This window comes from Aeromonas sp. R4-1, assembly GCF_040908325.1.
Lineage (GTDB): Bacteria > Pseudomonadota > Gammaproteobacteria > Enterobacterales > Aeromonadaceae > Aeromonas > Aeromonas veronii.
The window spans coordinates 1-54,745 of sequence record NZ_JBFODM010000042.1 but is presented as its reverse complement, the minus strand read 5'-3'; the positions used below and the strand labels follow the sequence as shown (position 1 = coordinate 54,745).

General features: G+C 60.1%; 51 protein-coding genes, 3 tRNA genes and 1 pseudogene. 18 read left to right on the top strand and 37 right to left on the bottom strand.

Annotated features, from left to right (window positions below; all coding sequences use genetic code 11):
* Positions 1–367: 367 nt before the first annotated feature.
* The 11 genes from AB5Y90_RS07360 to AB5Y90_RS07310 form a co-directional block, all read right to left on the bottom strand.
* Positions 368–454, bottom strand: a tRNA-Leu gene (locus AB5Y90_RS07360).
* 41 nt (positions 455–495) lie between these two features.
* Positions 496–569 (bottom strand) — tRNA-Cys (locus AB5Y90_RS07355).
* Positions 570–604: 35 nt separating this feature from the next.
* Positions 605–680: transfer RNA gene (locus tag AB5Y90_RS07350), tRNA-Gly, on the bottom strand.
* A 181-nt stretch (positions 681–861) separates the two neighbouring features.
* On the bottom strand, positions 862–1,416 hold the full coding sequence (gene pgsA, locus AB5Y90_RS07345; RefSeq protein ID WP_307895095.1) for a CDP-diacylglycerol--glycerol-3-phosphate 3-phosphatidyltransferase: 555 nt from the start codon (positions 1,414–1,416) through the stop codon (positions 862–864).
* A gap of 199 nt (positions 1,417–1,615) precedes the next feature.
* Positions 1,616–3,469, bottom strand: a complete 1,854-nt coding sequence (uvrC, locus tag AB5Y90_RS07340; protein ID WP_307895096.1) for an excinuclease ABC subunit UvrC — start codon at positions 3,467–3,469, stop codon at positions 1,616–1,618.
* A gap of 111 nt (positions 3,470–3,580) precedes the next feature.
* Complete coding sequence (gene uvrY, locus AB5Y90_RS07335) at positions 3,581–4,225, bottom strand: UvrY/SirA/GacA family response regulator transcription factor (RefSeq protein ID WP_005337448.1); 645 nt, start codon at positions 4,223–4,225, stop codon at positions 3,581–3,583.
* Between the two features lie 212 nt (positions 4,226–4,437).
* Positions 4,438–5,187, bottom strand: a complete 750-nt coding sequence (kdsB, locus tag AB5Y90_RS07330) for a 3-deoxy-manno-octulosonate cytidylyltransferase (RefSeq protein ID WP_307895097.1) — start codon at positions 5,185–5,187, stop codon at positions 4,438–4,440.
* Complete coding sequence (locus AB5Y90_RS07325) at positions 5,184–5,372, bottom strand: Trm112 family protein (protein ID WP_005347033.1); 189 nt, start codon at positions 5,370–5,372, stop codon at positions 5,184–5,186. The genes kdsB and AB5Y90_RS07325 overlap by 4 nt, the downstream gene beginning before the upstream one ends.
* 121 nt (positions 5,373–5,493) lie before the next feature.
* Positions 5,494–6,489, bottom strand: coding sequence for a tetraacyldisaccharide 4'-kinase (gene lpxK, locus AB5Y90_RS07320; RefSeq protein ID WP_368166749.1), 996 nt, complete (start codon positions 6,487–6,489; stop codon positions 5,494–5,496).
* On the bottom strand, positions 6,489–8,252 hold the full coding sequence (msbA, locus tag AB5Y90_RS07315; RefSeq protein WP_043825733.1) for a lipid A ABC transporter ATP-binding protein/permease MsbA: 1,764 nt from the start codon (positions 8,250–8,252) through the stop codon (positions 6,489–6,491). Before msbA ends, lpxK begins: the two co-directional genes overlap by 1 nt.
* Positions 8,253–8,356: 104 nt before the next feature.
* Complete coding sequence (locus tag AB5Y90_RS07310; protein ID WP_368166748.1) at positions 8,357–10,558, bottom strand: DNA internalization-related competence protein ComEC/Rec2; 2,202 nt, start codon at positions 10,556–10,558, stop codon at positions 8,357–8,359.
* A 27-nt stretch (positions 10,559–10,585) separates the two neighbouring features.
* On the opposite strand from AB5Y90_RS07310, the gene AB5Y90_RS07305 reads away from it, so the two are divergent.
* Together AB5Y90_RS07305 and AB5Y90_RS07300 are read left to right on the top strand one after the other, a co-directional pair.
* The gene (locus AB5Y90_RS07305; protein ID WP_005350890.1) at positions 10,586–11,104 is read left to right on the top strand and encodes a DUF2062 domain-containing protein; all 519 of its coding nucleotides are present in this window, start codon (positions 10,586–10,588) and stop codon (positions 11,102–11,104) included.
* Positions 11,098–11,601: a DUF2062 domain-containing protein gene (locus AB5Y90_RS07300; RefSeq protein WP_139428457.1), complete on the top strand. Its 504-nt coding sequence runs from the start codon at positions 11,098–11,100 to the stop codon at positions 11,599–11,601. The genes AB5Y90_RS07305 and AB5Y90_RS07300 overlap by 7 nt, the downstream gene beginning before the upstream one ends.
* A 106-nt stretch (positions 11,602–11,707) precedes the next feature.
* On the opposite strand, the gene AB5Y90_RS07295 is transcribed toward AB5Y90_RS07300, so the two are convergent.
* The 9 genes from AB5Y90_RS07295 to glpT all read right to left on the bottom strand — a co-directional run bounded on the left by AB5Y90_RS07295 (position 11,708) and on the right by glpT (position 21,623).
* Positions 11,708–12,898 (bottom strand): amino acid aminotransferase, encoded by a 1,191-nt coding sequence (locus tag AB5Y90_RS07295; RefSeq protein ID WP_307895100.1) that lies wholly within the window; start codon positions 12,896–12,898, stop codon positions 11,708–11,710.
* 145 nt (positions 12,899–13,043) lie between these two features.
* The gene (locus tag AB5Y90_RS07290; RefSeq protein WP_307895101.1) at positions 13,044–13,985 is read right to left on the bottom strand and encodes a hypothetical protein; all 942 of its coding nucleotides are present in this window, start codon (positions 13,983–13,985) and stop codon (positions 13,044–13,046) included.
* Positions 13,986–14,160: 175 nt separating this feature from the next.
* A complete protein-coding gene (gene hdfR / locus AB5Y90_RS07285) occupies positions 14,161–15,033 on the bottom strand; it encodes an HTH-type transcriptional regulator HdfR (RefSeq protein ID WP_005337525.1) in 873 nt (290 codons plus the stop codon).
* Positions 15,033–15,404 (bottom strand): DUF413 domain-containing protein, encoded by a 372-nt coding sequence (locus tag AB5Y90_RS07280; protein ID WP_005350885.1) that lies wholly within the window; start codon positions 15,402–15,404, stop codon positions 15,033–15,035. Before AB5Y90_RS07280 ends, hdfR begins: the two co-directional genes overlap by 1 nt.
* A 298-nt stretch (positions 15,405–15,702) precedes the next feature.
* Complete coding sequence (eco, locus tag AB5Y90_RS07275; protein ID WP_005337529.1) at positions 15,703–16,185, bottom strand: serine protease inhibitor ecotin; 483 nt, start codon at positions 16,183–16,185, stop codon at positions 15,703–15,705.
* 218 nt (positions 16,186–16,403) lie between these two features.
* Complete coding sequence (gene glpQ / locus AB5Y90_RS07270) at positions 16,404–17,492, bottom strand: glycerophosphodiester phosphodiesterase (protein ID WP_005337531.1); 1,089 nt, start codon at positions 17,490–17,492, stop codon at positions 16,404–16,406.
* Between the two features lie 106 nt (positions 17,493–17,598).
* Complete coding sequence (gene glpD, locus AB5Y90_RS07265; protein ID WP_307895102.1) at positions 17,599–19,086, bottom strand: glycerol-3-phosphate dehydrogenase; 1,488 nt, start codon at positions 19,084–19,086, stop codon at positions 17,599–17,601.
* Positions 19,087–19,403: 317 nt separating this feature from the next.
* The gene (locus tag AB5Y90_RS07260) at positions 19,404–20,162 is read right to left on the bottom strand and encodes a DeoR/GlpR family transcriptional regulator (RefSeq protein WP_368166747.1); all 759 of its coding nucleotides are present in this window, start codon (positions 20,160–20,162) and stop codon (positions 19,404–19,406) included.
* A gap of 102 nt (positions 20,163–20,264) precedes the next feature.
* Positions 20,265–21,623 (bottom strand): glycerol-3-phosphate transporter, encoded by a 1,359-nt coding sequence (glpT, locus tag AB5Y90_RS07255; protein WP_368166746.1) that lies wholly within the window; start codon positions 21,621–21,623, stop codon positions 20,265–20,267.
* Positions 21,624–22,112: 489 nt separating this feature from the next.
* Here glpT and AB5Y90_RS07250 point away from each other — a divergent pair, with 489 nt between their 5' ends.
* From AB5Y90_RS07250 to AB5Y90_RS07235, 4 genes are all read left to right on the top strand, one after another.
* Positions 22,113–22,961: an MIP/aquaporin family protein gene (locus AB5Y90_RS07250; protein WP_005350866.1), complete on the top strand. Its 849-nt coding sequence runs from the start codon at positions 22,113–22,115 to the stop codon at positions 22,959–22,961.
* 54 nt (positions 22,962–23,015) lie between these two features.
* The gene (gene glpK, locus AB5Y90_RS07245) at positions 23,016–24,518 is read left to right on the top strand and encodes a glycerol kinase GlpK (protein ID WP_005337546.1); all 1,503 of its coding nucleotides are present in this window, start codon (positions 23,016–23,018) and stop codon (positions 24,516–24,518) included.
* Positions 24,519–24,744: 226 nt separating this feature from the next.
* Positions 24,745–26,721 carry a methyl-accepting chemotaxis protein gene (locus AB5Y90_RS07240; RefSeq protein WP_103422270.1) on the top strand — a complete coding sequence of 659 codons (1,977 nt, stop codon included), beginning with the start codon at positions 24,745–24,747 and terminating at the stop codon, positions 26,719–26,721.
* A gap of 193 nt (positions 26,722–26,914) precedes the next feature.
* Positions 26,915–27,148: a hypothetical protein gene (locus tag AB5Y90_RS07235; RefSeq protein WP_368166745.1), complete on the top strand. Its 234-nt coding sequence runs from the start codon at positions 26,915–26,917 to the stop codon at positions 27,146–27,148.
* 171 nt (positions 27,149–27,319) lie between these two features.
* Here the strand turns inward: AB5Y90_RS07235 and AB5Y90_RS07230 are convergent, their stop codons facing one another.
* A complete protein-coding gene (locus AB5Y90_RS07230) occupies positions 27,320–28,222 on the bottom strand; it encodes a LysR substrate-binding domain-containing protein (protein ID WP_368166744.1) in 903 nt (300 codons plus the stop codon).
* A 191-nt stretch (positions 28,223–28,413) separates the two neighbouring features.
* Between AB5Y90_RS07230 and AB5Y90_RS07225 the strand changes: the two genes are divergently transcribed.
* The 3 genes from AB5Y90_RS07225 to dkgB all read left to right on the top strand — a co-directional run bounded on the left by AB5Y90_RS07225 (position 28,414) and on the right by dkgB (position 30,615).
* Positions 28,414–28,800: a DUF6404 family protein gene (locus AB5Y90_RS07225; protein WP_100654787.1), complete on the top strand. Its 387-nt coding sequence runs from the start codon at positions 28,414–28,416 to the stop codon at positions 28,798–28,800.
* 649 nt (positions 28,801–29,449) lie between these two features.
* Positions 29,450–29,746 (top strand): putative quinol monooxygenase, encoded by a 297-nt coding sequence (locus AB5Y90_RS07220; RefSeq protein ID WP_368166743.1) that lies wholly within the window; start codon positions 29,450–29,452, stop codon positions 29,744–29,746.
* A gap of 65 nt (positions 29,747–29,811) precedes the next feature.
* Positions 29,812–30,615: a 2,5-didehydrogluconate reductase DkgB gene (gene dkgB / locus AB5Y90_RS07215; protein ID WP_368166742.1), complete on the top strand. Its 804-nt coding sequence runs from the start codon at positions 29,812–29,814 to the stop codon at positions 30,613–30,615.
* A gap of 161 nt (positions 30,616–30,776) precedes the next feature.
* Here the strand turns inward: dkgB and AB5Y90_RS07210 are convergent, their stop codons facing one another.
* Positions 30,777–31,787 (bottom strand): HAD family hydrolase, encoded by a 1,011-nt coding sequence (locus AB5Y90_RS07210; RefSeq protein WP_368166741.1) that lies wholly within the window; start codon positions 31,785–31,787, stop codon positions 30,777–30,779.
* Positions 31,788–32,127: 340 nt separating this feature from the next.
* On the opposite strand from AB5Y90_RS07210, the gene AB5Y90_RS07205 reads away from it, so the two are divergent.
* Together AB5Y90_RS07205 and AB5Y90_RS07200 are read left to right on the top strand one after the other, a co-directional pair.
* Positions 32,128–33,306: an MFS transporter gene (locus AB5Y90_RS07205; RefSeq protein ID WP_042081507.1), complete on the top strand. Its 1,179-nt coding sequence runs from the start codon at positions 32,128–32,130 to the stop codon at positions 33,304–33,306.
* A 155-nt stretch (positions 33,307–33,461) separates the two neighbouring features.
* Complete coding sequence (locus tag AB5Y90_RS07200) at positions 33,462–34,133, top strand: NAD(P)H-dependent oxidoreductase (RefSeq protein ID WP_368166740.1); 672 nt, start codon at positions 33,462–33,464, stop codon at positions 34,131–34,133.
* Positions 34,134–34,232: 99 nt separating this feature from the next.
* Here the strand turns inward: AB5Y90_RS07200 and AB5Y90_RS07195 are convergent, their stop codons facing one another.
* The 8 genes from AB5Y90_RS07195 to AB5Y90_RS07160 form a co-directional block, all read right to left on the bottom strand.
* Positions 34,233–34,841, bottom strand: coding sequence for a DoxX family protein (locus AB5Y90_RS07195; RefSeq protein ID WP_368166739.1), 609 nt, complete (start codon positions 34,839–34,841; stop codon positions 34,233–34,235).
* Positions 34,838–35,632: a putative DNA-binding domain-containing protein gene (locus AB5Y90_RS07190; RefSeq protein ID WP_368166738.1), complete on the bottom strand. Its 795-nt coding sequence runs from the start codon at positions 35,630–35,632 to the stop codon at positions 34,838–34,840. Before AB5Y90_RS07190 ends, AB5Y90_RS07195 begins: the two co-directional genes overlap by 4 nt.
* Positions 35,625–36,482 carry a DUF692 domain-containing protein gene (locus AB5Y90_RS07185; RefSeq protein WP_368166737.1) on the bottom strand — a complete coding sequence of 286 codons (858 nt, stop codon included), beginning with the start codon at positions 36,480–36,482 and terminating at the stop codon, positions 35,625–35,627. Before AB5Y90_RS07185 ends, AB5Y90_RS07190 begins: the two co-directional genes overlap by 8 nt.
* A complete protein-coding gene (locus tag AB5Y90_RS07180; protein WP_368166736.1) occupies positions 36,470–36,799 on the bottom strand; it encodes a hypothetical protein in 330 nt (109 codons plus the stop codon). Before AB5Y90_RS07180 ends, AB5Y90_RS07185 begins: the two co-directional genes overlap by 13 nt.
* Positions 36,792–37,751 carry an MBL fold metallo-hydrolase gene (locus tag AB5Y90_RS07175; protein WP_115522273.1) on the bottom strand — a complete coding sequence of 320 codons (960 nt, stop codon included), beginning with the start codon at positions 37,749–37,751 and terminating at the stop codon, positions 36,792–36,794. The genes AB5Y90_RS07180 and AB5Y90_RS07175 overlap by 8 nt, the downstream gene beginning before the upstream one ends.
* 121 nt (positions 37,752–37,872) lie before the next feature.
* Positions 37,873–37,983 carry a cytochrome bd-I oxidase subunit CydX gene (gene cydX / locus AB5Y90_RS07170; protein ID WP_368166735.1) on the bottom strand — a complete coding sequence of 37 codons (111 nt, stop codon included), beginning with the start codon at positions 37,981–37,983 and terminating at the stop codon, positions 37,873–37,875.
* A 16-nt stretch (positions 37,984–37,999) separates the two neighbouring features.
* Positions 38,000–39,139, bottom strand: a complete 1,140-nt coding sequence (cydB, locus tag AB5Y90_RS07165) for a cytochrome d ubiquinol oxidase subunit II (protein WP_368166734.1) — start codon at positions 39,137–39,139, stop codon at positions 38,000–38,002.
* Entirely contained in the window at positions 39,139–40,710 is a 1,572-nt protein-coding gene (locus AB5Y90_RS07160; RefSeq protein WP_368166733.1) for a cytochrome ubiquinol oxidase subunit I, read from the bottom strand. The genes cydB and AB5Y90_RS07160 overlap by 1 nt, the downstream gene beginning before the upstream one ends.
* A 122-nt stretch (positions 40,711–40,832) precedes the next feature.
* Here AB5Y90_RS07160 and AB5Y90_RS07155 point away from each other — a divergent pair, with 122 nt between their 5' ends.
* Positions 40,833–42,248, top strand: coding sequence for a PLP-dependent aminotransferase family protein (locus AB5Y90_RS07155; RefSeq protein WP_368166732.1), 1,416 nt, complete (start codon positions 40,833–40,835; stop codon positions 42,246–42,248).
* Positions 42,249–42,341: 93 nt separating this feature from the next.
* Here the strand turns inward: AB5Y90_RS07155 and AB5Y90_RS07150 are convergent, their stop codons facing one another.
* Both AB5Y90_RS07150 and AB5Y90_RS07145 read right to left on the bottom strand, forming a co-directional pair.
* Complete coding sequence (locus AB5Y90_RS07150) at positions 42,342–42,800, bottom strand: N-acetyltransferase family protein (protein ID WP_368166731.1); 459 nt, start codon at positions 42,798–42,800, stop codon at positions 42,342–42,344.
* Between the two features lie 153 nt (positions 42,801–42,953).
* On the bottom strand, positions 42,954–43,592 hold the full coding sequence (locus tag AB5Y90_RS07145) for a tellurite resistance TerB family protein (protein ID WP_005347072.1): 639 nt from the start codon (positions 43,590–43,592) through the stop codon (positions 42,954–42,956).
* Positions 43,593–43,729: 137 nt separating this feature from the next.
* Here AB5Y90_RS07145 and AB5Y90_RS07140 point away from each other — a divergent pair, with 137 nt between their 5' ends.
* Entirely contained in the window at positions 43,730–44,197 is a 468-nt protein-coding gene (locus AB5Y90_RS07140) for an acyl-CoA thioesterase (RefSeq protein WP_021230653.1), read from the top strand.
* 94 nt (positions 44,198–44,291) lie between these two features.
* A complete protein-coding gene (gene rsmS / locus AB5Y90_RS07135; protein WP_005337582.1) occupies positions 44,292–44,447 on the top strand; it encodes a pleiotropic regulatory protein RsmS in 156 nt (51 codons plus the stop codon).
* A 76-nt stretch (positions 44,448–44,523) separates the two neighbouring features.
* Here the strand turns inward: rsmS and AB5Y90_RS07130 are convergent, their stop codons facing one another.
* Entirely contained in the window at positions 44,524–45,366 is an 843-nt protein-coding gene (locus AB5Y90_RS07130; protein WP_368166730.1) for a LysR family transcriptional regulator, read from the bottom strand.
* A gap of 176 nt (positions 45,367–45,542) precedes the next feature.
* Here AB5Y90_RS07130 and AB5Y90_RS07125 point away from each other — a divergent pair, with 176 nt between their 5' ends.
* Positions 45,543–46,805 (top strand): MFS transporter, encoded by a 1,263-nt coding sequence (locus tag AB5Y90_RS07125; protein WP_368166729.1) that lies wholly within the window; start codon positions 45,543–45,545, stop codon positions 46,803–46,805.
* 68 nt (positions 46,806–46,873) lie between these two features.
* Here the strand turns inward: AB5Y90_RS07125 and rluF are convergent, their stop codons facing one another.
* Positions 46,874–47,890, bottom strand: coding sequence for a 23S rRNA pseudouridine(2604) synthase RluF (rluF, locus tag AB5Y90_RS07120; RefSeq protein WP_307895123.1), 1,017 nt, complete (start codon positions 47,888–47,890; stop codon positions 46,874–46,876).
* Complete coding sequence (locus AB5Y90_RS07115) at positions 47,880–48,002, bottom strand: hypothetical protein (RefSeq protein ID WP_307895124.1); 123 nt, start codon at positions 48,000–48,002, stop codon at positions 47,880–47,882. The genes rluF and AB5Y90_RS07115 overlap by 11 nt, the downstream gene beginning before the upstream one ends.
* A 345-nt stretch (positions 48,003–48,347) precedes the next feature.
* Here AB5Y90_RS07115 and AB5Y90_RS07110 point away from each other — a divergent pair, with 345 nt between their 5' ends.
* On the top strand, positions 48,348–49,928 hold the full coding sequence (locus tag AB5Y90_RS07110; protein WP_368166728.1) for an alpha/beta hydrolase: 1,581 nt from the start codon (positions 48,348–48,350) through the stop codon (positions 49,926–49,928).
* A gap of 123 nt (positions 49,929–50,051) precedes the next feature.
* On the opposite strand, the gene AB5Y90_RS07105 is transcribed toward AB5Y90_RS07110, so the two are convergent.
* Both AB5Y90_RS07105 and AB5Y90_RS07100 read right to left on the bottom strand, forming a co-directional pair.
* Positions 50,052–50,420 carry a VOC family protein gene (locus tag AB5Y90_RS07105; RefSeq protein ID WP_043825666.1) on the bottom strand — a complete coding sequence of 123 codons (369 nt, stop codon included), beginning with the start codon at positions 50,418–50,420 and terminating at the stop codon, positions 50,052–50,054.
* A gap of 163 nt (positions 50,421–50,583) precedes the next feature.
* Positions 50,584–51,051: a hypothetical protein gene (locus tag AB5Y90_RS07100; protein WP_075115198.1), complete on the bottom strand. Its 468-nt coding sequence runs from the start codon at positions 51,049–51,051 to the stop codon at positions 50,584–50,586.
* Between the two features lie 154 nt (positions 51,052–51,205).
* Between AB5Y90_RS07100 and AB5Y90_RS07095 the strand changes: the two are divergent.
* Positions 51,206–53,650, top strand: a pseudogene (locus AB5Y90_RS07095) (DEAD/DEAH box helicase family protein); the annotation flags it as partial.
* 116 nt (positions 53,651–53,766) lie between these two features.
* Positions 53,767–54,714, top strand: coding sequence for an IS30-like element ISAs2 family transposase (locus AB5Y90_RS07090; RefSeq protein WP_019706001.1), 948 nt, complete (start codon positions 53,767–53,769; stop codon positions 54,712–54,714).
* Positions 54,715–54,745: the final 31 nt, after the last annotated feature.

The window sequence follows — 54,745 nt, the reverse complement described above, 5'->3', positions numbered from 1 at the left end:
GCGAAGGTGAGCTGATGACTCATGATGAACCCTTTTTCATGGCTCCAGATGACAAACATGATCTCATATCAGGGACTTGTTCGCACCTTCCCTAGAAGAAACGCAGGAGTGATAACTGGATCCGAGAATGGCCCCACAATGTGGGGCCATTCTCATTTCTGTCTGACAGCACACCGAAACATGGCCAGGGAAAGTCGCCGCATGAAGTGCACCATCAGGCAGAGCTGCATCCTACAAGAAGATCCTGTTACTCCACATGACAGGAAGGGTGAACCACTTAAAAAAGCGCTGTCGCCACTTTGTCGCCATTTAGGCAAAAGAAAAAGGCCACTATTTCTAGTGGCCTTTCGTAACTCTTTGATTTTAGTGGTGCCCGAGGCCGGAATCGAACCGGCACGACGCGAACGTCGAGGGATTTTAAATCCCTTGTGTCTACCGATTTCACCACTCGGGCACCGCAATCGGTATCAAGCTCGCGTGGCGGGCTTGTCAATATGGAGGCACGTTCCGGAGTCGAACCGGACTAAACGGATTTGCAATCCGCTGCATAACCGCTTTGCTAACGCGCCATGCAAAAGAGAGTTGGCTCTCTATTGTCTGAATTTGGAGCGGGAAACGAGACTCGAACTCGCGACCCCGACCTTGGCAAGGTCGTGCTCTACCAACTGAGCTATTCCCGCATTGGTCTGGCTGACTGCCTGACTACGAGGACGCATTCTAGCGATGTTCCTCGCCCAGTCAACCAGAAATATTTAATTACCTGATCGTTCGGGCATTTTTTACCCTTTTTGAACAGTTTTAGCGCCTTTGGCCGTTTCCTGCCTCAAATCAGCGGAAACCTCACCTTGCAGCGCAAGTGACTCACAGGTTGGCGTGGTGGGTCAAATCGCCCCAGGCGGCCTTCATGTACTGGAACATAGACCAGAAGGTGAGCACGGTAGCGACATAGAGCATCACATAGGCGAGCCACACCATCCAGACGTTGTATTGCCAGATAAGACCGGTGAGCGACACCATCTGGATCATGGTCTTCCACTTGCCAATCCAGCTGACCGCCACCGAGGAGCGTTTGCCGAGCTCGGCCATCCATTCGCGCAGGGCGGAGATGATGATCTCGCGGCCAATCATGATCATGGCGGGGATGGTCACCCAGATGGTGTTGTAGTGTTCGACGATAACCACCAGTGCGGCGGCGACCATGATCTTGTCGGCAACCGGGTCAAGGAAGGCGCCAAAGGCGGTGGACTGATTGAGCTTGCGAGCCAGATAGCCATCAAACCAGTCGGTGGCAGCGGCCAGAATAAAGATGATGGCGGCAGCCAGATAGGACCATTGATAAGGCAGATAGAACAGGATGACGAAGACGGGAATGAGCAAAATCCGGAAAAACGTCAACAGGTTAGGTATATTTGTCATTATTTTCAGCCACTTCTTGTACGTCGCTACATAGTGCGCCAAAGCCGATTTGCGATGCAACCGCACTGGCGCCCGTCTTGGTCTTTTTAATCCATCAATCTTCTCAAAATGCGAGGGCCATTATGGCATTTACGGCCCCCCCGCGTCACGGCTCTTGTGCATCAAGGAGTTAGCGATTTTGCCATGCTGCTAACCCTGCTCAGGCGCTGTGCAAGCCATCGTGGATGGTCTGGGCCAGCTCCTGACTGATGCCGGGTACCTTGGCCAGTTCATCCACGCTCGCCTTTTTGACCTCCTGCAGGCCGCCCAGATATTTGAGCAGCGCCTGCCGCCGCTTTGGCCCCACGCCCGGAATATCCTCCAGCGTGCTGCTGGTGCGGGCCTTGGCCCGTCTGGCACGGTGGCCGGTAATGGCAAAACGGTGGGATTCATCGCGAATATGCTGAATAAGGTGCAAAGCGGGCATATCTGCCGGCAAATGCAGTTCTTCGTGGCTCTCCCCCATGATGAGAGTTTCCAACCCTGCCTTGCGGGTCACCCCCTTGGCGATGCCCACCAGCAGCGGATATTTGCCGCCGAGAAACTCCAGCTGACGGGCCAGGATCTCTTCGGCGCGGCGCAACTGGCCGAGGCCACCGTCAATAAACAGCACGTCCGGCACCTTGTCCGGCTCCTGCTGCTTGCCAAAGCGGCGCTCCAGCGCTTGCTCCATCGCCGCGTAGTCATCACCGCCAGTGATACCGTCGATATTGAAACGACGATATTCCGATGAGAGCGGCCCCTCCCGGTTGAACACCACGCAAGAGGCCACGGTGCGCTCCCCCATGGTGTGGGAGATATCGAAACACTCCATGCGGGCGATGGGGCGCTCCAGCTCCAGCAGCTCTTCCAGCTGATCGTAGCGAGCAGTAATGGTGCTCTTGTGAGCCAGCCGCGATCGCAGCGCCGTCTCGGCGTTGATGGAGGCGAGCTTGATAAAGCGGGCCCGCTCGGCGCGGGTACGGCTCACCACTCGCACCTTGTAGCCTGCGGTCTGGCTCAGTGTCTCGGCGATGATGCTCTCATCCTCCAACGCCACATCGAGCAGCACCTCGCTCGGGATCTGCCGCCCCCCCTGCCCCGACAGATAGAACTGCAGCAGGAAAGATTGCACCACCTCGTCAAACGGGGTGTCAGCCGGCACTTTCGGGAAGTAGCTGCGCGAGCCCAGCACCTTGCCCTGACGGATAAAGAGCACGTGGATGCAGGCCGCACCTTGCTGGAAGGCGACCCCCACCACATCCAGCTCGTCCAGTACGTTGCCGCTCACCGACTGCTGCTCGGTGACCCGACGCAGCGCCAGGATCTGATCCCGATAGCGGGCCGCCTCTTCAAAGCGCAGATCGCCGCTGGCGGACTCCATCTTGCCCACCAGCTCGCCAATCACCTGCTGGTTCTTGCCCGCCAGAAACAGTTTGGCCAGCTCCACCTGCTGGGCATATTCGGCCTCGCTCACCAACCCGGGTACGCAAGGGCCGGCGCAGCGCTTGAGCTGATAGAGCAGGCAGGGACGGGTGCGGTTGGCATAGACCGCATCCTCGCACTGACGCACCGGAAAAATTTTCTGCATCAGGTGTAAGCTCTCACGCACCGCGCCACCAGAGGGGTACGGGCCGAAGTACTCCCCCTTCACCTTGCGGGCGCCGCGATGGACGCCGATGCGCGGATGCTGGTGCGCGGTGATGATGATCCAGGGGTAGGATTTGTCGTCCCTCAGCAGCACGTTGTAACGGGGCTGGTACTGCTTGATGAGATTGTGCTCGAGGATCAGCGCCTCGGTCTCGGTGTGGGTGACGGTGACCTGGATATCGGCGATCTGTCGCACCAGAGTGCGGGTCTTGATGCTGTCGACGTTGGTGCGAAAGTAGGAGGCGAGCCGCTTTTTCAGATCCTTGGCCTTGCCCACGTAGATCACGGTGCCACCGCTGTCATACATGCGGTAGACGCCACTTTGATGGGTGACGGCGCTCAGAAACGCCTTGCTGTCGAAGAGAGGTTCGGGAGAGAGGGTCATCAGCTACTCGGCTCACACAAAGGCAAAAATTGACGGGCAGAGCATACTGCCCTCGCCGCCCGAAAAGCAAAAAGGCGGCACTCGCCGCCTTTGTGACCACACGCCACCCGATTAGAGGGTATCGGCATCCAGCATGCCATAGCGAATGGCCAGATGGGTCAGTTCCACGTCACCGTTGATCCCCAGCTTGCTGAACAGACGATAGCGGTAGCTGTTGACCGTCTTCGGGCTCAGGTTGAGCTGCTCGGAGATATCAGTCACCTTCTGCCCCTTGGTGATCATCATCATGATCTGCAGCTCGCGCTCGGAGAGGGACTTGAAGGGATTCTCGTCAGCGGAGGCAAATTGGCTGAGGGCCATCTGCTGGGCAATCTCCGGGGAGATGTAGCGCTGACCGGAGTGCACCAACCGGATCGCCTGGATCATCTCGTCAGGGGCAGCCCCCTTGGTCAGGTAACCGGCGGCGCCGGCCTGCATCACCTTGGTGGGGAACGGATTTTCTGAATGAATGGTCAGCACAATGATGCGCACATCGGGGCGGATCCGCAGAATTTTGCGGGTCGCTTCCAGACCACCAATACCCGGCATGTTCATGTCCATCAGGATCACGTCCGGATGGTGTTGGCGACAGAACGTAACTGCTGTCTCGCCGCTCTGTGCTTCGCCCACCACCTTGATCCCGCGCACATCTTCAAGAATGCGTCTTATCCCTGTACGCACCAGCTCATGATCATCGACCAGGAATACATTTATCACCCAAACACCCCGTTTTATCTCGTTTTAGCCGCCCGGTTAGGGTTAACAGGGCGTCTTGCATCATAACCAAACTCGTCGCTTTGGCAAACCATGCACGCCAAAAGTTTGAGAAAACCCATGTTTAGCGTTTAAAATCAAATAATTATATAAATTTTCAAAACAAAAAACGGTGCCTTGCGACACCGTTTTTCATGACGTTAGTGCTGTGGCCATCACTTGGCCAAAAAGGCGCGCACCTTCTCCAGATCGGCCTGGGTATCCACCCCGACCGGCGGTGCTTCAAGGGCCTGGGCGACGTGGATCTTCTCCCCGTACCAGAGCACCCGCAGCTGCTCCAGCGCCTCGACCTGCTCCAGCACGCTCGGTGCCCAGTCTACGTAACGCTGGATAAAGCCGGCGCGATAGGCATAGATACCGATATGACGCTGGTAGTGGTCACCAATTTGCTCATGGCTCTTGGCAAAGCGATCCCGATCCCAGGGAATGCTGGCGCGACTGAAGTAGAGGGCGTAGCCATCCTTGTCAGTCACCACTTTCACAGCGTTCGGATTGAACGCCTCTTCGGCATCCTTGATCGGCACAGACAGGGTCGCCATCGGCGCCGTGGCAGCGGCCAGATTATCCGCTACCTGACGAATGATGGCGGGCGGAATGAGCGGCTCATCCCCCTGCACATTGACGATGATGGTATCGGCGGCAAAGCCGTAGTGACGGCACACCTCGGCCAGACGCTCGGTGCCGGACTGGTGATCCGGTGAGGTCATGCACACCTCGACGCCGGTGCTCAGCAGTGCCTGCTGCACCCGCTCGTCATCGGTGGCGACGATCACCCGATCGGCACCGGATTGCAGGGCTTTTTCCACCACATGCTGCACCATGGGCTTGTCATGGATGTCGGCCAGCGGCTTGCCCGGCAGACGGGTGGAGGCGTAGCGGGCCGGAATGACGACGACGAAACTCATGACGGCAGCTCGTCGCTATTGAGCGGACGGGCACGGTTCTCCAGCAGTACCGGGATCCCCTCCTCCAGCGGATAGGCCAGCTTGTCAAAGCGGCAGACCAGCTCATGCACGGCCTTGTTGTAGTGCAGCTTACCCTTGCAGACCGGGCAAGCGATGATGTCGAGCAACTTGATGTCCAAAGCCAAAACGATACTCCTTCAACGATGTCGCGCTGGCGGCTTCATCACGCCAGCGATGGATGTCGAGCAACCAGATATTCCATGCGGGGCATATTCTCCCCCTGCTCCCCCGCCGAGGCGAGAGAGATTAATCTTGCGCCCTGGTCGCGCCCTTTGCCTCCGCCCCCAGCTTGTGCAGCAGGGCATCGAGCAGGGAGGCAGGCAACTCGGCGCTGACCGGCAGATACCACCAGTTATCGAGGGCAAACGGGCGGCACTTGACCGCATCCTTCTCGGTCATCAGCAGCGGCTTGCTGGCAAAGCGCCCCACCAGCTCATCCCGATCAAAGGGATGATGATCGCCGTAGGCGGCCTGCTGCTCCAGCTGGTAACCGAGCCCTTCCAGGGTGGCAAAGAAACGGGGCGGATGACCGATCCCCGCCAGCGCATCGACCTGCCCCGACAAGGGGGCAGGCAACGGCGCATCGTCGCGCACTCGGCGCGGGGTGTCGGCGACCAGTTGCATGGGGTACTCCCCCTTGCCCGGCTCGCCGCCGTTGCAGATGATGGCGTCCACCCGTTTTAGACGAGTGACCGGCTCGCGCAGCGGCCCCATGGGCAGCAAGCAGGCGTTGCCGAAACGGCGCGCTCCGTCCACCACCACCAGCTCGATGTCGCGGGCCAGCGCATAGTGCTGCAGACCATCGTCAGTGATGATGATATCCACCTCACCGCTCTGCTCCAGCAGTCGTACCGCGTCGGCCCGTTTCGGGGCAACCACCACCGGGCAGCCGCAGCGCCGGGCAATCAGCACAGGCTCATCTCCAGCCTGCGCCGTGGTGCTGGTCTCATCCAGCCGATAGGGGTAATGGGGCGCCTTGCCGCCATAACCACGGCTCACCACCCCGGGGCGATAGCCACGGGCTTGCAACTGCTCCACCAGCCAGACCACTACCGGCGTCTTGCCGTTGCCCCCGATCGAAATATTGCCCACCACGATCACCGGCAAGGAGGAGCGATACCCCTTGCGCCAACCGTGACGATAGGCATAGCGGCGGGTGCCGCTGATGATGGCAAACAGCAGGGCAAAGGGGGCCAGCAACCAGCGCCAGCCACTTTTGCGATACCAGAGCCGTTCCAGCATCAGGCCTTGCTTCCCGCGTTGCCAAACTGAATGGCGCGCAGCTGGGCATAGGTGCCGCGCTGCTCCATCAGTGCTGCGTGGTTACCGCGCTCGACGATATGGCCTTCGTCGATCACCAGGATCTCGTCCGCCTTCTCGATTGTGGAGAGGCGGTGGGCGATCACCAGCGAGGTACGCGCCTTGCAAAGCTCGTCGATAGCCGCCTGAATGTGGCGCTCGGATTCGGTATCGAGGGCCGAGGTGGCCTCATCCAGCAGCAGAACCGGCGCATCGCGCAGCAGGGCGCGCGCAATGGCAACACGCTGACGCTGGCCGCCGGAGAGGGATGCACCGTTCTCGCCAACCACAGTGTCATACCCGTTGCTCATCTTGCTGACGAACTCGTCGGCGTGAGCGATACGGGCGGCCTGCACGATCTGGTCGCGGCTGTATTTGTCTTCCGCCGCGTAGGCGATGTTGTTGGCCACCGAGTCGTTGAACAGGTGAACATGCTGGGAGACCAACGCGTACTGCTTGCGCAGCTCGCTCAACTTGTATTCGCGGATGTTGATGCCGTCCAGCAGGATCTCGCCCTGATCGATGTCGTAGAAGCGGGTCAACAGGCTGGCAATGGTACTCTTGCCAGAGCCGGAACGGCCCACCAGCGCCACCGATTTACCCGCCTCCACCTTGAAGCTGACGTTGTGCAGCGCCGGGGTGTCCTTGGTCGGGTAGGTGAAGGTGACGTTGCGAAACTCGATCTCGCCGCGGGCACGCTCCAGAGTGCGGGTGCCAGTATCCTGCTCCGGCTCGGTGTCGAGCAGGCCAAACAGGCTGTGGCAGGCGGTGATGGCCCGCTGGAACTGGTTGTTGACGTCGGTCAGGCTTTTCAGCGGCTTGAGCAACATCATCATGGAGGTGATCATGACGGTAAACGTACCGGCAGTCAGGGTTGATTTGACGCTGTCAATGGTCGCGACATAGAGGAAGGCCGCCAGCGCGATGGAGGCCACCATCTGCACCACAGGGCTGCCGATGGCATCGGCGGCGACCATCTTCATGGTCTGCTGGCGCATGTTGTTGCTGACCTGGAAGAAGCGTTTCTCTTCCACCTTCTGGCCACCAAACATCAGCACCTCTTTGTGCCCTTTGAGCATCTGCTCGGTGGAGGTGGTGATATCCCCTACCGCCTGCTGGATGTGACGGCTGATCTGGCGGAAACGGCGGCTGATAAGGCCGATGATGATGCCCACCAGCGGGCCAACCACCAAAAAGATCACTGACAGCTGCCAAGAGTGCCAGAACATCAGGCCGAGCAGGCCGACCACGGTCGCCCCTTCCCGCACCAGGGTCACCAGCGTGGTGCTCGCCGCCGAGGAGACCTGACTCGCGTCATAGGTCACCTTGGAGAGCAGATGACCGGTGTTCTGACGGTCGAAGAAGCTCATCGGCATCGCCACCATGTGATTGAACACCTGCTGTTGCAGACGCATCACGACGTGGTTGCCGACCCAGGCCATGCAGTAGTTGGAGAGAAAGTTGGCGACACCACGCAGGGCCACGATGCCGAGGACGAAGAAGGGCATCCATTTCAAAACGGTGCTGTCGTTGCCATTAATGCCCTGATCGATCAGCGGCTTGATGGAGTAGACAAAGGTGGTATCCACGGCGGCGTAGCCCAGCATCCCTATGATGCCACCGACCAGGCCCAGCTTGCGATCACGGACATAACCGAGCAGGCGTTTGAATACTGGCCAGCTCTCTTGTGAGGTTTCTTGTTGCATGAATAGCCGTTAGTAATGGAAATGACGGGCTATTCTAGCCAAAGCGCAGGCTTACACCAAGCGCCGCCACCTATATCGCATTCCTAAACGGCAGAAATGGCGGATTATTGCTCAAACCACACTCGCGGTCGCCACCACTCACCACTGCGTCGATACCAGGGCCCCACATCTCGCTCGGCGGTGACGCTCAAGCCCGCTGCGGTGGGTTCGACCAGCACCGCCCCTTGCTGACCGGTGATCCACTGGCGGGCATCCCGATAGCGGGCCACTACATCGGGACGGGGAAAGCCCCACTGATTCATAAAGCCGGCGCTGTGGATCACATCCTTTGCCGCCACCGCCGCGACAAACGGGGGCGTGGAGGAGGTGCGACTGCCATGATGGGGGCTCACCAGCAAGGTGCTGGCCAACCCCTCTCCCTCCAGTGCCACCAGTCTCAGCTCTGCCTGCCGTTCGATATCGGCACTGAGCAGCACGCTGCGCTGCCCATCGCTGATACGCACCACGCAGCCATCGTTATTGCGCCCGCCACCGGGGCGTTCTGGCCAGAGCACTGCAAACGAGAGCCCCTGCCAGCGCCACTGTTGCCCACGCTGGCACAGGGTGGTTCCCTCACTGAAGGGGTAAGAGGAGAACTCGTGACGCACCGGCATGGCGCTGAGCAGTCGCTTGCGATTGCCGGCATGGTCCCGATCCTTGTGGCTGATGATGAGGCGATCGATGACCCGGATCCCCAGATGGCTTAGCTGGGGCAGGATCACCGAGTCCGCCATGTTGTAGCCTCCGGGATAGCGATCACCTGTGTCATAGAGGATGGCACGCTCCCCCTTGCTGATCAGCACTGCCAGCCCTTGCCCCACATCCAGCACCCGCAGTTGCCAGCGGACAGGCGTTGGCCAGAGCGCCAATAACAGCGCACACAGACCCGGTAGCAACAGCCAGCGTGCCGGGCGCCACTGCGCGGCGAACCAGAGCAGCAACAGCAAGGTGCAGAGTAGCAGCCACCAGCCGGGCAGTGGCCACCACAGTTGCAGTTGATCGGCCAGCCAGTTCAGGATCGTCAACACCCACCCGAGCCCCAGATCCGCCAGCCAGAACAGGCCATAGGCAAGCGAGCTGGAGAGCGGCGCCAACAGCACCCCAATCAACGCCAGCGGGATGATGGCGATACAAAAGAGCGGCACCGCCAACAGGTTGATCACCATGGCAAGGGGCGCTATCCCCTCGAACAACGCCAGTTGCAGCGGCAGCAGACCGAGCAGCAGCCAGAGCTGGATCTGCCAGAGCCCCGGCTTGTCGTGGAGATATCCCACCAGCAGCAAGATGGCCACCGCCAGAAACGAGAGCCAGAAGCCGGCCGAATAGAGGGCGAAGGGATCCCAGAGGGTCAATACCACAAAGGCCCACAGCCAGATGCGCCAGGCCGGCCACTCTCGCCGGCTCCAGCGCAGCACACTCCACACCAGCACCATGATCAGGGCCCGCTCGGTCGCCACAGCAAACCCGGCCAACGCGCTGTAGACGGCGGCAAACAGCAGGGAGGTGATGATGGCGCCGCGCAGACCAAACAGCCTGCCCAGCCACCACCCGAGCACCGCCACCAGCGCGATGTGTTGCCCTGAGATGGCGATGATATGGGTCAGGCCGCTGCCGCGAAACAGCTCCCACTGGGCATCCGTGATACGGCTCTGCTCGCCAAAAGTGAGCGCCGCCAGCAAGGGGGCATAGTCAAGCGGACGCCAACTCTCGGTCGCGGCCCCCAACCAGCGTTCGCGCCAACCTGCAGGTACCTGTTGAATATCTATCACCCGACGCAGATTGCCGGTGGCGGTGATCCCCTTGCCCAGCAGCAGACGCCGCCCATCCAGCCCCGCCTCGTTGGCCAGACCGTGAGCCGGTTTCAACGAAGTCACCAGGGTGATCCGGCTGCCTACAGTCATGGCGGGTAATGCCTGATAGGCATTGACCCGGATCAGGGGCTCAGGTGTCACCGGTTGCTCGTCGAGGGTGCTCACCCGCAGCAGCAGCCGGACAAATTTATCCCCCTCGGGCTCTGCACTTTGCAGCTCTGCGGTTATCATGTGGCTCGTCTGATCGCCCAACCGCTCCAGCCAGGCCAGCCGATAGGCAAGATTGGCCTGCATCCAGAGGATGCCGAGCAGGAGAAACAGCCACCGCCAGGCACGGCAATATGCAAGGGGGATCAGCAGGGACAGCAACAAGCCCCCCCATGCGAGTGAAGGTAACCATGGCCAGAGCAGTGAGGAGCTTGCCCCTAGGGCAAACGACAACAGACGCAGATCCATGGAGCAAGTATTTAGCAAGGTTTCAATATGCCCAAACGACTCATTAAACGCTGGATGCCCGATCAGCAAACCCTGAAAGAACACAAGCACCTGCGGCTGTTCGGCAAACTGCTGCTCGATGCCAACCTCTGGCACCTCAACCGTCGCTCGGCAGCCGGGGCGTTTGCGGTGGGCCTCTTCATGGCCTGGGTGCCGCTCCCCTGCCAGATGCTGCTGGCCGCCGGTGGCGCCATCCTGTGCCGGGTCAATCTGCCGCTCTCGGTGGCGCTGGTCTGGCTCTCCAACCCCTTTACCATGCCGCCCCTGCTCTATGGCGCCTATCTGGTAGGTTGCCAGTTGCTGGGACATTCGGCGCAGCAGATCGAGATTGAATTCACCTGGGAGTGGCTGGTCTCGGTGCTGGGGACTGTGGCACCGCCGCTGTTGCTGGGCTCGCTGATCCTGGCCCTGCTCAGTTCTCTTATCGGTTACACCCTGATCCGCACCTTTTGGCGGATCAGCACGGTGCGCCAGTGGCAAAAACGCAAGATGGCCCGCCCATGCTGAGTCGCTGGTTTGCCCGCTTCAAGCTCGATCCCGATACCCTGCGCCAGCAGAAGTGGTTTGCCCTGTTTGGTGAACGGCTGCTTGCCCCCGCCCTCTGGCAAGGGGGCACCCGCGCCCTGAGCGGCGCCGTAGCGGCCGGGATCTTCGCCTGCTGGTTCCCCATCCCGATGCACTCGCTTATCGCAGTCGGTCTGGCACTGGCATTCAGCCTCAACCTGCCACTGGCACTGCTGGCGGTCTGGTTCAACAATCCGCTGACCCTGCCGTTCATGTATCTCTACGCCTATCGCACCGGTTGTCTGGTACTGCACCAGACGCCGGAGCCTTTCCACCTCAGCTGGACCCTTCACTGGCTGGAGCAGGAGGCAGCGACCCTGGTGCCCCCCTTCCTGCTCGGCAGCCTGCTGTTGGCGGTACTCACCGCCCTGAGCGGCGGCGCCCTGACTGCACTGCTGCTGCAACTGCGCAAGCTGTGGCAAGGTGTCCGCCACCACTGAGCCGCCCTTACCCTTGTTTGGCGATCAGCCGTTGACGATCAAAAAAGCCCGTCACCAAGGTGACGGGCTTTTTCATGGCATAGTGCCAGAGCACAAGGCGATGCGATTACAGCACCTTGGCGATCGCCTCGCACAGAGGATCGATATTGGCGCGAGTAATACCGGCTACGCTGATCCGGCCTGAGCCGACGATATAGATGGCAAATTCGCTCTTGAGGCGCTCCACCTGCTCCTTGGTGAGGCCGGAGAAGGAGAACATGCCGTTCTGCTCGCGGATAAAGCTGAAATCCTGGCTCACGCCGAGGGCAGCCAGCTTCTCTACCAGCAGTTCGCGCATCTCGCGAATGCGCACCCGCATGGCAACCACTTCCTCGACCCACTCGGCATAGAGCGCCGGATCGCTCACCACGGCGGTGACCACTGCGGCGCCGTGTGACGGCGGGTTGGAGTAGTTGGCGCGAATGACGGTCTTGACCTGAGTGAAGGCCACGTCGGCGATCTCTTTGGTCGAGCTCACCAGCGTGAAGGCGCCGACCCGCTCGTTGTAAAGACCGAAGTTCTTGGAGAAGGAGCTCGCCACCAGCAGTTCATCGTGGCACTCGGCGAAGATGCGCAGGCCTTCGGCATCCTCTTCGATACCACGGGCAAAACCCTGATAGGCGAAGTCAAACAGCGGCAACCAGCCGGCAGTAGCACTCTGCTTGGCCAGCGCGCGCCACTGATCGCTAGTGGGGTCGATACCGGTCGGGTTGTGGCAGCAACCGTGCAGCAGCACCAGCTCACCCGGCTGCACTTCGGCCAGCGAGGCCTGCATGGCGGCAAAGTCGAGTCCCTTGGTCGCTGCGTCGTAGTACTTGTACCACTTGACGGTCAGGCCCGCGGCCTGGAATACGCTGACGTGGTTGGCCCAGGTGGGATCAGAGATCCAGATGGTCTTGGCCAGACCGTTGCGCACCACGAATTCGGCCGCAATACGCAGGGCACCGGTACCGCCCGGCGCTTGCGCGGTCTTGGCGCGGCCACTGGCAACCAGCGCAGAGTGCTGCCCGAACAGCAGTTGCTGCACGATGCGGCCATATTCGATATTGCCTTCAATACCGAGGTAGTTCTTGGTCTTCTCGTCGGTCAGCAGCTTCTGCTCGGCTTTCTTGACACAGTGAAGAATGGGGGTGGCACCGGACTCGTCCTTGTAGATCCCTACGCCCAGATTGATCTTGTGGCTGCGAGAGTCAGCGCGGAAGGCTTCGGTCAGGCCCAGGATCGGATCCGCTGGGGCGGCAACAACCTTTTCAAACATGGTATTCCCTGTATTCCGTTGAGTTCGTTGGGTGGCAAAGCGGCTTGATAAACAAAAGCGCTCATCTGGCGAGCGCTTCGTCAACTCTTTATATCACCGCGTTCAATGGGGGAAAACCGCTTTTTGGCTCGCTTTCAGGCCAATTTCAACCAACGGCATGCCACGCTGGTGCCAGCGCGCATACCTCGGCCGACAAGCCACCATTGGACTCAACCAAACCGCTACAAACTGCTAACAATGGCTTGGGGATCCGGCTCGGCTCCCAGGGCCGAGCCTCAGTCAAAGGCTGGGCATACGCGCTGAGGATGGGGGCCAGATCACGGGGCAACCACCAGCTGGCCGGACGACCCAGCCGCTGGGCCAGCGCCTGCAGCCGATCCACCCCGGCAGGGTCGAGAGCGGTGAGATGACTCCACAACACATTGGGGGGCAAGGCGGCCACCACCTGCTGCAAGGCTAGAGGAGCCGATGGAGGGGCCCACACCAGCAAGGTGCCGGGTTCAAGAGGTAGCTCGGCAAAGGCGCCGACGCTGTCTGTGGTGATCACCCGTTCGATACTCCCCTCCCCCCACAGGATCTTGCCAAGACCCGCCAGGGTGCGCTCGGGTAGCGCCACCTCCCCCAGCGCCTGCAACCAGGGGGCTGCGTCGATCAGGGCGCCGCCGCTGAAAAAGAGGCTGAACGGCTGGGCGGCGCGCAAGCGCAACAGCTGATCGGCGCAGAGCCGGATCCCCTTGTCCTCGAAATCAATCTGCTCGTTGGGGGTGAAGTTCACCTCTGACTTGCGATAGAGCGCCGCCAGCACCCGTTCGTTGACCAGCTCCCCCAATTGCCAGCCCTGAGCATGCAACCACTCCTCGGGCTCGGGGGGGGCAGTTGCGATCTCGGCCAGCATCAGCTCGCGGGTGAGATAGCGCCGTCCGGCCGGGGTGAGCTCATAGCTGTGGCTGCCATGGGCGAGCAGCAGCTGGTTATCCTTGAGCAGGCCCACCAGCGGTTGCCACTGGCGGCCACGGATCACCACAGGTGAGTGGCTCAGCAACTGCTGCGCCAGCGCCCGCCATTCGGGGTGACTAAAGTCGATCAATTACAATCCATCCCTGTCAGTGCTCAATCGGATAAACAAACAGCCTGAAAAGGTACCGTTACAGACCGATGACGCCAAGCCTCCCGCGCCAATTACGTGACCTCGCTCCCTGCAATATTCCCCAAACAGAAGAGCCCACCGTGGGGTGGGCTCTTTCTTGGATAACACTCGACGCTTATTCGACGTTGAGACGCAACTCAGCATCGTGCCAACCCAGTGGCAGGGTCAGCAACTGATCGATCAGCTCCCGGCGATCGGATTTCTCCAGATAGGCGAGATAGAGCGGACGGCTCAGCGGCTGGCCCCCCTCCACCAGATGGAGCGCCCCCTTCTCGAGGAAGGGGCTGACCATCCGCCGTGGCAGGTAGGCAGCACCACCGTTGGCCAGCACGAACTGCAACGCCATGCTAGCGGAGCTGGAGTGCAGCACCGGGGTCTTTTGCAGGCTCTGCAACCGGCTGGGTTGCGGCTCGAAGCTGGTGCCCCAATCGAGGTGGATGTGCGGCATCTGCATCAGGTTGTCGGCATTGGCGGCCGGATCCCGGCTCACCAGCTCGAACACCAGCTCACCGATGGGATGCAGGGCAATCTCGTCGATCTTGGTGGGCTCGGAGAGCAGGGCCAGATCGAGGGAGCGCTCCAGCAACTGGCGGCAGAGGTGCTCGCGGGAGGCTGTTTCCAGCCGCACCGCCAAACCAGGCGCCAATGCATAGATGTGATTGAGCCAGTCGTTGAAATCGAGCTCCCAGAACACCGCGGGCGCGCCGATAGCCAACTGCTGGCTGAATCCTGGCGAGAGCGCAACATCCTGCTTGGCGCGACCAAGGGTGTGCAAGATGGCGTCTGCGTAGGGCAGCAGACGCTCACCGGAGGCGGTCAGGCGGATGTTGTTGCGATGACGGGCAAACAGACTGACACCCAGTTGCTGCTCTAGCTGGCGGATCCGGAAACTCACCGCCGACTGGGTCAGGTAGAGATTTTCAGCAGCCCGGCCAAAGTGCCGGGTCTTGCTCACCTCGATAAAGGTCCGAAGCAGCTCGGTATCCATTAATCGATGGACTCGTCACTGCCACCGCCGCTGCCACCACCGACATCAAAGCTGCCGCCACCGCTGCTCTCTTCGCTGGCGCCGCCAACGACGGTGCAGAGGCGATGAACGCGCTTGGGACCGATCACCTTGAGGTACTTGAACCACACCTTGGCATGGGGGTTGGCACCGGCTTCGCCGGATTTGACCTGTTCGACGAAGGCGGACTCGACATCGTCACGGGGTGCAAGGTTGCCCTGGTAGAGTGCCAGCATGGCGGTACCATACTTTTCCAGACTGTCCGCTTCGGCCACAGTGAATTCGCCACTGCGACGCAGGCCACGGGGAAAATGTTTGAAGTCGTTGAAACGCTTGTCTGATTCGAAGCTCATAGTGCTCTTTTTTCTGGTTAGTTTGACCTTTGCGGGCAAGTATCATCAGGCCATCGCCGAGTGCAAAATCAATTTTCTCACTATGTTAATAAATATCTTTTATCGAAGTCACTTTGCCCCATAGCTGACGCCGATTTTGTGGCATAACACACAAAAAACGTTGATAAATAATAAACTTATGTAAACGTACAGCCAATTTGCACGTCACTTTTTGGACTGCGCAGGCAAAAATAAAGCGCCATACGGCGCTTTATTTATCACATCAGGTGAACCAGCTGAACCTTTGGTTCAAACATGCTTACTCAATCATGGCCGGTTGGGCCAGGTTGTCGGCACGCCACAGACGGTAGCGCACTTCATACTCCTGCGGCACGTAAATCACGAACGGCAGTTTTGAGTTGTAGTTCACGAAGAAGCCCTGACCGTAGATCTGGACGAAGGTCTCTTTCTGCTGGTTATCCGGGCACATCATCAGGGTGCTGATGGGGTCGGAGACTTTGCCCAGTTTCAGGTAGTTGTAGCCCCAGCCTTTGACGCTGTGCTGTTCCAGGTTGCCTGCAAAACGCGGTACGTTGCAATCAACCATCATCTTTTTGCCGACCTGCAGCTCGACCATCATGTCAGCTTCTTTCTCGACTTCAGGCAGGCGGATCACCACACGTTCCTGATTCACGTCAGCGGCTGGGAACATGCTGATATCAAATTTTTTCGGCTCGGCGGCGAAGGCATGGCCACCCAGCAACAAGGCGCCCAGCAGGCTAAAACGCAATACGGTTTTCATCTGTACCTCATGGGGTTGGTTCAACGCCGCTAGACTAACCGCTCTGCCGATTTCATGCCAGCGATCTGCTACGTAAAAACTGCGTAAAATGATGCAGATCCGGCACACCATGACGTGATCTGGCTATTTTCTGACAGGGCGCACACTCCCGTTACGGGAACCTGAAACAAAAAGCGAGGCCAATTGGCCTCGCTTTGCATTCAAATGGCGCCAGAGTGCTATTTGGCCGCCTCTTGATGGGCCTTGATGACGGCCACCGCCTTGTCGGGGAAGTCGCTGAACACCCCATCCACATCGGCCTGATAGAGGAAGATATTAAGGAGATCGGTGAAGTCCTTGGCATAGGCCGGGATCTGCCCCTCATCCTGACGGAAGGTATAGGGGTGAACTTTCAGGCCCGCCGCGTGGGCTTCTTTTACCATGCCGGTGAAGACCGGCTTGCCCAAAGTGCCCGGCTCGGTGACGATCATCGGTTTCCACGGGCCAATCCCTTCGGCATAGCTGGCGATGGTTTTCATCGCCCCCGGCTTGAACATCCAGTCATAGTTGTAGGGGGTCGCCTTGCCCTTGGCGTCGTAGACCATAGTCTCGTTCCAGTCGGTCTCGGCCATCAGCTGCACCAGTTTCAGATCCATACCCATGGCGGGCATCAGCTCGCTGTTGATGCGCTTGAGTTCATCGGCATCGAAGCACTGCAGATAGACCTTGTCGTCCTTCCCGGTGTAGCCGTACTCCTTGAGCACCTTCAGCACTGCTTTGGAGATATCCTTGCCTTCGTGACGGAACAGCCAGGGCGCTTTGATCTCCGGATAGATCCCGATGTTCTTGCCGGTGCTCTTGTTGAGCCCCTGGATCATCTCGATCTCCTCCTGGAAGGTGTGGATCTTGAAGTCTGACTTCCAGAGCGGGAAGCGGGCCGGATAGACCGGCACCTGCTTGCCATCCACCAGCTGGAACGGTTCGGTCATACGCAGGGAACGCACCTCATCCAGGGTGAAATCCACCACATAGTAACGGCCGTCCGGACGGGCACGGCCGGGGAAGCGCGCCGCCACATCGGTGATACCATCGAGGAAGTGATCGTGCATCACCACCAGCTGATCATCCTTGGTCATCACCAGATCCTGCTCCAGATAGTCGGCCCCCATGCCATAAGCCAGCGCCTTGGACTCCAGGGTATGCTCGGGCAGGTAGCCGGAAGCTCCACGGTGGGCGATCACCACCTTGCCTTCATCGGCAGCCAACACGGGTAATGAGAGGGATGCCCCAAGGCTCAAGGCGATGAGGGAAACGGCGAGTTTTTTCATATGTGATGCTCTTTATTATTGTGTGTAGGTAATTGTTCTATAAGAGGTTTGTTGCATATTTACGGTGGAAAGCGGTAGGCAGCAGCGCACTGCCCACCGTCACTCATCAGCTCGCCTTGCGCAGAGCCTGATGGTATTGGTCGAGCCAGATCTGCAGCATCTGCTGCTCTGAGTCGTTCAGGCGCAGCCCCAGCTTGCTGCGGCGCCAGAGGATATCGTCCAGTGAACAGGCCCACTCCCGTTCGATGAGATAGCGCACTTCCGACTCGTAGAGGCCGCCACCGAAGTGAATGCCGCGATCCTCTTTCAGCCAAAGACGGGCATGGGCACCATAGGCCTCGGCAATGCGCAGGGCGCTGCGCTCATCTAGCCAGTCAAACTCCAGCGCAAAGGCGCGGGCCAGCTCGCGTACCGAGCAGTCAAACTCGCCACCGGGCAGCCGGCTGGTCGCCGTCCAGTCATCCCCCATCTGGCTAAACCAGGGCTTGAGCTTGTTGCAGGCGGCCTGCGCCAGCTTGCGATAGGTAGTGAGCTTGCCGCCAAACACCGACAAGAGCGGCGCACCGTCAGACTCGCCAGACAGTTCGAGGGTGTAGTCACGAGTCACCGCTTGCGGCGAGTCTGACTCGTCATCACAGAGCGGACGCACCCCGGCATAGGTCCAGATCACATCTTGCGGCGCAATTTGGCGAGTGAAGTGGGCGTTGACCACCTTGCACAGGTAGGTAATTTCAGCCTCGCTGATCTTCGCTTCCCGCGGGCTGCCGTGGTGCTCCACATCCGTGGTGCCGATAAGGGAGTAGTCCTGCTGATAAGGGATGACGAAGACGATACGGTTATCTTCGTTTTGCAGGATATAGGCCTCTTCGCGCTCGTGGATGCGCGGCACTATCATGTGGCTGCCTTTAATAAGGCGAATGCCGCGGGGGGATTTCTCGTGCAGGCTCTCGTCGTAGAAGGTCTTGACCCAGGGGCCCGCGGCATTGACCAGACCACGGCAGGTGACGGTAAACTGCTCGCCCCCTTCCCGCTCCAAAGTGAGCGTCCAGTGTTTGGAACCGCGCACTGCCTTGATGCAACGGGTGCGGGTCTGCACGTCGGCCCCCTTGTCACGGGCCATCATGGCATTGAGCACCACCAGCCGGGCGTCGTCGACCCAGGCGTCCGAGTATTCAAATCCCTTGTTGATCCCTGCGGTCAAGCCATCTTGCGGCAGAAAGCGCACGCCGCAGCTCCCCTTGAGCTTGTCGCGCTTGGCCAGATTGTCATAGAGGAACAGACCGGCACGGATCATCCAGGCCGGACGCAGGTGTGGACGGTGCGGCAGGCGAAAACGCATGGGACGCGCGATGTGGGGCGCCATACCGAGCAGCACCTCCCGTTCCGCCAACGCCTCTTTCACCAGCCGGAATTCGTAATGCTCGAGATAGCGCAAACCGCCGTGGATCAGCTTGCTGGAGTTGGACGAGGTGGCAGAGGCGAGATCTTGCGCCTCAAACAGGGCAACCTTCAGACCCCGTCCTGCCGCATCGGCTGCGATGCCGACCCCGTTGATGCCGCCACCGACGACGACCAGATCATAATGTTCGCTCATGTTCACCTACTTTCATTTTTATGATTGCTATAACAGCAATGTTTGATTTCGCTCATTTTAGAACATGAAAATACAACAAACGAACATTTTATGGCGAAAGTGTGATCGCCACAGCCCGCCAGAGGTGGCAAAGGGAACAGGTCAGCGGAGCCAATGGCGTCGGGCCAACATCGGCGGGTTAATAGCCAAAAAAACCAGATTGAATAGTGGTTTTTGCAATACCTATAAAGGGGTGAGATGAGTGCGGGACTGGGGGAGATAAAGATAAAGGAGGCCGCCCTGACGGGCGACCGGCACAGCCTTGGCGTGTTTCGCCGTCAGCAGATGTGGCAGACGATCTGGTGTTGCGCCATCAATCGCGTCAGCTTTTCCGGTGGCTCCTGATCGGTAAAGAGGGCGTGGATCTGGCTGAGATTGCCCAGATTGACCATGGCATTGCGGCCGAACTTGGTGTGGTCGGCGGCCAGGAACACCTGACGGGAGTGAGCGATGATGGCCTGGGCAATCTTCACCTCGTGATAGTCGAAATCGAGCAGGGAGCCGTCGTTGTCGATCCCCGAAATCCCGATGACACCATAGTCCATGCGAAACTGACCGATAAAGTCGCGGGTCGCCTCCCCCACGATGCCGCCATCGCGGTTGCGGATCTCGCCACCGGCAATGATGACGGTGAAGTCATCCTTGGCCGTCAAAATGCTGGCCACGTTGAGGTTGTTGGTGACGATGCGCAGCTCACGGTGATCGAGCAGGGCGCGGGCGATCGCCTCGGTGGTGGTGCCTATGTCGATAAAGAGCGATGAGCCGTCGGGAATATTGGCCGCTACCTCGCGGGCGATGCGCTCTTTCTCCTTGAGTTGCATCACTTTACGGGCGCTGTAGGCGGTATTGACGGTACTCGAATGCAGGGAGGCACCGCCGTGATGGCGCCGGATCTTGTTCTGTTCGGCGAGATCGTTCAGATCCCGGCGAATGGTCTGGGGGCTGACGTCAAAGTGAGTCACCAGATCGTCGGTCGAGACAAATCCCTGCCGCGTCAGGACGTCCAGGATCTCCAGATGTCGTTGGGTTTGCTTCACGCTTGCACTCCGATGATGAGACAAAAAAAGGCCCCGGCAGATGCGGGGCCTTTTGGCAGTTTACCTGATCCCCTTTGGGATCAATAAGCTGAGGATCACGTTTTATGCCTTATGGGCAGCCGCTTTCTTGGCCGCAACGGCAATGTTCTCATGCTTGAGGGTCATCGCCAGCAGGATGATGGAGAGCACGCAGGAGACGGTCAGCACCATGAAGCCGCCATCCCAACCGAAGTGGTCAACGGTATAACCCAGCATGGCGTTGGCTGCCACGGCGCCGCCCAGATAACCGAACAGACCGGTGAAACCTGCCGCAGTACCGGCGGCTTTCTTCGGTGCCAGCTCAAGAGCATAGAGGCCGATCAGCATGACAGGGCCGTAGATCAGGAAGCCGATAGCCACCAGTGCCATCATGTCGATGGTCGGGTTGCCGGCCGGGTTGAACCAGTAAACCAGCACAGCCAGGGTCACCAGCACCATGAACAGGATACCGGCCGGGGCACGGCGGCCCTGGAACATCTTGTCAGAGATCCAGCCACACAGCAGGGTGCCCGGAATACCGGCCCACTCGTAGAGGAAGTAAGCCCAGGAGGAGTTGTCGACGGTGAAGTGCTTGGCCTCTTTCAGGTAGGTTGGCGCCCAGTCCAGCACACCGTAACGAATGAGGTAAACGAAAGCGTTGGCGATCGCGATGTACCACAGCAGTTTGTTGTGCAACACGTACTTGACGAAGATCTCCTTGGCGGAGAACTCCTGCTCGTGGCTCTCGTTGTAATCCTTCGGATAGTCGTTCTTGTACTTCTCGATGGGAGGCAGACCGACCGATTGCGGGGTATCACGCATCACGAAGAAGGCGATCACCGCGATGGCGGCCGCCGCTGCCGCAGGCACATAGAAGGCGCTGCGCCAGTCGTTGAACCAGCCCATCCCGAGGATAAACAGCGGGCCAATCATGCCGCCACCCACGTTGTGTGCCACGTTCCAGACCGCAACCACTTCGCCGCGCTCTTTCTGTGACCACCAGTGCACCATGGTGCGACCGCAGGGCGGCCAGCCCATGCCCTGTGCCCAACCGTTCAGGAACAACAGCACAAACATGATGGCAATGCTGGAGGTGGCCCAGTGCATGGTACCCATCATGAACATGATGGCAGCCGAGAGCAGCAGACCGGCGGAGAGGAAGTAACGGGCGTTGGAACGGTCAGAGACGTTCCCCATCAGGAACTTGGACAAACCGTAAGCGATGGAGACCCCGGAGAGCGCGAAACCGAGATCACCACGGGAAAAGCCCTGCTCGATCAGATAGGGCATCGCCAGACTGAAGTTTTTCCGTACCAGATAGTAGCCGGCGTAACCGAAGAAGATCCCGAAAAACACCTGCCAACGCATGCGTTTGTAGAAGGGGTCGACCTTGTCAGCCGGGAGCCTGTCGATGTGCGCCGCAGGCCTGAAGAGACTAAGCATGTTCTGCTTCCTTATTGTTGTTATGGGCGGTTGAGGATGCCCTGACCATTCCAACGAATCATGTGAGTCCACCGATTCGCAAGCGAGCCAATTGTGCTCATATGCGCTCATTTAATCTGTGATGCATGCTCAAATATTGCAGTTTTATTACAAATAATAGCTCCAAATGAGAAATTGCTCAGCAAGCGCCAGCCCTTGTGTGGCAAGGGTTGCAAGCTACCCCCTAAGTGGTAAGCGGCTGTTATCAAGATGCTTTACGTCACATTTTCTTAGCAATGAGTGGGATCTTGTCCACATTTCCTATGGAGGGGGGATGGTGAAATTAGCGGGAAGGGTTATTTTCTGTCACGACCGATAACGAGCGCAAACGAGCATAACGTTTGCGCAAGACGCAAAAACAACAAGGAAACGTTTTCGGCAGCAACGGATAGACACAAAAAGATAGAACGGAACATCAAACCTCTACGGGTGGATATAAGGAATAAAAGTATGAGCATACAAAGACCCAATACCCTGCTTGGCGAATGCATCGCCGAGTTTATCGGAACCGGCCTGCTGATATTTTTCGGTGTCGGATGTGTGGCCGCACTGGTGCTGGCAGGCGCCAACTTCGGGCAGTGGGAAATTTCCATTACCTGGGGTCTGGGTGTGGCCATCGCCATCTATGTGACCGGCGGTATTTCAGGTGCCCACCTGAACCCGGCCGTCACCCTGGCGCTGATGACCTTCTGCGGGTTCGACAAGCGCAAGGTGGTGCCCTACATCATCGCCCAGATGGCCGGTGCCTTCTGCTTCGCGGCCCTTGTCTACTTCCTTTATGGTAACCTTTTCACCCAGTGGGAAGTGACCCATAACGTGGTGCGCGGCAGCGTCGAGAGCCTCGGCACCGCCGGGATCTTCTCCACCTACCCCAATGCCCTGCTGACCAACATGCAAGCCTTCGCCGTCGAGCTGGTGATCACTGCCGTCCTGATGCTGGGCATCATGGCGCTGGGTGACAACAACAATGGCGCCCCCAAAGGTTTCGCAGCCGCTCTGCTGATCGGTATCCTGATCGCGGTGATCGGTGCCTCCCTTGGCCCGTTAACCGGTTTTGCCATGAACCCGGCCCGTGACTTTGGTCCGAAACTGTTCGCGTTCTTTGCTGGCTGGGGTGATGTTGCCCTGACCGGTGGTCGTGACAACCCCTACTTCTGGGTTCCGATCCTTGGCCCCATCGTTGGCGCCCAGATTGGTACCGCTCTGTATGTCAAAGTGCTGGCTCCCTGCGTCCCGGGCAACCGTGTCGTCACCACCGAGCAAGCGACCCAAACCGCCAAAGAAGAGGCTGCCGCATAAGAGCGGCCCCCTCCAACGTATAAAAACGTGGAAAATAGAAACGTGGAGAACATCATGTCTGCTGAAAAGAAATATGTCGTCGCTCTGGACCAGGGAACCACCTCTTCCCGCGCCATCGTGTTTGATCAGGATGCCAACATTGTCGGTACCTCCCAGCGCGAATTCACCCAGCACTACCCGAAAGCGGGCTGGGTAGAGCACGACCCGATGGAGATCTGGGCGACCCAATCCTCTGTCTTTACCGAAGTGCTGGCCAAGACCGGCCTGCGCAGCGAAGAGATCGCCGCCATCGGTATCACCAACCAGCGTGAAACCACCGTCGTCTGGGAAAAGGCCACCGGCAAGCCCATCTACAACGCCATCGTCTGGCAGTGCCGCCGCACCGCCGCCATCTGTGAAGAGCTCAAAGCTCGCGGTCTGGAAGAGTACGTTCGCGAAAACACAGGTCTGGTGCTGGATGCCTACTTCTCCGGTACCAAGGTGAAGTGGATCCTCGATAACGTGGAAGGTGCCCGCGAGAAGGCGATGAACGGTGAGCTGCTGTTCGGCACCATCGACACCTGGCTGGTCTGGAAGATGACCAATGGCGAAGTGCACGTCACCGACCCGACCAACGCCTCCCGTACCATGCTCTACAACATCCGTGAGCTGAAGTGGGACGAGAAGATGCTGGACGAGCTGGGCATCCCCATGTCCATGCTGCCGGAAGTGAAACCCTCTTCCGAAGTGTACGGCTACACCACCCGTGGTGGCGGCTCCCGCATCCCCATCGCCGGTATTGCCGGTGACCAGCAGTCTGCCCTGTTCGGCCAGCTCTGCTTTGAAAAAGGGATGGCCAAGAACACCTACGGTACCGGCTGCTTCATGCTGATGAACACCGGCACCGAGCCGGTTCGCTCCAGCAACGGCCTGCTGACTACCGTTGCCATCGGCCCGAAAGGGGAAGTGAACTACGCGCTGGAAGGTGCGGTATTTATGGGCGGCGCCACCATCCAGTGGCTGCGTGACGAGCTGAAGATCATTCACGATGCCCGCGATACCGACTACTTCGCCTCCAAGGTGGGTGACACCAACGGCGTCTATCTGGTACCGGCCTTCGTCGGTCTGGGCGCGCCCTACTGGGATCCGTATGCTCGCGGCACCATGGTCGGTCTGACCCGTGGTGCCAACCGCAACCACATCATCCGTGCTGCGCTGGAATCCATTGCCTATCAGAGCCGCGATGTGCTGGATGCGATGCAGCAGGACTCCGGCATCAAGCTGGCAGCCCTCAAGGTAGACGGCGGCGCCGTAGCCAACGACTTCCTGATGCAGTTCCAGGCTGACATGATGCACACCCCGGTGGTACGTCCGACCCGCATCGAGACTACCGCCATGGGCGCCGCCTTCCTGGCGGGTCTGGCAGTCGGCTTCTGGAAGAGCTCGGACGAGCTGGAAGACAAGTTCAGCGTGGACCGCGAGTTCATCCCGCAGATGGACAGAGACGATCGCGCCAAACGTTACAGCGGCTGGCAGAAAGCGGTTGAGCGTTCACGCCGTTGGGCTGAAGAGGATTGATCGGGCACCCGACATTCCGTTGAGATAAACACCCAAGAGGCCGACCGCAATGTCGGCCTCTCTTTTTATGCTTTCCCTTGCCGCTTTCTGCCCCCTTCCCCGCTCATTGCTCCCTCCTGTTTTTCTGCCGCACTCTGTTGTCACCATCCGCCACAACACAATTGAGTTCTCTATCTATAATCATCATCTGGGTCGCATATGCGACCTTATTTATGAGGAGAGCGATATGGAGAGGGCGATACACCGTTTTACACTGCACTCACTCTGGTCAGGGCTCGGGATCCGCACCCGGATCCTCGCTGGCGTGGCGATACTGATGGCCATCGCCATCAGCTGCATCACCTTGATCCTCGAGCAGATATCCCACAGTCAGGCCCAGCAGCGAGTCGAACGCTACGAGCTGCCAAGCAGCGTGGATCGCATTGCCAACCAGCTGACAGCGCAGCTTATCCAGCACCTGACCGAGGCGCAGGCGCTAGCCAGCAACCGTTTTGTCATCGACTGGCTGACCGCTGGCATGCCAGAACAAGAGTGGCCCGCCATGGAGCGCTACTTTCAGGATCTGCAACGGCGGATCGGCGGCAACGTCTTTATCGCCCCCCGCCAGAGCAACACCCTGATCAACTTCAGCGGCGGCCCCACCGCCCAGAAATCGCTGAGCGAATCAGACCCGAAAGATGGGTGGTTTTTCGGCTTTCTCAAACGCAGCAAACCCTATGAGCTGAACCTCGACATCTCGGATTTTGACAAGCGCGCCTCCCTCTATATCAACACCGCCGTCACCCACGAGGGCAAGACCCTGGCGGTGGCAGGTACCTCCATCGACATGAGTGCCCTGAGCAAGCTCATTAGCGGCTACCGGATCGGCAAGAGTGGTCAGGTCTATCTGGCCGACATGGAGGGCAATATCGAGATCCACCCCGAGCAGGAGGTGGAGGGGGCCGCCCACCACCAGCAATCCTTCCTCGATACCGTCAAACGGCTTATTCCCAATGCCCGGGAACAGGTGGCCGTAGAGGCGCTAACACTGGAGGGACAAACCTACCTCATCGCGGTGCGTTACATCCCCACCCTCAACCGGCTGCTGATTGGCGAGATAAACAGCGCCGAGCTGGAAGAGGGACTGCAGGAATCCCGCCAGCTCATCATCATGGTGTCGCTCGCCATCGGCGGGATCGCCATGCTGGCCTCCGCCTGGCTGGCTCACTCCATCAGTCGCCCGATTCGTCAGGCAGCCGATGGCATGCACCACATCACCGCCGATCGGGATCTGGCGACCCGCCTCGACTTCTCTGACGAGTCGGAGCTGGGCATGATGGCCCAGAGTTTCAATCAGCTGATCCAGAGCCTGAACCAGAGCTTCTCCCGCTTCCAGCAGTCAGGCAGCGCCCTCTCCGCGCAGTCGTCCCAATCCATGCAGCAGGCCCAGGCACTGGCAGGAGAAGCGTGCCAGCAGGCCCAGAGCATTCAGGAGCTGACCACTGTGGTCACCACCATCGGCGACAACGCCGAGCAGATCGCCAGCCGCTCGGAAGGAGTCAACGACGTGACCCAACGCATCGCCAACCATATGCTCAGCATCGAGCAGGATGTGACCCAGAGCGCCGCGCAACTCGACACCTTGCGCAGCAGCATCGGCAGCTCCTCAGCCCTGCTCGATGAGGTGGTGAAAGACAGCAACAACATCACCCAGATCATGAACCTCATCCGCGATGTCTCGAACCAGACCAACCTGCTCGCCCTCAATGCGGCCATCGAAGCGGCCCGGGCGGGGGATATGGGGCGGGGCTTTGCGGTGGTGGCCGACGAGGTACGCCAACTGGCGGTGCGTACCCAGACTGCCACCAAGGATGTGCAGGATCTTATCTTGCGCCTGCAGGAGGGAACCCGGCAGGCCAGCAGCTCGATGGCAGACTCCCGCAACCTGAGCGAAGAGGGATACAACCGGATGAATCAGGCCAGAGAGGTGCTGGTTGATGCAACCAGCCAGATCAACCAGACCGCCCTCGAGATCAACGAGATCAGTGCGCTGGCGCAGGCGCAGAATCAACAGATGGGGCAAGCCCGAACGGCGCTGGACGAGCTGGCCATGGTGGCCGAACACCAGCGGGAACACGCGCAGGAGAGCAATGCCGCCAGCCGCGAATTGTTCGAACTGGCCAAGGCCATCGACGAGCAGATCCGCCAATACCGGATTGGCTAGGCCCGGCGCTTCCCTCTCTCCCTCTCAATAACCAAGACGCCACCACCGGGTGGCGTTTTCATTTTGCAAATCATTTTGCCTGCGCTCTCGAAACGGGAATGACGACAAAACTCGCAAGACATTGATAATTAACATGAAAAAATGTGGAATGGCCATTGCTTAGTGATATCAGACTCAACAGAGGGATATCGCCATGAAACCGACCACCACTCAAGCGCCCGTAGCTCACGTCGCCACTCAAAAAGAGACCCTGACCCCCCGCGAAGGCACCTTCCTGATGATGGTGGCCCAACTGGTGGTGCTCACCTGCATCGTACTGGCCACCACCGTCGGCGGCCTCTCCTGGCAGTGGACCCTGCTGCTGGCCATTCCGCCGGTGATCGGCGGCGCCCTGCTCAGCCGGGTATGGGGCAAACTGCCCCGCTAACTGCGTTTCAGCCCACACACCTTCCCGAACCGGCGGCCGACCCTCAAGTCGGCCGTCTGTTTATCTGTCACCAGGCTAATGCTGATTGGCCGCAACGAAGGCGCGGCTTGTTCTTCGCCAAGCAAACCGCAGCGACGAACCGTTCAAACAAACCGTACAATCCAACCTGCACTACAGGGTATGGCTGCCAAGCTGCTCTTTGAGAAAGTCGAGCCAGACCCGCAGTCGGATATCCCGCTGGGCATCGGAGTAGAAGACTGCATTGATGGGGCGCGAGGCGCCGCTGTTACTGCGGGCCAGCACCTCCACCAGCGCGCCGCACTCCCGATCCGGCCCGGTCATAAAATCCGACAGACAGACAATTCCCTGCCCCGCCAGCGCCAGCTGACGCAAGGTTTCACCACTGCTGGCACGCAGGCTGGGGGTGATGGCAAAGCGATCCCCCTGCTCGGCACTGAGCAGCGGCCAGTGGTTGAGGTGATCGGGATGCAAAAAGCCAAGCAGCTCGTGACTGCTCAGCAGATCCGCCGGTTGGCGCGGGATGCCGCGCTCGCTCAAGTAAGCAGGAGAGGCCAGCAGCCGCAACCGCGAACGGCCAAGCGGCAACGCACGCAGGGAGGAGTCGGTCAGCTCGCCGATGCGGATGGCCATGTCCACCCGCCGCTCCATCAGATTGATAAAGCCCTCCGAGCTGTGCAGTTGCAGCTCGATGGCAGGATAGCGACGTCGAAACTCGCCGATGATCGGCACCAGCCGGTGCAGAATAAAGGGGGTAGCGGCATCGACTCTCAACACCCCTTCGGGTTGTTCCCGGCGCATCAGCAGATGCCCCTCCGCCTCGCTCATCTCGGTCAGGATCTTCACCGCCCGCTGATAGAACCAGCTCCCCTCCTCGGTCAGACTGACCCGTCGGGTGGTGCGATTGAGCAGCACGGTGGAGAGCTTCTCCTCCAGCCGCTTGATGCCACGGCTCACCACCGAGTTATCCATGCCGAGGTTCTCCGCCGCCTGGCGAAAACTGCCCGCCTCCACCACCGCCACAAACAGGGTCAGTTCATCAGAATGGGTCTTCATTGCTGTTATCCGGACAAGAGTTATGGGCCTTTATAGGCGTAGCTGCTGTGGATTGGCAAGCGTGCTCAGACAGACGATCTTGTTTTTCGAAGAGAAATAATCAGAGAGAATCACTATCTCTCATCCTGTTTAATCAGTAGAATGCGATCGAGAGGAATCGTATGAAGCCCTACTATCAAGGGAATAAATTAATGGAGTTTGAAGAACGGCTGGCTATTGCCCATCAACTACTGGCTGACAGTGGCCTCAAGGAATTTCACTACAATCCGTGGCTGTTCAAATTGCTGCGTAAACTCGGCGTCCCCGTCAAGCCGCCTTATTACGCGGGCTGGCTTACCAATTTCCTCTGTTCCGGCCTATCTATTGCGCCGTTATGGGGTCTGATTATGTGGACATTCGTCTGGCATCCAGAGGGAATGGATCTTTTATCAGCCCTGTTCAACACAGCCATGTTCGCTGGCGTATTTGGTCTTTTCACCTTAATTGGACTCTGGCTCAAGCGCCGGCAGCTTGGATTGACCCCATGGGAGCAGTTGGAGCACCAGCACATCAGTGAAGGCACAGCAGAAGAAGGTTAAAGCTCCTGCTGCCGATTGAAACTGAGTGCAATACAGGCTCTGAAGAGCACACTTTCACAGACTCGGACTCTCACCTTGCCAGATTTCGTTAAATTTTTTATCAGCTTTTCAATTAACTGCCTCATCCAAACCGCCATTGGCCTCTTGGTTCTCGCCTACAGGCTTTTCCGCCACCACAATGGCAACTGGCGCAGCTATCGACGAAGCTGGGATCCTCTCCCTCTATTTGCCTCCATTTTCCTTGGCATGGTGATCGCAAAAAAGCTTCATCCGGCCATCATGGCAGCCTTGTAGTGATTGACCATAACTTGGACAACATTCACTGCCACAGATAACCGAACAATTCACTAGATGAGCAAACAGTTGTGCCCTCACTGTGAGATAAGCACTGGATAAAAGCGTCCATGCGGGCCAAAAATATCTCTTTGCGGGTTTTAGGTGGTTTGCCATTGAACGCACAAACCGCGAAGGTGAGCTGGTGACTCATGCAGAAACAGGGTTGTTGACTACAAATTCCGACAATCATTCATAAAAATTTCTCACTACTGCTATTGCTGCTCTCCCCTCAATACTGTTTTGCGACCAGCGCCCTGTTTCCAGCAAGTCACGGCAGGCATACTGACCCTTCGTTTTTGCCAAGGAGGTTCAGATGTCATCACCCGTGATTGTGATTGCCCAGCTTGAAGCCAAACCCGAATTCGCCGCCCAGTTTCGCGCCGCCCTTGAGCCGCTGATTGCGGCCACCTTGCAAGAGGCGGGCTGCCAGCGCTATCAGCTGCATAAGGACTTGGACAATCCACACAGCTGGATGCTCTACGAGGTGTGGGAGAGTAACGCCGCCCTCACCGCCCATCAGGGCCAACCCCACTTTACCGAATTTGTCGCCAAGGCCGAGCCCTGGTTTGCCAGCAGCACCATTCGCCGCTATCAGCCACTGGGCGCCTGACTGGCCCTAGAGCCTGTTTCTGTTCAGCCCATCAAGGGCCAACCACCACCCCATTGAGGAACGAGATGATCAATATGCCACCTATGGGTCTGGGCACCTTCCGCCTGAAGGGCGAGCCGCTGCTTGCCACCCTGACCAACGGTCTGGAGCTGGGCTATCGCCATATCGATACCGCCCAGCTCTATGACAACGAAGCCGAAGTCGGCGCCGTGCTGACCCGCAGCACTGTTGCCCGTCACGAGATCTACCTGACCACCAAGGTGTGGACCAGCGAGTTTGGCCCGGGCAAGCTGATCCCGAGCCTTGAGGTGAGCCTGGAAAAACTGGGCACCGACTATCTGGATCTGGCGCTGATCCACTGGCCCTCCCCCAAGGATGAGGTGCCGATGGCAGTCTATCTGGAGCAGTTGGCCGAGGCCAAGGCCCGGGGCCTGACCCGGGAGATCGGGGTCTCCAACTTCACCGTGGCCCAGCTCAAAAAAGCTATCGAGATTTTGGGGCCGGGGGCCATCGCCCACCAGCAGATCGAGGTTCATCCTCTGCTGCAAAACCGCAAGGTGGTCGAGTTCTGCAAAGCCCGGGGTATCGCCGTCACCGCCTATATGCCGCTCGCCTATGGCAAAGTGCTGAGCGAGCCGCTGCTGATGGAGATTGGCCAGCGCCACGGGGTATCGGCGGCGCAGGTGTCGCTGGCCTGGCTGCTGGCGCAGGGCATGACAGTGATCCCGAGCTCCACCAAGCGGGAGAATCAGGCCGCCAATCTGGCCGCTCTCGAAATCACCTTGAGCAGCGAGGAGATGGCCGCCATCGCCACGCTGGATCGGGGCGAGCGCTGCGCCAATCCCGACTTTGCCCCCGCATGGGACTGACGCGAAAGGCGTGAGACTAACGCGAAAGAAAGGCTGGCTCGCCAGCAAGCCAAATTAAACAGGGAGAGCATCATGCTCTCCCTGTCTCTTTTCTTGCCTCACGCTTTGTAGCGTTTGCTGAACGTCCAGCCGCCATATTGATGCCAGATGCAGCCCCGCAATCAGGGCGCGTTCTGGCAAAGGGCGGGATCGAACACTTGCTTCCAGTCTGATTTCATATCGACCACCACCCAGCCCCGCGCTTTTGCCTGTGCCAGCCCGTCGATCAGCTTGCCGCTGGCTGGCGGATGGCTGTCGTAGGCGTATTCGCGCTTGGCATCGGTGTGGTGCACCAGCAGGCCGAAGGTGTGGTAATCCGGGTTGGTCGAGGTGTATTGCAGCATGGGCACGTCGCCATCGCTGTTGCCAAAGGCGCCGACCGGACGCTGCCCCATAAAGAGGTGAATGGCGGCCGGTTTCGCCTTGCTGTCATCGAAATAGGCGCCGTTCATTGTCTTGCGGATCTCGCTGCCCTCCCCGGTCAGGGCAAACTCGCCGAGAGTAAAGGAGCCAATCACCTGCTGGGGCGGGATGCCATACATCTGCTCGGACATCACCCGCATAAAATCGACGCCGCCGCCGGAGACAATCCAGGTCTGGAAGCCATTATCCCGCAGATACCCCAGCAGCTGCTTCATCGGCAGGTAACCGAGCTGATCGTAGTGGCAGCCAAAACGGGGATCCTTGCTGCTGTTGACCCAGCGAGTGACCCGCTCGGCAAACTCGGTGGTGGTCATGCCGCTGTGGGTCAGTCCCACCAGCTTGGCGAGCCCCTTCTCCCCCGATTTGGCCACGGCCTTGAGGTCGTTGTTCAGCACTGCCGCGACGATGGGGTCGGCCTTCCACTCCGGGTGTTCCGGCGCCAGGCGCTTGATCTCGTCCATCGCAAACTGCAGCTGATAGGTCATGGGCGCTTCCGGCCAGAGGGTGCCGTCATTATCAAACACCACATGGCGCTTCTCTGGCGGAATAAAAGTGGCCTGCTGCTGATCGGTGGCATTGGTTACCCAGCGGGTGACCGCCTGCTTGGCTGCCGTGTCATTCCAGGCAGAGAGGGGATCGCTCTGGCCAGCCTGTACCGCAAAGGCGCCGCACAGCAGCAAAAGAGAGGAGAGTCGGTTCAATGTCATCATGTTACCTGTCAGCTGGATGTTGCCTGTAGATGAAAGTGCACGGCCATCACAACACCGGCGCGCATGGGTTCAACACACACGGGTTTCACAGGGAAAATCCTATGGCTGCCAGCTTGTACTGGAGCTTAAGCAAGCTCAGAAAAGGAGCAGCGTTCATCCCGTTCTGCGAGGCAGATCACTGCGTTGCGCTCACGCCGCGGGCAGCACAATCCCCTCCTACTCATCGCTATTGCTGCTGATTTGGCAAAAGTAATTTGCTGTCACCGTCATTTTTGCCAACAAAACCCATCGGCATACTGGCGCCATTCTCCCGTCGGGAGTCCCTAACCAAGGAGTTGTTATGCCACTGGCGTTATTTGCCCTTACCTTAAGTGCCTTTGCGATCGGCACCACCGAATTTGTGATCGTGGGGCTTATCCCCACCATCGCAGAGCAGCTCAATGTTTCGCTCCCCTCGGCGGGCCTGTTGGTCAGCCTCTATGCCCTTGGGGTGGCCATCGGTGCCCCTGTGCTCACGGCGCTGACTGGCAAGGTGCCGCGCAAGTGGCTGCTGGTAGGGCTGATGGCGCTCTTTACCGCCGGCAACCTGCTGGCCTGGCAGGCCCCCGGTTACGAGAGCCTGATTGTGGCCCGCATCCTCACCGGGCTGGCGCACGGGGTCTTCTTCTCGGTGGGCAGCACCATCGCCACGGGTCTTGTGGCCAAAGAGAAGGCGGCGAGCGCCATCGCCATCATGTTCAGCGGCCTTACCGTGGCACTGGTAACCGGCGTACCGCTAGGCACCTGGATTGGTCAGGTCTTTGGCTGGCGTGAAACCTTTCTGGTAGTAAGCCTGCTGGGTCTGGTCGCCATGGTGGGTAGCCTGCTGCTGATCCCGAGCAACCTGCCCAAGGGGGCAGCCTCGACCATCCGCGAGCAACTCTCGGTACTGACCAAAAAGCCGCTGCTGCTGGTCTACGCCAAAACCGCCCTCGGTTATGGCGGCGCCTTCACCGCTTTCACCTTCCTCGCCCCCATCCTGCAGCAGGTGAGCGGCTTTAGCGCCGGTGCGGTGAGCCTGATCCTGCTGGTGTACGGGGTATCGGTTGCCGTCGGCAATATCTGGGGCGGCAAGCTGGCCGACAAGATGGGCCCCCTGCCTGCGCTCAAGCTGCTGTTTGCCGGTCTGGCGCTGGTGCTGCTGGCTCTCACCTTCACCGCCCCCCATCCGGTGCTGGCCGTGCTCACCGTGCTGGTGTGGGGCGCCTTTGCCTTCGGCAACGTGCCAGGTCTGCAGGTTCTGGTGGTGAAGCAGGCCGAGCTGCACACCCCCAAGGCGGTGGATGTGGCATCGGGCCTCAATATTGCCGCCTTCAACGTCGGCATTGCGCTGGGATCTGTGGTCGGTGGTTTTGTGGTAGAGCACCTCGGCCTGATGCACACACCCTGGATCGGCGCCCTTATCGTGCTACTGGCCTACGGGCTGACCCATGTCAGTGAGCGCCGCGAAGCCCTCCGGCTCGCCGCCTGTCAGGCATAAGCTGCGCCAGCAGGCGTCACGCAAGAGCGTGGCGCCTGCTGCAATCGGCGCGGCAGGCTTCTATGCTGTGACACAGCGTTAACCCGGCAACCATTTCAGCAACTGTTTCAGCAACCAAGCCTGTCACCCTCGCATCATTTGCCACGGAGTCTGTTATGAAGGTGCTTATCGTCTATGCCCATCCCGAACCCAAAAGTTTCAACGGTGCCCTCTTCTGCCACGCCATCAGGGCGCTGGAGCAGGCGGGCCACACAGTGATGACCAGCGATCTCTATGCCATGGGCTTTGAGCCCGCCTCGGATCGGCGCAACTTCACCGCCGCCAGCGATCCCGATTTTCTCAAGCTGCAACTCGAAGAGCTGGCTGCCACCGAGCAGGGCAGCTTCGCCCCGCAGCTGGAGCAGGAGATGCAAAAGCTGGAGGGGGCCGATCTGCTGATCTTCCAGTTCCCGCTCTGGTGGTTTGGCCTGCCCGCCATCCTCAAGGGGTGGGTGGATAGAGTCTTTGCCATGGGGCGGGTCTACGGTCAGGGCCATATCTACGAGAGCGGCAAGTTTCGCGGCAAGCGGGCCCTGCTGAGCCTGACCACCGGCGGCCCTGCCGAGACCTATCTGCCCGATGGCTTCAACGGCGATATCGACGGGGTGCTGCGCCCCATCCAGCGCGGGATCTTGCAATTTGTCGGCTTTGACGTGCTGCGCCCCCATATCTGCTATGCCCCGGTGCGGGTCTCGCAAGAAGAGCGGGAAGCCTGGCTCGCCCAGTGGGCCGAGCGCCTTGGCCAGATTGAGCAGGAGTCCCCCATCGCAGTCGGCCGCTACCAGTAACAGCTGCCCCCCCCAAAGCAGAAAAACAGCGAGCGGCCCCCGGCCGCTCGCTGTTTTTCACGCTCTGTCGTTATGGTTTTTGTTATCCGTGGGCAAGCCTTATGCCGCCTGTTGCACGCCTGCTTTGCCGGTCACGGCACGTTTGAGCCAGTAGTCGAGGCTGACGTAGCGACCCCCGCCGTAAACCAGCAGCACAAGCAGCATCACGAAGTAGGTGGCGGCAAACTCCATTCCGTTGTTGAGCATCACGGGATCCCCGAGCTCAGTGATGTAGTTGTAACGACCGGGGAAGTTGGCGGCCAGCCACTCGATAAAACCGTTGAGGCGCACAGTGGCCTCCATGCTGCCGGTGGCGATGGCGTCCCAGCCGTGCTTCCAGTGCACCATGGCGCTCACCACGCTCATCAGGAAGATGGTGGGTATGGCCATGATACGGGTAAAGAGGCCAAGGGCGATGCAGATGCAGCCCAGTACCTCGGTGCCCGCCGCCAGAAAGGCGAGCAGGGTCGGGAATGGCAGGTTGAGCCCTCCTTCCGAGACCGGGGCACCAAACCAGGCGACGGTGCCGGCAAAGCCCACCACCTTGGAGTGGGCCCCCACATAGATGACCGGAATGAGATAGAGACGAATGGCCAGCAGGGCCAGAAAATCGAGCCGCTTGCACTGGGCCACCGCCCGCTCGTACCACTGGATCAGAGTGTTGTTCATGGGAATTCTCCTTGGTGTTTGCTAAATGGGGGCAAGGGGGGGCCGGACTGGCGCTCGCCGACGGGCAGGATCAACAGACCCAGCCGGTGAAAATGGCGTACCCACTCGGTCAGATCAAAATCGCTGCGAACCTGTTGCACCTGTTGCTGGAACGCGGCTTGGGTGATCCCCGGCTGCTGTTGCAGCAACTGGATCAGTGCCACGTCCCATTCGCGCAACCGCTGGGTCACCACCTGATGATCCGGGCTGCGAAACAGGCCATAGAAGTGGTTGCCCTGCCGGGTCGGCACCACGCCGCTGCGACGAATAGCAAAGGGGAGCTCAAGCAGTTGCAGGGTAGGATTGAGCCCAAGCGGACTCTCCGCCGTTACCTCCTCCCCCGGCAACACTTGCGGCACCACCCCTTGGTCAATCTCGACACAGAGGCAGGCCCACTCGTACTCCAATAGCGCCAGCCGCTGCCTTGGCCAGTTGAGGGTGCACTCGCCGTGGCGATGTTGCACATAGCGGACAAACTCGGTGGCGATATGGTGAAACTCGGGGGCCTCGGCGCCGTGCGCGATGACAAAGCCCTCCACCAGCTGCCACCTGTCCACCGGTGCCCAGTGAGCGTGGGTGAGCGGAAAAGCGCTCTCCAGTACCGACTCCACATTAGCGCGCACGCTGCGGGCATAGTGGCTGGCGATGCCATCCTGCGGCAGCCGCACCCGGCTCGCCAGCCAGGCGGTCTGCTGCTGCATCCGCTGCGGCGCCGTTTTGGGCGCAGTGATCAGTGATAACCGTCTATCCATAGCGCACCTCCCACACCTGACGGTCGATCGCCTCGCAACAGGCGCCGTGCACCCGCGCCAGCTCGGCCTCCAGCTCTGCCAACGGTGGCAGATGGTGATCCCGCTCCAGCAGCAGGGGGCGCAGGCCATGGGTCTGCACCGTATAACGGGCCAGCGCCACCACCTCCTCACAGACCGGACGACCATGGGTATCCAGCAAGGAGCCGTCCGCCTCTTCCAGATGACCGGCGATATGGAAATAGCGGATCGCACTGCCCGGCAGCCCGGCGATCATCCGCTTGGGGCAGTAACCGTGGTTGCGGCTGTTGACGAAGACGTTGTTGATATCGAGCAACAACTCGCAGCCGCTGCGCGCCACCAGCTCGGCGAGAAAATCCTCCTCCGGCATCTCGTGGTCATAGCCGTGGTAGTAGGAGATATTTTCCAGCACCAGCGGGCGGGCCAGCGCCTCCTGCACCTGCGCGATCCGCTCGGCCAGATAGGGGATGTTCTCCCACTGACGCGGCACCGGTAGCAGTTCGTAGAGATAACCCTGCTGGTCGCGGGAAAAGCTCAGGTGCTCGCTATAGATCCCGATACCGAACTCGTCCAGAAAGGTGCGGATCTGGCTGAGCAGGGTGCGATTGAGGGGCTGGCAATCGCCGAGGGAGAGGCTGAGGCCGTGGGCCACCAGCGGGTAACGCTCGGCCAGCTGGTGCAGCTGCGCCCGCTTGGCGCCGCCGATGGCCATCCAGTTCTCCGGCGCCAGCTCGAGAAAGTCGATGCCAGGGCGGACGGGGCCGGAGCAGAGCGCATCCAGATGCTCCTGGCGCAGTCCGATCCCCCGACAGCGGGAGCTTATTGGCCGCATACCCCCTCCGTCATCTTGCTGCCCTTGCTGGATCTGTCGCCATCAATCCCCTCGCCCGCCACGCCACACTTGCCGTCGCGTGCACGCACCAGCCGCCCCTGTGGATCACTGTCGAGGGCCTGCTTTTCAAAGCGCTTCTCGGTGCCGCACTTGCCCGCCGCACACTTGCCGCCGTGCTGTTCGCTGGGGGCAGCCTTGACCGGCGCATCCCCCGGGGTGGCCGCCAGCGCCAGCCCAGGGGTCAGGGCAATCAGGCTGGTCATGGCGATGGAGAGGGTCAGTTTGCCGGTGGTTTTGTTGCTGCTTGAGTTACTCATGAGCGGACTCCTTGACTGCTGAAACGGGGTAACTGGAGAGATCGCGGGCGGCCACGATCTGGCCGTGGAACTGCTGTTTGACGATGGCCATCGCCTCTTTCTTGTGATTGAGGCCAACCCCCATCCAGTGGTTGAGCACCAGCAGCTTGGGGTTCACCTCGGCGGCAATCTTGGCCACCACAGACGGCTTGGCGTGAAGCGAGGCGGAGACAGGGTCGGCCCCTTCGTGGATGGCGAGCGGCATCACCAGAATGTCGGCCCCCTTGGCAAACGGCACAAAGGCCGGGTTGCTGCCGTTCTGATCTGCAGAGATAACGATGGTCCCCTCGGCGCTCTCGATACGATAGGCCAGACAGGGCACGTCACCGTGAGGGATGCCGAGCGCCGTGATGGTCAGCCCATCCTGCTGATAGACGGTGTGAGGCTGCGGACTCTGGTAGGGCACATCATGGAGGGTGATGGGGAAGAGGCCATCGGTGCCATCCTTGAAGCCGCTCAGGTAGGCATAAGCGCCCTTGTCTTTGTTGAAGAGGGCATCGAAGTAGCCGCTCATGCTAGGGAAGGCCGAGCCGGCCTCTGGCCCCGCCAGATCCAGCGGATCGCTGCGCTCGAAGAAGTAGGCCCCCTTGAGCAGGGCGGGCAGGTCGGTCACATGGTCGGTGTGAAAGTGGGTGATGCCGATAAAATCGACCTCTTCGAGCTTGGCCCCCGCCTGGCCGAAGCGCAGGTAGACGCCGCCACCGGCATCGATCAGGATTCGGGATTTCCCCTTCCACCAGATCACCTCGCTGGAGGAGGCGCGCAGATCGTCGGAGATGGGGCCGCCACTGCCGAGCACCTGCAGGGTGAAGGTTTTATCCAGTGGCGTCAGTTGTACCGGTTCGGCACAGGCCGGGGCGACGGTGAGCGCGCACCCGATGGCCAGCGCCACCGCTTTCAATCTCTGTTTCATCACAATTACCTGTCGGTTGGTTGTCGGTTGAAAGTGTGTCGTTTAAAGAGGGGGGAGAGATGGCCGATGGCGACGTGTGAACGCCAGCCACCGGCCATGGCGGGGCGCGAGCCCCCCGCCGTCAGTTACCGTCCAGTTCGTCCGCCTGCCAGCGCGCTTCCAACCAGAGCAGGTTGCACAGGCCCAGCAGCAGGGCGAATCCGAGGCCCAAAATCCAGGTGAAGTACCACATAGCAGATCCCTTGAGGTCAGTAGAGTTGATGGCTGTCGCGCTTGATGCGGGCACGGTCGAGCTTGCCGCGCACCACCCGATAGACCCAGCCGGTGTAGCCCAGGTTGACCGGCATCAGCACCAGCACGAGGCCGAACATGATGGCCAGGGTTTTGTAGCTGGAGGTGCTGTCCCACAGGGTCAGGCTGCTGACCGCATCGAGGGATGAGGGCAGCACGAAGGGGAACAGGGCGATGGCCACCGAGCAGAGCATGGCGGCGCAGGCGATGGCGCTGGCCAGCAGCGCAATTCGGCCCCGCTCCAGCCAGGAGGCAATCCCGCTCACCAGCGGCGCCAGCGCCCCGATGATCGGCACCAGCCACAGCAGCGGATAGTCAAAGTAGTTGCGCAGCCAGCCTCCGGCGTGGGGGATCACCCCCTTCATCAGCGGGCTGATGGCAGCATTCGGGTCAAAGGGTTGTGTGCCCACACCGGTCAGCTGAAACCCTTGCAGATCCACCAGATGCCAGCCGGCCAGCAGGTAGCAGAGGCTCACCACCGGGGCCAGCAGGATGGCGATCCCCCGTGCGCGCAGCGCAGGGGTGCCGGTCACCTTGGCTTGCAGAAAACCGGCGCCGTGCAGCAGCAACAGGCTGATGGCAGTGGCCAGCACCGAGATCAGCCAGCCCCAGTGGAAGTCGAACGCGCCATAGTGCAGACGCAGCGCCGTGTCGAAGCGAAACGGCAGCCCCTCCATCACCAGACCGATAGCCGCACCGAGGATGAGCGCCGGTATCAGGCCACCGGCCACCAGCGCCCGATCCCACCAGCGGCGCCATACCGGATCGGCCAGCTTGCTGCGATAGTCAAAACCGACCGGACGCAAAAATAGCCCGAGCAGCAGCACCACCATGGGGATGTAGAGCCCCGAGAAGGCGGCGGCATAGACCAGCGGCCAGGCGGCGAACAGGGCACCGGCGCCGGCGATCAGCCACACCTGATTGCCCTCCCACACCGGCCCTACGCTGTTGATCACCAGCCGCCGGTCGTCGTCATCTTTCGACACCACCGGCAGCAGCATGGCGATGCCGAGATCGAAGCCATCCATCACGATAAAACCGACCATCATGAAGAGCACCAGCGCCCACCAGATGAGTTTCAGGGTTGCGTAATCCATCAGGCGATCCTCGCAAGTTCGGGTTGTTCACCGCTGTAGCGGCCGGTATGGAGAATGGCGGGCCCCTTGCGGATCACATGGCGCAACAGGAACAGCTCCACCACCAGCAACAGGGTGTAGATGGAACAGATAGCGATCAGGCTGAACCAGAGTTGGCCCGGCTGAAGCAAAGAGACCGAGGCCGAGACCGGCAGCACGTCGCTGATGGTCCAGGGTTGACGGCCAAGCTCGGCCACCAGCCAGCCCGCCTCGATGGCAATCCAGGGCAGCGGAATGCTCCAGAGCAGGGTCTTGAGCAGCCGTGGCGAGTCTTGCAGCCGGTTGCGGCAGAGCTGGACAAAGCTCACCACCATCAGCCCCAGCATGGTGATGCCAAGCCCCACCATCACCCGAAAGCCCCAGAACAGCGGCGCCACCGGCGGGATGGAGTCATCGACCGCTTTGGCGATCTCTGCCTCACCGGCCTTGGCGATATTGCTGGCATAGGGGGTGAGCAGCATGCCGTAGCCGAGATCCTTGCCGTGCTGCTCGAAGCGGGCGCGGTTGGCCGGGCTGTCATCGCCCCGCCGGATCTGGTCGAGAGCCTCGGCCGCCACCATGCCGCTACGAATGCGCGCCTCGTTCTGCACCTTGATATCCTTGAGGCCGGTCACCGCCTCGTCGATGGAGCGGGTAGCGATGATCCCCATCAGATACGGGATCTTGATGGCTGCGTGGGTGGTCTCGGCAGTCTGATCCGGGAAGCCGAACAGGGTAAAGGAAGCTGGTGCTGGCTCGGTCTCCCACTCCGCCTCGATGGCGGCGAGCTTGACCTTCTGCACCTCGCCGGTGCGATAGCCCGACTCATCCCCCAGCACAATGACCGAGAGGATGGCCGCCAGCCCGAAGCCGGAGGCGATGGCGAAGGAGCGCAGGGCAAACTGCACTTCCGTCTTGCGCAGCAGATACCAGCTGCTCACCCCCATCACGAACATGGAGGCCGCCACATAGCCCGCCGCGACGGTGTGAACGAACTTCACCTGCGCCACCGGGTTGAACAGCACGGCGGCGATATCCACCAGCTCCATGCGCTGGGTCAGCAGGTTGAACTCGGCCCCCACCGGGTTTTGCATCCAGCCGTTGCCGATCAGGATCCAGAGCGCCGAGAGGTTGGAGCCGAGCGCCACCAGCATGGTCACCAGCAGGTGCTTGCCGCGGGAGAGCTTGTCCCAGCCGAAGAAGAAGAGCCCCACCAGGGTCGATTCGAGGAAGAAGGCCATCAGCCCCTCGATGGCCAGCGGAGTACCGAAGATGTCCCCCACATAGTGGGAGTAGTAAGCCCAGTTGGTGCCGAACTGAAACTCCATGGTGATCCCCGTGGTGACCCCCATGACGAAGTTGATGCCAAACAGTTTGCCCCAGAAGCGGGTGATGTCCTGATAGATCACCTTGCCGGTCATCACATAAGCCGACTCGGCGATCACCAGGATCCAGGACAGCCCCAGCGTGAGGGGCACAAACAGGAAGTGGAACAGGGCCGTGGCGCCAAATTGCAGGCGAGACAGGCTGACCACGTCATCCGGATTGATCATGCGTCACTCTCTTTTGTTGTATTTGCCTTGCACGTTTCGTGCGTGACAAGTACATCACGGAGCATGACACCTATAACAGATGCAGTTATATTGAATTACACCTATAACAGTTGATCCAGATCATGTCCCTTTACCAGCAGTTGGCCGACCGCCTGCAAAGCCAGATCGACGATGGCATCTGGCAACCGGGGGAGCGCATCCCCTCCATTCGCCAGAGCTGCAAGACCCACGGGCTCAGCCCCATGACAGTGTTGCAGGCCTATCAACTGCTCGAAAGTCAGGGGCGGATCCTCGCCCGCCCCCAGTCCGGCTACTACATCAAAGCCGCTTCGCCGCAGGTCGTGCAGCACACCCCGAGCCAGACCCACTACAGCGGCTCGGTGGATATCAACGATCTGGTGTTCGAGGTGTTGCAGGCGAGCAAATCGCGGGATCTGGTGCCCCTTGGCATGTCGGTAGCAGACCCGACCCTGTTCCCCCATCCCCAGCTCGGGCGGGCCCTGGCCAGCTGCATGCGCAAGCTCGATCCCTTCAGCACGGTGGCCGACCTGCCCCCCGGCAACGAAGCGCTGCGCCGCGCCATCGCCCAGCGCTACGCCAGCGACGGGGTGGCGGTCAATCCGCAGGAGATCATCATCACCACAGGTGCCATGGAGGCACTCTCCCTCAGCCTGCAGGTACTGACCGAGCCCGGTGACTGGGTGGTGGTGGAGTCTCCCACCTTCTATGGCGCCCTGCAGGCCATCGAGCGGCTGAAACTCAAGGCGGTGGAGATCCCGGTCATTCCGGGGGTAGGCATCGATCTCGACCTGCTGGCCGACGCCCTCACCCGCATTCCGGTCAAGGCGTGCTGGCTGATGGGCAATGTGCAGCACCCGCTGGGCCACACCATGCCAGATGGTCACAAAGCGCAACTGATGGCACTGCTCAACAGCCATGGGGTGCCGCTGGTGGAGGATGACGTCTATGCCGAGGTCTACTTCGGCCGCGAGCGCCCCAAGCCGATCCGCCACTGGGATCAGCGTGGCGACAGCCTGCTCTGCAGCTCCTTTTCCAAGTGTCTGGCACCGGGCTTTCGGGTTGGCTGGGTGGTGGCAGGGCCCCATGCCGAGCGGGTGCAGCGGCTACAGCTGATGTCCACCCTCTCCACCAATGTACCGAGCCAGCTGGCGCTGGCCGAGATGCTGCGCCAGGGCGGGGTCGATGCCCACTTTCGCCGCCTGCGCCACACCCTGGCCCAGCGCCAGCAGCAGATGCGGGCGGCCCTGCAACGGCTGTTGCCGGACGAGGTGCGGATCTCCTCCCCCGATGGCGGCTACTTCCTCTGGCTGGCGCTGCCTGCCCATTTCGACAGCCGCGCCCTGCACGCCAAGGCTCTGGGCAGCGGTTTTTCAGTGGCCCCCGGCGCCCTCTTTTCCAGTCAGGGACAGCACAACCACTGCCTGCGCCTCAACAGCTCCCATCCCTGGAGCGAACAGCTGGAGCAGGCCCTCACCCGGCTGGCGGCGCTGATTGCCGCGCAGCTCGGTGAAAAGTAACGAGGCAAGGAGCCGCTGACGAAACGAACAAAGGCCCGTAACGGGCCTGTGTAGTTGGGGAGTGACGCGCCTTGGCTCGCCATCAAAAACTGATCATCTGGCCATGATCTGCGACTGCACCTTGAACCCCAGCGACGCGTAGAGCCCTTGGGCACGCTCGTTGAAGGCCATCACTTCCAGCCGGATTTGCTGAGCATCACGGGCCTTGGCCCACTCATCGCAATGGGCGATCAGCGCCTTGCCAATCCCGCGGGAGCGGTGCTGCTCATCCACCACCACCGAGCCGATGCGGCAAATCGGCGCACGGGTGAGAAATGGCAGGCTCTCATTGATGTCGATCCGCGCCGTCAAAAAGCCCACAACCCTGCCATCCTGCTCGGCAACGCAGAACAGACGCCCTTCCGCGCCGATGGCGCTCAGCAAAAATGCCCGCTCCTCTGGCGAAGGGGGGCAGAACACTTCGGGATAGTGCTGATGGTGGATCTCTCCTATCTGCCGGTTCAGCTCGACAATGGCGTCGATATCCAGTTCGCTTGCCTTGCGTATCTCCAACGGTTGCTCCTTGCAAAAAAGTGATGGTCCTGCGCCATCTTAGGGGCTGTGCCCCGCAATCCAAATAGCCTCATCCGCATCTTTTAACGGGCAGCAGAAACAACAACGCCCCTTGAGCGGGGCGTTATCGGCAATCCATGGCGGTGAGGGATATCAGGCGGGGGCGTTAAGCTGGGCCACCTGCCGCTCGATGCTGCCCTTGAGGTTGTCATCGAGTTTGAGGGCGCGCGCCAGTTCGTCGAGATAGCCTCGCTCCATAAAGTGATCCACCTCGATGGCGAGCAGGGAGGCGAGATAGACCTCGGTGGCCAGCTCCATATCGGTCACTTCCCGTGCCAGCGCGTGGGGATCGAGGGGACGGGCCAGCTCGGCGTCAATCCAGCGGGCGACATCGCTCTGACCCTGTTCGGTCAGGTACTCCTGAATTTTCTGGCGCTCGGCGCCGTCGATATGGCCATCGGCCCGGGCCGCAGCCACCATGGCGCGCACCAAGAGGGCCGCGCGGGCATCCAGCGCATTGCCTTCCAGCCCACTGATGGGATGAGTGGGCTGGGCGGGCGCCGACTGCTGGGCCTGCCAATCCTGATAGAGCTTGTAGGCCAGCCCGCCAAGGGCTGCGGCGCCGCCCACGGCAGCGGCCTTGCCGCCATATTTGCGCACTTTTTTATTGCCCAGCAACAGACCGAGCGCGCCACCGGCCAGCGCCCCCTGCATCTGCCCCTTGCGCTTGTCTCCGCCTTCGTTGAGCCAGCCTTTGCCAGCCCCCAGCAACTGTTCCAGCATCTGTTTCATGGTGTCACTCCTGCGGCTATGTTCCCGTCGATAGAGCAAGATAGTGACCCCACCCCCCTGAATCGGGGATGAACCCTTGACCGGGCAGGCCGATGGGGCAAAGCTCAGGGAAACCTTCAGGCAATAAGGATGTAACTGTGCCCAATCGCGAACTGACCCTGCAATTTCTGGCCGAACCCTCCGACGTCAATTTCGGCGGCAAGGTGCATGGCGGCATGGTGATGAAGTGGATCGATCAGGCGGGCTACGCCTGCGCCGCTGGCTGGTGCGGCGGCTATGCGGTGACCGTCTATGTGGGGGGGATCCGCTTTTTGCGCCCCATCCAGATTGGCCAGCTGGTGGAGGTGCACGCTCAGGTGATCCACACCGGCACCACCAGCATGCATCTGGCGGTGGATGTCTACAGCCGCCACCCCACCGACACCGAGCGCCACAAGACTACCCACTGCATCATCATCTTTGTGGCGATGGATGAGCAGGGCAAACCGACCCCGGTGCCCCAGTGGCAACCGGTGAGCGAGAGCGATCTGCAGTTGCAGCAGTACGCCAAAAAGCTCATCGCCCTGCGCGAGGAGATCGACAAGGAGATGCGTCAGCACCTCTGACCTTCATGCCTCACAGCCCGACAGAGCGGGCGCTTTCGGCCAACGGCGGCGCCCCTGTATAATCCCCCCTCTTCCTGCAACCGGAACCCTGCCCATGTCACTGGAAACTGCCCCGCCCGAGGTAAAACTCGCGGTGGATCTGATTGAACTGCTGGAAACCAATGAGCTGGCCCCCGAGCTGGTGCTGGCGGCGCTGGCCATCGTAAAAAATGACTACGAGCGCAAGCTGGCGGAGGGGAAGGATCACTGATCCCTCCCCGCACTTTTTCCGCCTTATCTTTCCGACTTGAGTTTTTCCCCACAGAAGTTTTTTCCCACATAGCAACTCACTGCGGCCCCATCACCTCGTCACAGAGGGCGATCAGGGCCGAACTCAAGCGGGTGAGCGGCTCACTCCCGCTTACCCCGGCATGGAGCGCCAGCTCCACCAGCGCCACCTTGGGCCACTGGGTCAGGGCCAGCTGATCGACGGGCATCAACCGTTTGGGCAGCAAGCTCACCCCGATCCCCGCGCTCACCGCCCCCTGCAAACTGGCAAGGCTGGCGCTGACATAGGCAATACGCCAACGCCGACCGAGGCCATCGAGCGCCTCGGTCATCTGCCGCCGATAGAGCCCTTCGCTCGGGAATACCACCAGCGGCAGCGGATCCCGTTCCCGTGCGGGCCAGTCGTGACTGTCGACCCACACCAGCGGCTCGCGCCAGCTGGCAAGGGGCGAACCCTGACCGCGAGTCTGTTTGACCAGCGCCAGATCCAGCTCTCCCGCCTCGAAGCGCTGCCAGATCTCGTGGCTCAGGCCGCTTTGCACCTCCAGCCGCACCTCGGGGTAATCGCGGGCAAAGGCGGCCAGTACCGGAGTAATGGCGCCCGCGGCGAAATCCTCCGGCACCCCGAGGCTAAGCGCCACGCTCCCTTCCGTCACTTGTTCTTCGGCCTGCGCCAGCAGCGCCAGAATGCGGCGGGCCAGCCCCAGCAATTTTTCTCCCTCCGCCGTTGCCACCACCTGACGGCCAGCACGATCGAGCAGCGGGCAGCCAAGCTGCTGCTCAAGGCGGCGGATCTGCTGGCTGATGGTGGATTGGGTCAGATGGACCCGTTCGCCGGCGCGGGTAAAGCTGCCGGTGTCGATAATGGCGACAAAACTGCGCAGTAACAGGGGATCCAGCATGGGGCACTCCATTTACAAAACCACTGAAGCCCATTCTATCATTTAATTTCCAAATGACTTTCGACCCCGCTAGGCTGGCGTTTTTGCCTCCTTTGACGGTGATCCGCCATGTTCAGCCCCGATGACTCCGCACCCCGAATGAATCCCGCTTTTCCCAGAACCGGAAACTGCACCCGATGAATCAACAAAATGCGGATCATCCCGCAGGCCAGACTGCCCTGCTGGTGCTGGTGATCCTGATTGGCCTGAACCTGCGCCCCTTTCTTACCGCCATCGGCCCGCTGAGCGGCGAGATTGGCCGCGCCCTGTCGCTGGGGATGGATACCCTCGCCTGGCTTACCCTGTTGCCGCTGTGGCTCATCGGGATTGGCGTGCTGCTCACTCCCAGCCTGCGTCGGCGCGCCAGTGCGTGCCAACTGCTGGGGCTGGCCCTGTTGCTGCTCGGCATTGGCAGCGCCATGCGCTTCGATGCCCAGAGCGGCGCCCTGCTGATCGCCAGCGCGGCGCTTTGTGGATTGGGGTCGGCACTGGTGCAGGGGGTGCTGCCCGCCCTTATCAAGCAGGCCTTCGCCCACAAGGTGCCGCTGGTGATGGGGATCTTCTCTGCCTGCATGATGGGGGGTGGGGCATTGGGGGCCAGTCTCACGCCACGGCTGGCAGTCAGCCTCGACTGGTCGCGCGCGCTGGCGCTCTGGAGCCTGCCGGTGCTGCTGGCCCTCGTCTGGCTAGGGTGGAAAGTGCGTCTGCCACGGGCCGCCGCGGTCGCCATTCTCCACGGCGAACAGCGGCTGATCACCCTGCCACGCAGCTGGTTGCTGATCGTCTGCTTTGGCATCATCAATAGCGGTTACGGCATCGTAGTGGCCTGGCTGGCCCCCGCCTATATGGCGCAAGGGTGGAGCGCCGCGCAAGCGGGCGAGCTGGTCGCCTGGCTGGCACTGGCGCAGACCGCCAGCGGTCTCGGCTTGCCGCTGCTGGCGGCGCGCAGTCTGGATCGGCGGCTGTGGATGGGCATTGCCATCGCCATGCAGCTGGCGGGATTCGGCGGCCTCTGGCTGGCGCCAGCCAGCGCCCCCATTCTCTGGTGCATGCTGTGCGGTGCCGGTCTTGGCAGCAGCTTTTCGCTCATCATGGTGATTGCGCTCGATCACCTGCCCGACCCGCGCCGCGCCGGCACCCTGAGCGCCCTGATGCAGGGGTTTGGCTTTATGCTGGCGGCCACCGGCCCCTGGGTGGCGGCGCGGCTCTTTCACTATATGGGCGACTTCGCCGCCGCCTGGCAGTGGCAACTGGGGGGATTACTGCTGATGAGCCTGCTGGTGCTGCGCCTCGACCCACGCCACTATCCCCGCGTCATGCGGTTACCGACCGCCAGCGAGCCGACCATCTCGGCGCCCCGCCCAACCGACTCTGCGACCCAAAGCAACACACCGGCCTGAGGCCGGTGTGTTGGGGATAGCAGTGTTGAGGATCACAAGACGAGGCTGACGCCACTCAGAGGGACAACTCAGCGCCCCTTCTTCTGCCGTCCGCTGTTAGCGGTGCGCGGCTTGCCTGCGGCCGGTTTGCCACCCTTGGGTGCCCCTTTGCCAGCACCACCTTTATTGGCAGCACCTTTGCCCGCGCCACCCTTGCCCACCGGCAGCTTCTTCTCGAAGGCTTCCGGGCCCGGCACATTGGGACGCCCGCCAATCTCGTGATCGTCATCGCGGCGCGGCTTCTTGCCCTGCCCCGGTTTGGCGCTTGGCACCGCAGGGGCCTTAGCCGCCTTCGGTTTGTCGCCTTTGGCCGGTTTCACCTCGGAGGAGGAGTCCTCAATCAGCTTGAACAGATCGATCAGCTCGTCGTCGGTGAGATCGCGCCACTCGCCCACCGGCAGCCCCTTGAGGCTGACGTTCATGATGCGGATGCGCTCCAGCTTGGTCACTTCAAAACCGAAGTGCTCGCACATGCGGCGGATCTGGCGGTTCAGTCCCTGCACCAGGGTGATGCGAAAGACAAACGGCGCCTCTTTCTTCACCTTGCACTTCTTGGTCACAGTACCGAGGATCGGCACCCCGGCCGCCATGCCGCGCACAAACTCCTCGGTCACCGGCTTGTCGACGGTCACCAGATACTCTTTCTCGTGATCGTTGCCAGCCCGCAGGATCTTGTTGACCAGATCGCCGTGGTTGGTGAGGAAAATCAGCCCCTGCGAATCCTTGTCGAGCCGCCCGATGGGGAAAACCCGGGTGCTGTGGTTGACGAAATCGACGATGTTGTCCTTCTCGCCCGCCTCTGTAGTACTGACGATGCCCACCGGCTTGTTGAGGGCGATCAGCACCAGACTGTCCGCCTCGCGCGGTTCGATCACCTGACCGTTCACCTTGACCAGATCACCAACCTGCACCTGATCGCCAATCCCGGCGCGCTTGCCGTTGATAAAGACGTGGCCCTGCTCGATAAAGCGGTCGGCCTCGCGACGCGAGCAGATACCGCTCTCGCTGATGTATTTGTTCAGGCGCATGGATTCGTTAGCCAGCATGGTGCACCTGCCACAGGTTCTGGGCCGCGCCCGGTTGTGCCATCGCCTGTTCCGGCTGCACCGGAGAGGCTGTCTGCTGCATCAGCCAATTCACTACGTCAAAGTTCTGCATACCATTCCATCTTCAAAAAAGGCCAATGCCAGCTTATCCATCAAAAAACGCCGCTACAGTAGCATAATTGCCCCCTTTCAGGGGCAGATAGTTGCAAGGTCGCAGCGCCCATGTAGGCATCCGCGGACAAGTTCACGCCGCCAGATGGCCCGCGATGCAGCCTTTGAACAACCAGCCTGATGCCAACGGCGGGAGCAGGTGCCCACAGCCAGCGCGGCCGAACGCCATCAACTATACATATCACCTTGTTTCCATTAGGCTTTAAGCCGGTTGGCTGCGCCCAATGTGCTGCGCCGAACTCGCCCGCCCAGAGGCGGCCCCATCTCTATCGCCAAGGATTGCACCATGCTGGCTCACACTCGCCGCCTTGTTCGCCGTGCTCTGCTGACCCTGTTGCTGCTGTTGCTGACCGCATGGGCGGTGATCGCCTACTTCGCCTGGCAGGCAGCGCCGCTGCAGCTGTGGCACACAGTGGTGCCCCCCGAACTCAGCGCTGATGAGCTCGACAGCAGCAACTGGCAAACCTATCTGGCCCGCGAAGCAGAGCTGTTCGAGCTGGTGGCCACCGAGGTGGTCGCCAAGACACCGCCCGAGCAGCAACTGGCCAGCAATCGCTACTATCAGGACGCCCCCATCAATCCCGCCCGCTTTCAGCAGAACTGGAACCGCTCCTACCTGCTGCGCCCCGAGGGGGAAGTCAAAGGGGTAGCGGTGCTGCTGCACGGCCTGACCGACTCCCCCTACAGCCTGCGCCATCTGGCCAGACGCTATCAGGAGCAGGGCTTTATCGCGCTGGGGCTGCGGATCCCCGGCCACGGCACCGTGCCCGCTGGCCTCGTGGATGTGGATTGGGAGACTTGGCTGGCCGCCACCCGACTGGCGGTGCGGGAGGCCAGATTGCTGGCTCCGGGCAAGCGACCGCTGCATCTGGTGGGCTTTTCCAACGGCGGCGCGCTGGCGGTGAAATATGCGCTCGATGCGCTGGCCGACCCGAGCGGTGCGCTGGCAAAACCGGATCGGCTGGTGCTGATCTCCCCGATGATCGGGGTGACCCGCTTTGCCCGCTTCGCCGGGATCAAGGCCGTGCCTGCCCTGCTGCCCGCCTTTGCCAACGCAGCCTGGCTCGACACCATGCCGGAGTTCAACCCGTTCAAGTACAACTCGTTCCCGGTCAACGGCGCGCGCCAGTCCTATCGCCTGGCCCACGCCATCCAGCAGCAGGTGCGCCAGCTGGCCGCCAGTGGCGAGCTGGCGGCGTTTCCCCCCGCCCTCACCTTCCAGTCGGTGATGGACTACACCGTCAGCACCCGCTCCATCATTGCCGATCTCTACCACTACCTGCCGGCCAACGGCAGCGAACTGGTGCTGTTTGATATCAACCGCAGCACCCTGTTTGGCCCGCTGATGAGCTCGGCCTCAGAGCTGGCGCTGCACCGCTTGCTGCCAAACGCCCCTCAGCACTATCGCCTCACCGTGGTGGGCAATGTCGAGCCAACCTCCCCCGCGACGCAGGCCAGAACGCTGGCCAGCGCAGATCAGCCTGAGCAGCTCCGCCCGCTGAGTATCGATTATCCCAAGGAGATCTACTCCCTCTCCCATGTGGCGCTCCCCTTCCCGATGGACGACCCCCTCTATGGCATGGCGGCGCGCCCGCAGCAGCGGGAGCAATACGGCATCAATCTCGGTGGTCTGGCCCTGCGTGGCGAGCGCGGCGTGCTGATCGTCAACCCCGGCGCCCTCACCCGCACCTCCTCCAACCCCTTCTACCCCTATCTGCAGCAGCGGGTGATGGAGACCCTCACCGCCCCTCCCGTGGCCCCGTCTGCTGCCGTACCCCCTGCCAGCAGCGGTCAACCTGATGCGGCCTATCAGGCAGAAGTGGAGCAGTTTTTACAGGAGAGCGATGAGAACAGTGCGCCTTTCTAGGGCGTCTCTGTCACATCGGCCAAGCGGCCGACGTGCTTGGCGCGATAGCAATACGAGAAAGGGGCCGTCAATTGACGGCCCCTTTCTATTGATGATGGCAATGGGAGTGATGGCTTGGTGGGCTCAGGGATAGATGCTCACTTCTATCAGGTTCTGGTCAGGGTCGAGGAAGTAGATGGATTCTATCGGCCCGCAGGCGCCACTTTTGGTCACCGGCCCCTCGACAATCTCCACCCCGTGGCAGGCCAGCTGGGCCATCACCTGCTCCAGCGGCCAGCGGGTGATAAGGCAGACATCTCCCGACCCCACCTGCGCCCGATTGCGCGGCTCCTGCCCCAGCAGTTGCAGATTGATCTTCTGGTTGCCAAACCCTACCGCCCGGCGCCCCGCACCGAAGGTGATGGCCTCCATATTGAGCACCGAACTGTAAAATTCCACGGCCCGTTCGATATCACTGACCGTCAATACCAGATGGTCGATATGGCTGATCATGGTTACCTCCTGGTGGTGATCTGGCTGATGTGACCGACATATGCCCGCAAGCATCCGACTGTCGTCGCCACGGCGGGCAACCCCATCATACCCGGCAAGGGGAAGCCCATGTGTGCCGTGACGCGCAAAGCGAGCGCAAATGATCTGGTCAAATAAATTCGCGTTACTGCACCGCTGCGCACGCTTTATCCCGCTGGGCCAGCAGGGCTTCATCATCACTGTCCATTGCCGCTAGAATCGCCTGATTGCAGGCACGCTCCGCCAGCTTGGCCGGACTCTGTTTGGCATCCCCTATTTCGGCGATAAGGGGCCGATAACTGACGGCCGCCGAGCAGTACATGGTGCGAAATTTGGGCAGTTGCCAACTGCTGTCATCCTGCCGGGTCAAGTCATCGCACAGCTTGTGAAACAGGGCGGACGCCTTGACCGTGCACTGGCTAAAACGCCGCACATCCTGCTCGTAGGGACGACAAACGCTCGGCTGCTGGATCTGCCACAGCTGAAAAGAGAACGGGACTGACTCCCCCTCATACTGCACCACCAGCGTCTTGGCCTCGGTGCCATAGATATCCGCAACCTGCTGCTGTACCAGATTGAGATAAGCCGAAAAAAGATAGGAAACCGGATCCATCACCACCTCCCTGTGGTTGTTACTGCCGCGCTCTCTTACCGAAAACCAGGGCGATTTTCAAACGAGTAACAGGCGACAACAGCTTACTGATTTGGTTGGAAAAAATGATACTCTTCTCGCCACCCTCATGTACAACGTTCAAGGCTAAAGTGCGATGCAACAATGCGGTATTTATGAACAGCTCATTACTCAACTGCTGACATCTCGACTCGACCGCGCGCGCTTTTACGTAGGGGAACGCCAACTTGAACCTGCCGAAGCGGCAGTTTGGTTATCCAGATTTCTGAGCCGGGTTTTGGAATATGCGGTGGGTTCGGTCACTGGAGAGGATCAGCTGCAACGGCAGATCGAGCTGGCTAACCAGTTATTGCTTTGGCTAAAGGATCGCACCCAAGACCCAGACTTTATTGGCGAGAACCTCATCGATAGTCAGGGGAAAATTCTGACCGCGCTTTACCAGTTGGATAACCCCATCTCCGCCAATTTAAAGCAATATGCCGAGGATATTTTCCCTCTGACAGGTCTCACTCAGAGCGAACTGTTTTGTGGCAGCAATGCGGGTTTGTCGATGGAGTCGGAGATTAAACGGGAAATTTTATCGGCAGATAGCATCTGCTGGCTGGTCTCATTTATCAAATGGGCAGGAATCCGGATTTTCCGTCATGAGCTGGAAGAGTTCACTCGCAGCGGCCGCCAATTAAAAGTAATTACTACCTCTTATATGGGGGCGACCGATGCCAAGGCAGTTGAATTTTTAGCCAGCCTCCCAAATACCGAAGTCAAACTCAGCTATAACACCCAGCGCGAGCGGTTGCATGCCAAGAGCTATCTCTTTTGCCGAAATACCGGCTTTCATACCGGCTATATAGGTTCCTCCAATCTCTCTCACTCTGCCCTCACCAGCGGCTTGGAGTGGAACCTAAAAATCACCTCGCAAGAGATCCCTCATATTATCGAGAAATCCCTGAGTACCTTTGAAACCTATTGGGAATCCGATGATTTTGAGCTGTTTGATGGCAAGCTCGAAAGCCGTACAAAATTGCAGCATGCACTGCAAGAGGCCCGTGGGGATGGGGACAAAAATAGCCCTGCCTATTTTTTTGATATCACGCCGTTTCCCCATCAACTGGAGATCCTTGAACAATTGGCGATGGAGCGCGCTTTACACCAGCGCTTCCGTAACTTGGTGGTTGCGGCCACCGGTACAGGGAAAACCCTGATCTCCGCTTTTGATTTTGCGCGTTTTCTGAAAACCAAACCCGACGCCAAGTTCCTGTTTGTCGCCCACAAAGAGGAGATCTTGCGCCAAGCATTAGCCTCGTACCGCGGTGTGCTCAAGCAATCCAATTTTGGCGAACTCTTAGTCGGCGGCGCCGTGCCAACCCACTACCGTCAACTATTTGCCTCGGTGCAATCCTTGAATAACCAGCTGGCTAATTTACGTCTTAGCCCAGATTATTTCGATTACATCGTCATTGATGAGGTTCACCATATTGCGGCGGCCAGTTATCGCGGTCTGCTCGCCGCCTTTGAACCTCACATTCTGTTGGGATTAACCGCAACGCCAGAGCGCCATGATGGCGGTGATATTCTTGCCGACTTTTGTGGTGTCATCGCAGCAGAGATCCGCTTGCCCGAGGCCATCAATCGTCGCCATCTCTGTCCGTTCCAATATTTTGGTATCGATGATGATACTGACTTGCGCCAAGTGGCTTGGAAAAATGGCCGTTATGACATCACTGAACTCACCAATATCTATACCCACAATCAGCAGCGGGTACAGAAAATAGTCCAGAGCCTCAATGAGATCGTCACCGATATTACCAAGATCAAAGCGCTGGCATTTTGTGTGAGCCGTGAACATGCCGACTTTATGTGCAAGGCATTTTTATTGAAGGGCATCAAGGCTGACATCCTCACCAGCGATAATCGAGACGAGCGGCATAGTAAACAACAAGATTTGCGCACTGGGGTTATCAATATTCTCTGCGTGGTGGACATCTTCAACGAAGGGGTTGATATCCCGGAAGTCGATACCTTGCTGTTTTTACGACCAACGGAAAGCCTCACTATCTTCTTGCAGCAATTAGGGCGCGGCCTGCGGCTGGCGAGCGATAAAGAGTGCTGCACCGTGTTGGACTTTGTTGGCAATGCCCGTGCTGAGTATGACTTTGCCCAGAAATTCCGGGCACTGGTGGGCAAAACCAACAAGGCGATCAGCCACGAAATCAAACAGGGCTTCCCTCACGCCCCCTTGGGCTGCCGCATCGAACTCTCAAAACAGACCCAAGAGTTAATTCTGAGCAATATCAAAAAGGCGACCCTCAATACCTCGCGCCTCATGGGCCTGATCCGCCGTTTCTCACTGGATTGTGATTTACCGCTGACGCTGGCGAACTTTTTGAAGTTCTACCCTCACATCAGCCTAGAGGAGATCTACAAGCGCGGTAACTGGAGCGCCTTGGTCAAACAGGCTAGCAACCATACCATTTCTGAAATGAGCGATCAGAAGCTGTCGACCCTCTACACCCGGGCCATCAAAACCCGGCTATTGGGCTGCGATGCGCTCCATTACTTGAAATTCTTACAAACCTTGGTGGCAGACGCCTTCGGGAATTCAGATAATAAGTGCGACACTCATGGATGAATGGCGAGAGGTGGCCAACTGCTGATTGGTGGTACCCTTCTGCTCGCCAAAGTAAAAGCAGTATCACCATGAGCTATCAGCAGTTGACCGAGGGGCAACGATACCAGTTATCGGTGCTTCGCGCACAGGGGATGTCCATCCTTGCCACCGCACGCGCCATTGGCGTTCATCGCTCCACCCTCTACCGGGAGCTGCGTCGTAACGCCGGGCCGCAGGGCTACCAGCCAGACAATGCGCATCAGCACGCCACCCACCGACGGGCCAGTGCGGCCAAATCTCGGCTATCTGCCGATGTCATCCAGTTTGTCGAGCTGACACTCGCCTGGTGGTGGAGCCCGGAGCAGATAAGCGCGGTGGGCAAGCAGATAGGCCTCATGGTGAGTCACGAGTGGATATACCGCCATGTGGCCGCCGACAAAGCCCGGGGTGGCCAGTTGTACCGCCATCTGCGCCAGGGCCACAAGCGCTACCGCAAGGGGGCGAGCAGCCTGCGTTCTCCCATCAAGGAAGCCCGCTCTATTGATGAACGGCCGGCTATCGTCGATAGCCGGGAGCGGCTCGGTGATTGGGAGGCGGACACGGTGCTGGGCAAGCAAGGCACAGGTGCACTGGTCACCCTGGTGGAGCGCAAGAGCCGGCTCTATCTGGTCAAGCGGGTCGCGAGCAAACAGGCTGGGGTGGTGCGGGATGCGATAATCGAGATGTTAACGCCCTACATCGAGCAGGTGCATACCATCACCTTTGACAACGGCGGCGAGTTTGCCGAACACAAGGCGATAGAGGAAGCGCTGGGTGCCGAGACTTACTTTGCGCACCCTTACTCTTCGTGGGAGCGCGGTCTGAACGAGAACAGCAATGGGCTGTTGAGGCAGTTTATCCCAAAGGGAACAGACCTGAGAGAGGTCACGGACGAGGATGTCAGGAGAGCGGAGCAGTGGCTCAACCTACGACCTCGGAAATGTCTCGGATTCAGGCAGCCTGTCAAGGTATTCGAAGAGTACCGTCAGGCGGCATAGGCGAGTGTCGCACTTCGAAGTTGAATTCGCG

Excerpts from the sequence above, each read along its gene's own strand:
- AB5Y90_RS07300 (WP_139428457.1), top strand. The coding sequence starts at position 11,098 with ATGCTGAGTCGCTGGTTTGCCCGCTTCAAGCTCGATCCCGATACCCTG.
- AB5Y90_RS07225 (WP_100654787.1), top strand. The coding sequence starts at position 28,414 with ATGGAGTTTGAAGAACGGCTGGCTATTGCCCATCAACTACTGGCTGAC.
- AB5Y90_RS07090 (WP_019706001.1), top strand. The coding sequence starts at position 53,767 with ATGAGCTATCAGCAGTTGACCGAGGGGCAACGATACCAGTTATCGGTG.
- glpK (WP_005337546.1), top strand. The coding sequence starts at position 23,016 with ATGTCTGCTGAAAAGAAATATGTCGTCGCTCTGGACCAGGGAACCACC.
- pgsA (WP_307895095.1), bottom strand. The coding sequence starts at position 1,416 with ATGACAAATATACCTAACCTGTTGACGTTTTTCCGGATTTTGCTCATT.
- eco (WP_005337529.1), bottom strand. The coding sequence starts at position 16,185 with ATGAAAACCGTATTGCGTTTTAGCCTGCTGGGCGCCTTGTTGCTGGGT.
- AB5Y90_RS07295 (WP_307895100.1), bottom strand. The coding sequence starts at position 12,898 with ATGTTTGAAAAGGTTGTTGCCGCCCCAGCGGATCCGATCCTGGGCCTG.
- AB5Y90_RS07250 (WP_005350866.1), top strand. The coding sequence starts at position 22,113 with ATGAGCATACAAAGACCCAATACCCTGCTTGGCGAATGCATCGCCGAG.
- lpxK (WP_368166749.1), bottom strand. The coding sequence starts at position 6,489 with ATGCTGGAACGGCTCTGGTATCGCAAAAGTGGCTGGCGCTGGTTGCTG.
- glpQ (WP_005337531.1), bottom strand. The coding sequence starts at position 17,492 with ATGAAAAAACTCGCCGTTTCCCTCATCGCCTTGAGCCTTGGGGCATCC.
- AB5Y90_RS07280 (WP_005350885.1), bottom strand. The coding sequence starts at position 15,404 with ATGAGCTTCGAATCAGACAAGCGTTTCAACGACTTCAAACATTTTCCC.
- AB5Y90_RS07105 (WP_043825666.1), bottom strand. The coding sequence starts at position 50,420 with ATGATCAGCCATATCGACCATCTGGTATTGACGGTCAGTGATATCGAA.
- cydB (WP_368166734.1), bottom strand. The coding sequence starts at position 39,139 with ATGGATTACGCAACCCTGAAACTCATCTGGTGGGCGCTGGTGCTCTTC.
- AB5Y90_RS07195 (WP_368166739.1), bottom strand. The coding sequence starts at position 34,841 with ATGAACAACACTCTGATCCAGTGGTACGAGCGGGCGGTGGCCCAGTGC.
- hdfR (WP_005337525.1), bottom strand. The coding sequence starts at position 15,033 with ATGGATACCGAGCTGCTTCGGACCTTTATCGAGGTGAGCAAGACCCGG.
- msbA (WP_043825733.1), bottom strand. The coding sequence starts at position 8,252 with ATGCAACAAGAAACCTCACAAGAGAGCTGGCCAGTATTCAAACGCCTG.
- AB5Y90_RS07240 (WP_103422270.1), top strand. The coding sequence starts at position 24,745 with ATGGAGAGGGCGATACACCGTTTTACACTGCACTCACTCTGGTCAGGG.
- AB5Y90_RS07115 (WP_307895124.1), bottom strand. The coding sequence starts at position 48,002 with ATGCAGAACTTTGACGTAGTGAATTGGCTGATGCAGCAGACAGCCTCT.
- cydX (WP_368166735.1), bottom strand. The coding sequence starts at position 37,983 with ATGTGGTACTTCACCTGGATTTTGGGCCTCGGATTCGCCCTGCTGCTG.
- AB5Y90_RS07310 (WP_368166748.1), bottom strand. The coding sequence starts at position 10,558 with ATGGATCTGCGTCTGTTGTCGTTTGCCCTAGGGGCAAGCTCCTCACTG.
- kdsB (WP_307895097.1), bottom strand. The coding sequence starts at position 5,187 with ATGAGTTTCGTCGTCGTCATTCCGGCCCGCTACGCCTCCACCCGTCTG.
- uvrC (WP_307895096.1), bottom strand. The coding sequence starts at position 3,469 with ATGACCCTCTCTCCCGAACCTCTCTTCGACAGCAAGGCGTTTCTGAGC.
- AB5Y90_RS07200 (WP_368166740.1), top strand. The coding sequence starts at position 33,462 with ATGAAGGTGCTTATCGTCTATGCCCATCCCGAACCCAAAAGTTTCAAC.
- AB5Y90_RS07220 (WP_368166743.1), top strand. The coding sequence starts at position 29,450 with ATGTCATCACCCGTGATTGTGATTGCCCAGCTTGAAGCCAAACCCGAA.
- AB5Y90_RS07180 (WP_368166736.1), bottom strand. The coding sequence starts at position 36,799 with ATGAGTAACTCAAGCAGCAACAAAACCACCGGCAAACTGACCCTCTCC.
- AB5Y90_RS07185 (WP_368166737.1), bottom strand. The coding sequence starts at position 36,482 with ATGCGGCCAATAAGCTCCCGCTGTCGGGGGATCGGACTGCGCCAGGAG.
- AB5Y90_RS07160 (WP_368166733.1), bottom strand. The coding sequence starts at position 40,710 with ATGATCAATCCGGATGACGTGGTCAGCCTGTCTCGCCTGCAATTTGGC.
- rluF (WP_307895123.1), bottom strand. The coding sequence starts at position 47,890 with ATGCTGGCTAACGAATCCATGCGCCTGAACAAATACATCAGCGAGAGC.
- AB5Y90_RS07155 (WP_368166732.1), top strand. The coding sequence starts at position 40,833 with ATGTCCCTTTACCAGCAGTTGGCCGACCGCCTGCAAAGCCAGATCGAC.
- AB5Y90_RS07110 (WP_368166728.1), top strand. The coding sequence starts at position 48,348 with ATGCTGGCTCACACTCGCCGCCTTGTTCGCCGTGCTCTGCTGACCCTG.
- AB5Y90_RS07175 (WP_115522273.1), bottom strand. The coding sequence starts at position 37,751 with ATGAAACAGAGATTGAAAGCGGTGGCGCTGGCCATCGGGTGCGCGCTC.
- dkgB (WP_368166742.1), top strand. The coding sequence starts at position 29,812 with ATGATCAATATGCCACCTATGGGTCTGGGCACCTTCCGCCTGAAGGGC.
- AB5Y90_RS07125 (WP_368166729.1), top strand. The coding sequence starts at position 45,543 with ATGAATCAACAAAATGCGGATCATCCCGCAGGCCAGACTGCCCTGCTG.
- AB5Y90_RS07100 (WP_075115198.1), bottom strand. The coding sequence starts at position 51,051 with ATGGATCCGGTTTCCTATCTTTTTTCGGCTTATCTCAATCTGGTACAG.
- AB5Y90_RS07190 (WP_368166738.1), bottom strand. The coding sequence starts at position 35,632 with ATGGATAGACGGTTATCACTGATCACTGCGCCCAAAACGGCGCCGCAG.
- AB5Y90_RS07235 (WP_368166745.1), top strand. The coding sequence starts at position 26,915 with ATGAAACCGACCACCACTCAAGCGCCCGTAGCTCACGTCGCCACTCAA.
- AB5Y90_RS07205 (WP_042081507.1), top strand. The coding sequence starts at position 32,128 with ATGCCACTGGCGTTATTTGCCCTTACCTTAAGTGCCTTTGCGATCGGC.
- AB5Y90_RS07230 (WP_368166744.1), bottom strand. The coding sequence starts at position 28,222 with ATGAAGACCCATTCTGATGAACTGACCCTGTTTGTGGCGGTGGTGGAG.
- glpT (WP_368166746.1), bottom strand. The coding sequence starts at position 21,623 with ATGCTTAGTCTCTTCAGGCCTGCGGCGCACATCGACAGGCTCCCGGCT.
- AB5Y90_RS07305 (WP_005350890.1), top strand. The coding sequence starts at position 10,586 with ATGCCCAAACGACTCATTAAACGCTGGATGCCCGATCAGCAAACCCTG.
- AB5Y90_RS07130 (WP_368166730.1), bottom strand. The coding sequence starts at position 45,366 with ATGCTGGATCCCCTGTTACTGCGCAGTTTTGTCGCCATTATCGACACC.
- glpD (WP_307895102.1), bottom strand. The coding sequence starts at position 19,086 with ATGAGCGAACATTATGATCTGGTCGTCGTCGGTGGCGGCATCAACGGG.
- rsmS (WP_005337582.1), top strand. The coding sequence starts at position 44,292 with ATGTCACTGGAAACTGCCCCGCCCGAGGTAAAACTCGCGGTGGATCTG.
- AB5Y90_RS07145 (WP_005347072.1), bottom strand. The coding sequence starts at position 43,592 with ATGAAACAGATGCTGGAACAGTTGCTGGGGGCTGGCAAAGGCTGGCTC.
- AB5Y90_RS07210 (WP_368166741.1), bottom strand. The coding sequence starts at position 31,787 with ATGATGACATTGAACCGACTCTCCTCTCTTTTGCTGCTGTGCGGCGCC.